At 63.5% G+C, this 56,820-nt stretch carries 54 protein-coding genes, 2 tRNA genes and 1 pseudogene (2 of these 57 only partly in view); 25 read left to right on the top strand and 32 right to left on the bottom strand.

Annotated features, from left to right (window positions below; genetic code table 11):
• The 5 genes in view from IPF76_RS19275 to IPF76_RS19255 are tightly spaced (at most 55 nt apart) and all read right to left on the bottom strand, a layout consistent with a single transcriptional unit that may run on beyond the window.
• Positions 1-356: the 5' portion of an ABC transporter permease gene (locus IPF76_RS19275; RefSeq protein ID WP_281824808.1), read on the bottom strand. The gene continues 769 nt to the left of window position 1, outside the view; the window shows 356 of its 1,125 coding nt (coding positions 1-356); the start codon lies at positions 354-356; its stop codon lies off the left edge, out of view.
• A 1-nt stretch (position 357) separates the two neighbouring features.
• On the bottom strand, positions 358-3,132 hold the full coding sequence (gene rbbA / locus IPF76_RS19270; RefSeq protein ID WP_293847411.1) for a ribosome-associated ATPase/putative transporter RbbA: 2,775 nt from the start codon (positions 3,130-3,132) through the stop codon (positions 358-360).
• Positions 3,129-4,217: an HlyD family efflux transporter periplasmic adaptor subunit gene (locus IPF76_RS19265; protein ID WP_293847216.1), complete on the bottom strand. Its 1,089-nt coding sequence runs from the start codon at positions 4,215-4,217 to the stop codon at positions 3,129-3,131. Before IPF76_RS19265 ends, rbbA begins: the two co-directional genes overlap by 4 nt.
• Complete coding sequence (locus tag IPF76_RS19260; protein ID WP_216313498.1) at positions 4,214-5,629, bottom strand: efflux transporter outer membrane subunit; 1,416 nt, start codon at positions 5,627-5,629, stop codon at positions 4,214-4,216. The genes IPF76_RS19265 and IPF76_RS19260 overlap by 4 nt, the downstream gene beginning before the upstream one ends.
• A 55-nt stretch (positions 5,630-5,684) precedes the next feature.
• Positions 5,685-6,047 carry an SDR family NAD(P)-dependent oxidoreductase gene (locus IPF76_RS19255; protein ID WP_216313496.1) on the bottom strand — a complete coding sequence of 121 codons (363 nt, stop codon included), beginning with the start codon at positions 6,045-6,047 and terminating at the stop codon, positions 5,685-5,687.
• Between the two features lie 68 nt (positions 6,048-6,115).
• Here IPF76_RS19255 and IPF76_RS19250 point away from each other — a divergent pair, with 68 nt between their 5' ends.
• The 4 genes from IPF76_RS19250 to IPF76_RS19235 all read left to right on the top strand — a co-directional run bounded on the left by IPF76_RS19250 (position 6,116) and on the right by IPF76_RS19235 (position 9,658).
• The gene (locus IPF76_RS19250; protein WP_293847213.1) at positions 6,116-6,892 is read left to right on the top strand and encodes a TetR/AcrR family transcriptional regulator; all 777 of its coding nucleotides are present in this window, start codon (positions 6,116-6,118) and stop codon (positions 6,890-6,892) included.
• Between the two features lie 277 nt (positions 6,893-7,169).
• Positions 7,170-7,466, top strand: coding sequence for a hypothetical protein (locus IPF76_RS19245; RefSeq protein ID WP_293847211.1), 297 nt, complete (start codon positions 7,170-7,172; stop codon positions 7,464-7,466).
• 256 nt (positions 7,467-7,722) lie between these two features.
• A protein-coding gene (locus IPF76_RS19240; RefSeq protein ID WP_216313493.1) for an IS5 family transposase occupies positions 7,723-8,480 on the top strand; the annotation gives its coding sequence in 2 pieces (ribosomal slippage) (positions 7,723-8,062 and positions 8,062-8,480; 759 coding nt in all).
• A 77-nt stretch (positions 8,481-8,557) separates the two neighbouring features.
• Positions 8,558-9,658, top strand: coding sequence for an IS630 family transposase (locus IPF76_RS19235; protein ID WP_216313491.1), 1,101 nt, complete (start codon positions 8,558-8,560; stop codon positions 9,656-9,658).
• An 87-nt stretch (positions 9,659-9,745) separates the two neighbouring features.
• Here the strand turns inward: IPF76_RS19235 and IPF76_RS19230 are convergent, their stop codons facing one another.
• Complete coding sequence (locus tag IPF76_RS19230; RefSeq protein ID WP_293847208.1) at positions 9,746-11,002, bottom strand: IS701 family transposase; 1,257 nt, start codon at positions 11,000-11,002, stop codon at positions 9,746-9,748.
• Between the two features lie 136 nt (positions 11,003-11,138).
• Between IPF76_RS19230 and IPF76_RS19225 the strand changes: the two genes are divergently transcribed.
• The 7 genes from IPF76_RS19225 to IPF76_RS19195 all read left to right on the top strand — a co-directional run bounded on the left by IPF76_RS19225 (position 11,139) and on the right by IPF76_RS19195 (position 17,736).
• Positions 11,139-11,564: an organic hydroperoxide resistance protein gene (locus tag IPF76_RS19225; RefSeq protein WP_183613239.1), complete on the top strand. Its 426-nt coding sequence runs from the start codon at positions 11,139-11,141 to the stop codon at positions 11,562-11,564.
• 10 nt (positions 11,565-11,574) lie between these two features.
• Positions 11,575-12,066: a MarR family transcriptional regulator gene (locus tag IPF76_RS19220; protein ID WP_183613240.1), complete on the top strand. Its 492-nt coding sequence runs from the start codon at positions 11,575-11,577 to the stop codon at positions 12,064-12,066.
• A gap of 40 nt (positions 12,067-12,106) precedes the next feature.
• Positions 12,107-12,739, top strand: coding sequence for a glutathione S-transferase family protein (locus IPF76_RS19215; RefSeq protein ID WP_183613241.1), 633 nt, complete (start codon positions 12,107-12,109; stop codon positions 12,737-12,739).
• 171 nt (positions 12,740-12,910) lie between these two features.
• A complete protein-coding gene (locus tag IPF76_RS19210; RefSeq protein WP_293847203.1) occupies positions 12,911-13,546 on the top strand; it encodes a TetR/AcrR family transcriptional regulator in 636 nt (211 codons plus the stop codon).
• A gap of 34 nt (positions 13,547-13,580) precedes the next feature.
• Entirely contained in the window at positions 13,581-15,224 is a 1,644-nt protein-coding gene (locus IPF76_RS19205; protein WP_253204243.1) for an MFS transporter, read from the top strand.
• A complete protein-coding gene (locus IPF76_RS19200) occupies positions 15,221-16,366 on the top strand; it encodes an HlyD family secretion protein (RefSeq protein ID WP_183613244.1) in 1,146 nt (381 codons plus the stop codon). The genes IPF76_RS19205 and IPF76_RS19200 overlap by 4 nt, the downstream gene beginning before the upstream one ends.
• Positions 16,366-17,736 carry an efflux transporter outer membrane subunit gene (locus tag IPF76_RS19195; RefSeq protein ID WP_293847199.1) on the top strand — a complete coding sequence of 457 codons (1,371 nt, stop codon included), beginning with the start codon at positions 16,366-16,368 and terminating at the stop codon, positions 17,734-17,736. The genes IPF76_RS19200 and IPF76_RS19195 overlap by 1 nt, the downstream gene beginning before the upstream one ends.
• A gap of 149 nt (positions 17,737-17,885) precedes the next feature.
• Here IPF76_RS19195 and yegS read toward each other — a convergent pair whose 3' ends face one another.
• From yegS to IPF76_RS19145, 10 genes are all read right to left on the bottom strand, one after another.
• Positions 17,886-18,815 carry a lipid kinase YegS gene (yegS, locus tag IPF76_RS19190; protein ID WP_253204285.1) on the bottom strand — a complete coding sequence of 310 codons (930 nt, stop codon included), beginning with the start codon at positions 18,813-18,815 and terminating at the stop codon, positions 17,886-17,888.
• A gap of 35 nt (positions 18,816-18,850) precedes the next feature.
• Positions 18,851-19,276 (bottom strand): DUF2147 domain-containing protein, encoded by a 426-nt coding sequence (locus IPF76_RS19185; protein WP_253204242.1) that lies wholly within the window; start codon positions 19,274-19,276, stop codon positions 18,851-18,853.
• A gap of 2 nt (positions 19,277-19,278) precedes the next feature.
• A complete protein-coding gene (locus tag IPF76_RS19180) occupies positions 19,279-19,842 on the bottom strand; it encodes a DUF308 domain-containing protein (protein WP_183613247.1) in 564 nt (187 codons plus the stop codon).
• 526 nt (positions 19,843-20,368) lie between these two features.
• On the bottom strand, positions 20,369-20,680 hold the full coding sequence (locus tag IPF76_RS19175) for a TRIC cation channel family protein (protein ID WP_253204284.1): 312 nt from the start codon (positions 20,678-20,680) through the stop codon (positions 20,369-20,371).
• A 506-nt stretch (positions 20,681-21,186) separates the two neighbouring features.
• Positions 21,187-21,262 (bottom strand) — tRNA-Lys (locus IPF76_RS19170).
• Between the two features lie 112 nt (positions 21,263-21,374).
• Positions 21,375-22,481: a rod shape-determining protein RodA gene (rodA, locus tag IPF76_RS19165; RefSeq protein WP_293847158.1), complete on the bottom strand. Its 1,107-nt coding sequence runs from the start codon at positions 22,479-22,481 to the stop codon at positions 21,375-21,377.
• A complete protein-coding gene (gene mrdA / locus IPF76_RS19160) occupies positions 22,478-24,385 on the bottom strand; it encodes a penicillin-binding protein 2 (RefSeq protein ID WP_293847156.1) in 1,908 nt (635 codons plus the stop codon). Before mrdA ends, rodA begins: the two co-directional genes overlap by 4 nt.
• 19 nt (positions 24,386-24,404) lie before the next feature.
• Positions 24,405-24,929 carry a rod shape-determining protein MreD gene (gene mreD / locus IPF76_RS19155; RefSeq protein WP_293847155.1) on the bottom strand — a complete coding sequence of 175 codons (525 nt, stop codon included), beginning with the start codon at positions 24,927-24,929 and terminating at the stop codon, positions 24,405-24,407.
• Positions 24,926-25,831, bottom strand: a complete 906-nt coding sequence (mreC, locus tag IPF76_RS19150; protein WP_293847154.1) for a rod shape-determining protein MreC — start codon at positions 25,829-25,831, stop codon at positions 24,926-24,928. Before mreC ends, mreD begins: the two co-directional genes overlap by 4 nt.
• A 17-nt stretch (positions 25,832-25,848) precedes the next feature.
• Positions 25,849-26,895: a rod shape-determining protein gene (locus tag IPF76_RS19145; RefSeq protein ID WP_293847153.1), complete on the bottom strand. Its 1,047-nt coding sequence runs from the start codon at positions 26,893-26,895 to the stop codon at positions 25,849-25,851.
• Between the two features lie 195 nt (positions 26,896-27,090).
• Between IPF76_RS19145 and mutL the strand changes: the two genes are divergently transcribed.
• Together mutL and IPF76_RS19135 are read left to right on the top strand one after the other, a co-directional pair.
• Positions 27,091-28,914: a DNA mismatch repair endonuclease MutL gene (gene mutL / locus IPF76_RS19140; RefSeq protein ID WP_293847152.1), complete on the top strand. Its 1,824-nt coding sequence runs from the start codon at positions 27,091-27,093 to the stop codon at positions 28,912-28,914.
• Between the two features lie 64 nt (positions 28,915-28,978).
• Positions 28,979-29,776, top strand: coding sequence for a DUF1206 domain-containing protein (locus IPF76_RS19135; protein WP_293847151.1), 798 nt, complete (start codon positions 28,979-28,981; stop codon positions 29,774-29,776).
• Here IPF76_RS19135 and IPF76_RS19130 read toward each other — a convergent pair.
• The 4 genes from IPF76_RS19130 to ychF are packed head-to-tail and all read right to left on the bottom strand — an operon-like array spanning position 29,773 to position 34,209.
• On the bottom strand, positions 29,773-31,338 hold the full coding sequence (locus IPF76_RS19130; RefSeq protein WP_293847150.1) for an alkaline phosphatase D family protein: 1,566 nt from the start codon (positions 31,336-31,338) through the stop codon (positions 29,773-29,775). The two genes, IPF76_RS19135 and IPF76_RS19130, sit on opposite strands and share 4 nt — an antisense overlap.
• A 56-nt stretch (positions 31,339-31,394) precedes the next feature.
• A complete protein-coding gene (locus tag IPF76_RS19125) occupies positions 31,395-32,732 on the bottom strand; it encodes a hypothetical protein (RefSeq protein ID WP_293847149.1) in 1,338 nt (445 codons plus the stop codon).
• 48 nt (positions 32,733-32,780) lie between these two features.
• Positions 32,781-33,089: a hypothetical protein gene (locus IPF76_RS19120; RefSeq protein ID WP_293847148.1), complete on the bottom strand. Its 309-nt coding sequence runs from the start codon at positions 33,087-33,089 to the stop codon at positions 32,781-32,783.
• Positions 33,090-33,111: 22 nt separating this feature from the next.
• On the bottom strand, positions 33,112-34,209 hold the full coding sequence (ychF, locus tag IPF76_RS19115; RefSeq protein WP_293847147.1) for a redox-regulated ATPase YchF: 1,098 nt from the start codon (positions 34,207-34,209) through the stop codon (positions 33,112-33,114).
• Positions 34,210-34,339: 130 nt separating this feature from the next.
• On the opposite strand from ychF, the gene IPF76_RS19110 reads away from it, so the two are divergent.
• A complete protein-coding gene (locus IPF76_RS19110; RefSeq protein WP_293847146.1) occupies positions 34,340-35,008 on the top strand; it encodes a CAP domain-containing protein in 669 nt (222 codons plus the stop codon).
• Positions 35,009-35,013: 5 nt separating this feature from the next.
• Here the strand turns inward: IPF76_RS19110 and IPF76_RS19105 are convergent, their stop codons facing one another.
• From IPF76_RS19105 to IPF76_RS19090, 4 genes are all read right to left on the bottom strand, one after another.
• A complete protein-coding gene (locus IPF76_RS19105) occupies positions 35,014-36,009 on the bottom strand; it encodes an SDR family NAD(P)-dependent oxidoreductase (RefSeq protein ID WP_293847145.1) in 996 nt (331 codons plus the stop codon).
• A 58-nt stretch (positions 36,010-36,067) separates the two neighbouring features.
• Entirely contained in the window at positions 36,068-36,580 is a 513-nt protein-coding gene (locus tag IPF76_RS19100; protein ID WP_293847144.1) for an AAA family ATPase, read from the bottom strand.
• 5 nt (positions 36,581-36,585) lie between these two features.
• Positions 36,586-37,155, bottom strand: a complete 570-nt coding sequence (pth, locus tag IPF76_RS19095; protein WP_293847143.1) for an aminoacyl-tRNA hydrolase — start codon at positions 37,153-37,155, stop codon at positions 36,586-36,588.
• A gap of 148 nt (positions 37,156-37,303) precedes the next feature.
• Entirely contained in the window at positions 37,304-37,942 is a 639-nt protein-coding gene (locus IPF76_RS19090) for a 50S ribosomal protein L25/general stress protein Ctc (protein WP_293847142.1), read from the bottom strand.
• 208 nt (positions 37,943-38,150) lie between these two features.
• On the opposite strand from IPF76_RS19090, the pseudogene IPF76_RS19085 reads away from it, so the two are divergent.
• Positions 38,151-38,593, top strand: a pseudogene (locus IPF76_RS19085) (transposase); the annotation flags it as partial.
• Between the two features lie 268 nt (positions 38,594-38,861).
• On the opposite strand, the gene IPF76_RS19080 reads toward IPF76_RS19085, so the two are convergent.
• The 4 genes from IPF76_RS19080 to IPF76_RS19065 all read right to left on the bottom strand — a co-directional run bounded on the left by IPF76_RS19080 (position 38,862) and on the right by IPF76_RS19065 (position 41,589).
• On the bottom strand, positions 38,862-39,704 hold the full coding sequence (locus IPF76_RS19080; RefSeq protein ID WP_293847141.1) for a TraB/GumN family protein: 843 nt from the start codon (positions 39,702-39,704) through the stop codon (positions 38,862-38,864).
• Positions 39,705-39,757: 53 nt separating this feature from the next.
• Positions 39,758-40,699: a TraB/GumN family protein gene (locus IPF76_RS19075; protein ID WP_293847140.1), complete on the bottom strand. Its 942-nt coding sequence runs from the start codon at positions 40,697-40,699 to the stop codon at positions 39,758-39,760.
• A 67-nt stretch (positions 40,700-40,766) separates the two neighbouring features.
• Entirely contained in the window at positions 40,767-41,384 is a 618-nt protein-coding gene (locus IPF76_RS19070) for a hypothetical protein (protein ID WP_293847139.1), read from the bottom strand.
• Complete coding sequence (locus IPF76_RS19065) at positions 41,374-41,589, bottom strand: helix-turn-helix transcriptional regulator (protein WP_293847138.1); 216 nt, start codon at positions 41,587-41,589, stop codon at positions 41,374-41,376. Before IPF76_RS19065 ends, IPF76_RS19070 begins: the two co-directional genes overlap by 11 nt.
• Before the next feature lie 230 nt (positions 41,590-41,819).
• On the opposite strand from IPF76_RS19065, the gene IPF76_RS19060 reads away from it, so the two are divergent.
• The 10 genes from IPF76_RS19060 to IPF76_RS19015 all read left to right on the top strand — a co-directional run bounded on the left by IPF76_RS19060 (position 41,820) and on the right by IPF76_RS19015 (position 53,414).
• Positions 41,820-42,725 (top strand): glycine--tRNA ligase subunit alpha, encoded by a 906-nt coding sequence (locus IPF76_RS19060; protein ID WP_293847410.1) that lies wholly within the window; start codon positions 41,820-41,822, stop codon positions 42,723-42,725.
• Positions 42,722-44,848 carry a glycine--tRNA ligase subunit beta gene (gene glyS / locus IPF76_RS19055; RefSeq protein WP_293847137.1) on the top strand — a complete coding sequence of 709 codons (2,127 nt, stop codon included), beginning with the start codon at positions 42,722-42,724 and terminating at the stop codon, positions 44,846-44,848. The genes IPF76_RS19060 and glyS overlap by 4 nt, the downstream gene beginning before the upstream one ends.
• A gap of 207 nt (positions 44,849-45,055) precedes the next feature.
• The gene (gene ppdK, locus IPF76_RS19050) at positions 45,056-47,716 is read left to right on the top strand and encodes a pyruvate, phosphate dikinase (RefSeq protein WP_293847409.1); all 2,661 of its coding nucleotides are present in this window, start codon (positions 45,056-45,058) and stop codon (positions 47,714-47,716) included.
• 100 nt (positions 47,717-47,816) lie between these two features.
• Positions 47,817-48,392 (top strand): DUF1214 domain-containing protein, encoded by a 576-nt coding sequence (locus tag IPF76_RS19045; protein ID WP_293847136.1) that lies wholly within the window; start codon positions 47,817-47,819, stop codon positions 48,390-48,392.
• A 1-nt stretch (position 48,393) separates the two neighbouring features.
• Positions 48,394-48,921: a DUF1254 domain-containing protein gene (locus tag IPF76_RS19040; RefSeq protein WP_293847135.1), complete on the top strand. Its 528-nt coding sequence runs from the start codon at positions 48,394-48,396 to the stop codon at positions 48,919-48,921.
• A 44-nt stretch (positions 48,922-48,965) separates the two neighbouring features.
• Positions 48,966-49,042: transfer RNA gene (locus tag IPF76_RS19035), tRNA-Arg, on the top strand.
• 107 nt (positions 49,043-49,149) lie between these two features.
• On the top strand, positions 49,150-50,118 hold the full coding sequence (locus IPF76_RS19030; protein WP_293847134.1) for a glucokinase: 969 nt from the start codon (positions 49,150-49,152) through the stop codon (positions 50,116-50,118).
• A 43-nt stretch (positions 50,119-50,161) separates the two neighbouring features.
• Positions 50,162-50,902: a gamma-glutamyl-gamma-aminobutyrate hydrolase family protein gene (locus IPF76_RS19025; protein WP_293847133.1), complete on the top strand. Its 741-nt coding sequence runs from the start codon at positions 50,162-50,164 to the stop codon at positions 50,900-50,902.
• 183 nt (positions 50,903-51,085) lie between these two features.
• The gene (locus IPF76_RS19020; protein ID WP_293847132.1) at positions 51,086-52,459 is read left to right on the top strand and encodes an aspartate aminotransferase family protein; all 1,374 of its coding nucleotides are present in this window, start codon (positions 51,086-51,088) and stop codon (positions 52,457-52,459) included.
• A gap of 16 nt (positions 52,460-52,475) precedes the next feature.
• Complete coding sequence (locus tag IPF76_RS19015) at positions 52,476-53,414, top strand: DUF808 domain-containing protein (RefSeq protein WP_293847131.1); 939 nt, start codon at positions 52,476-52,478, stop codon at positions 53,412-53,414.
• Positions 53,415-53,547: 133 nt separating this feature from the next.
• Here the strand turns inward: IPF76_RS19015 and IPF76_RS19010 are convergent, their stop codons facing one another.
• The 4 genes in view from IPF76_RS19010 to IPF76_RS18995 are tightly spaced (at most 18 nt apart) and all read right to left on the bottom strand, a layout consistent with a single transcriptional unit that may run on beyond the window.
• Complete coding sequence (locus IPF76_RS19010) at positions 53,548-54,678, bottom strand: ABC transporter ATP-binding protein (RefSeq protein ID WP_293847130.1); 1,131 nt, start codon at positions 54,676-54,678, stop codon at positions 53,548-53,550.
• Between the two features lie 2 nt (positions 54,679-54,680).
• Positions 54,681-55,523 (bottom strand): ABC transporter permease, encoded by an 843-nt coding sequence (locus IPF76_RS19005; protein WP_293847129.1) that lies wholly within the window; start codon positions 55,521-55,523, stop codon positions 54,681-54,683.
• On the bottom strand, positions 55,523-56,428 hold the full coding sequence (locus IPF76_RS19000) for an ABC transporter permease (RefSeq protein WP_293847128.1): 906 nt from the start codon (positions 56,426-56,428) through the stop codon (positions 55,523-55,525). Before IPF76_RS19000 ends, IPF76_RS19005 begins: the two co-directional genes overlap by 1 nt.
• 18 nt (positions 56,429-56,446) lie before the next feature.
• Positions 56,447-56,820, bottom strand: partial view of a spermidine/putrescine ABC transporter substrate-binding protein gene (locus tag IPF76_RS18995; protein ID WP_293847127.1) — the final stretch only. The gene runs 733 nt beyond the window's last position; 374 of the gene's 1,107 nt are visible here — the last part of the coding sequence; its start codon lies beyond the right edge, outside the window — the gene reads right to left on this strand; its stop codon occupies positions 56,447-56,449.

Here is a 56,820-nt window from a genome sequence, read left to right as displayed (position 1 = left end):
AGCTGGACGGTCGGCTGCCGGCCGGCGAGCACGTCGCGCTGGAAATCGGGCGGCAGGTCGAGCGCAAAGGTGTAGCGCCCGGCATCCATCGCCGCATCGACCTCACCCAAAGCGAGCAGGACCGGCTGATTGAAATGGGGTGGATAAAAGGCCCCGGTGATTCGGCTGGAGAGCGGGGACTGATCCTCGTCGACGATCGCGATCGGCGCCTTGTTCAGTGTCTCGGGCATGGCCGAGGCCGCCACGTAGATGCCAAGCGAGAAGGCGTAGACAATCAGCACCAGCATCATGGGATCGCGCCAGAGGCTGCGCAGCTCCTTGACGCCCAAACGCAGGATGTTGGCGGCGTGTCGCATCTCAGCCCTCCTGCTTCTTCAACAACAGGACGCACAGTCCAAGCAGCACCGGAACCGCCACTGCCAAAGCCAGCAACGGCTGACCAAGGTCGCCAAAACCAAGGCCCTTGGAAAAGACGCCGCGGCAGATGGTGACGAAGTGCGTCGTTGGGAAGATCCGTCCGACGACCGCGCCGGCGCCCTCAAGGGACGAGACCGGGTTGATCAACCCGGAAAATTGCACCGCCGGCAGGATCGTGCCGATCGCGGTTGCGAACAGTGCCGCGATCTGACTGCGCATGAAAATAGAGAACAGCAACCCGACCGCCGTGGCTGACAAGGTATAGAGCAAGGCCGCGACTGTCATCGCCAGCACATTGCCGGTGATGGGTACGCGGAAGATGAAGACCGCCAGCAAGACCAGCAGCACATAGTTCAGCATGGCGAGCGCGACATAGGGCAGCTGTTTGCCGGCCAAGAACTCGATCCGCGTGATCGGCGTGACATAGAAGTTGATGATCGAGCCAAGCTCCTTCTCGCGTACGACGCTCAGCGCTGTCAACATTGCGGGAAACAACAGCAGCAGGACGGGAATGACCGCCGGGGCAATCGCCACCAGGCTCTTGACGTCGGGATTGTAGCGGTAGCGGGTCTCGATGTTGATGAGGCCCGCCGACGGCCGGGCGCCCAACTCCTGCACCGCCATGTCGCCCAGCCATTGCGCATGCAAGGCTTGGATGTATCCCTGCACGGTCTCCGCCCGCTGCGGCATGGCGCCGTCGATCCACACGCCGATCTGGACCGAATCGCCGCGCCGCAGGTCGCGCGCGAAGCCCGGCGGAATCTCGATCGCGACGCTCAGTTCACCGTCGCGCATGCGCCGGTCGAGCTGCGCGTAATCGGTGATCGGGGATCGTTCGATGAAGTAGCGTGAGCCCGCGAGGTTCAGCGTATAATTCTGGCTGGTGGTCGTCCCGTCGCGATCGAGCACCGCGAATGGGAGGTTCTCGACATCCATGCTGATGCCATAGCCCATGATGAACATCAGGATGACGCTGCCCAGCAGCGCGAGCGTCGCGCGGATCGGATCCCGGCGCAATTCCAGTGCCTCGCGCCGGGAGTAGCTCAGCATCCGCCGGTGGCTGAAGACACGGAAGAAGCGGCTGGTCGCCTCGCTCGGCGCGGCCGACGGCGTCGGCGGGCCGGTGGGTTTCGTGTCGGTTTTCGCCTCCATGCCCTTGCCGGTGTCACCGGCGGCGTCCTCCAGATAAGCGATGAAGGCTTCTTCCAGCGTCGCACTGCCGCGCTGCTCGACGATGGCGGCGGGCGTGTCGCTGACCAGCACCTTGCCCGCATGCATCAGTGAGATGCGGTCGCAGCGCTGGGCTTCGTTCATGAAGTGGGTGGAGATGAAGATCGTCACCTTGTCGTTGCGGGACAGGTCGATCATCATCTGCCAGAACTGGTCGCGCGCGATCGGATCAACCCCCGAGGTCGGCTCATCGAGGATCAGCATCTCGGGATTGTGGATCATCGCCACCGCGAGGCTCAGGCGCTGGCGCTGGCCTAGCGGCAGCGCGTCGGGCAGCGCGTCCATGATGTCCGAAAGCCCGAAACGGGTGGCCATCTCATCGGTGCGGCCGGGGATTTCCGCCGCGGCGACGTGGAACAGCTTGGCGTGTAGTTCCAGATTCTGCCGGACGGTGAGCTCGGAATAGAGCGAGAAGGCCTGGGACATATAGCCGACGCGGCGGCGTATGGCGATGTCGCGGCTGTCGACCTCCTGGCCGAACAGCCAGGCCTCCCCTTCGCTGGCCGGCAGCAGTCCCGTGAGCATTTTCATCGTCGTCGTCTTGCCGCAGCCGTTCGAACCCAGGAAACCGAAGATCTCGCCGCGCTCGATCCGGAAGTCGACATGGTCGACCGCGGTGAAGTCCCCGAACCGCATCGTGAGGCCCTTGGCTTCGATCGCAATATCGCCATCCGCCCCGTGGACGCGGGGCGGGATGGTCACGGGTTTGTGCCCCCGTCGCTGTTCTTCGGGCAGCAGCGCGATGAACGCCTGTTCCAGTCCGTCCGTGCCGGTCCGTGCGTAGAAATCCGCTGGCGTCCCGGTCGCCAGGATCTGCCCCGCGTCCATCGCCACCAGCCACTCGAACCGCGCCGCTTCCTCCATATAGGCGGTTGCCACCAGAACGCTCATCCCCGGCCTTTCGCCGCGGATACGGTCAATGAGGTCCCAGAATTGCGCGCGCGACAGGGGATCGACACCGGTGGTCGGCTCATCGAGCAGCAGGAAGTCGGGATCGTGGATGAGGGCGCAGCATAGCCCGAGCTTCTGCTTCATCCCGCCCGACAGCTTTCCCGCGGGGCGATCGCGAAAGGGCGACAGGCCGGTACTGTCGAGCAGGTCGTTGATCCGGCGCGCACGCTCGGCGGCGTCCTGGCCGAAAAGGCGTCCGAAGAACTCGAGATTTTCGACGACGGAGAGGGTAGGATAAAGATTCTTGCCGAGGCCCTGCGGCATATACGCGATGCGCGGGCATACCGCCTCGCGGTGACGCCGGTCCGCCATGTCTCCGCCGAGCACCTCGACTTTGCCCGACTGGATCTTACGCGCGCCGGCAAGGAGCGAGAACAGGCTCGACTTGCCCACACCATCCGGGCCGATCAATGCCACCATGCCCCCGGCGGGAATTTCGAGATCGACCCCGACAAGCGCCTGGGCTTTCCCGTAACGAAGGCTGACACCCGTGAGACGAGCGGCCGGCGCCTGCGTCGCTGACGGGGTTCTCAGCTGGAAAGCATCCGTCCTTGCGCCACATTGACGGTCAGTTTCGCCGGCCATTCGGCGTCGCGGTCGATCCGCACATAGGCCATGCCGGGCAATCCGGTCTTCACCTGGCGAATGTGGCGATTAAGGAGGGCAGGGTCGATGCGGGCCTTGACGCGGAACATCAGTTTCTGCCGCTCGCTCTCGGTTTCCACGGTCTTGGGCGTGAACTGCGCGACGTCGGCGACAAAGCTGACCTTGGCCGGGATCACGAAGTCCGGCGCGGCGTCGAGCACGATCCTCACCTCGCTGCCCAGGCCGACGCGCCCGGCGACGGTCTCGGGCAGGAAGAAGGTCATGTAGACGTCCGACAGGTTGACGAGATTGAGCACGCGGCCGCCGCCGGCGACGACCTCGCCCGGCTGCGCAATCCGATACTGGACCCGGCCGTCGCTCGGCGCCTTCAGATCGCAGTCGGCGATATCCGCTTGCAGCCGACTGATGGTGGCGCGAACCGCATCGACATTCGAGCGGGCGCCGATGATCTGCGATTGCGCGGTCCTGATCGCCGCATCGACAGCTGCGACTTGCGCGCGGGCAGCCTCGACCGCGGCCTGGGCACCCTCGACCCGCGCCCGATCGTCGTCGCGCTCCTGGACCGGGGTCGCACCCTCGCGCGCAAGTGTTTCCGACCGTGCGAGCCGCTTGCGGGCGGCGTTGAGTTCTGCTTCTCGCTGGCGGGTCGTCGCGAACGCGGCAGCACGCTCGCTTTGCCGTTGCGCCACCTGACTCTCGGCGATCTGAATCGCATTCTGGGCCTGGGCGAGCTGAGCCTCGGCCTCGGCACGCTGCGCTATCAGCACGTCGGTGTCCATGTGCGCGACGACCTGTCCCGCCTTCACGAAATCGCCCTCATCCGCGACGATCTCGCGGATGCGACCGGGCGCCTTGGCGGAGACGTCGATCTCGACCGCCTCGATTCGGCCGTTGCCGCTGACGATCCCCTCGGGAAGATCACCGGGCTTGACCAACTGCCAGACGAGGAACGCTGCGACGACCACAGCGACGGCGATCCCGCCTCGAATGAGCCAGCGTCTGTCGATCTTCATCGTTCCTGTTCCTTCATGACCGCCGCTGTCGGGCTGCGGTCCGCATCATCGGAAAAGCCGCCGCCGAGTGCTACGTAGAGCGCAATACCGCTCGCGAAATAGCCGCGGCGCAGCTGCACGAGCGTTTGCTGCGTATCGAACAGGTCGCGCTGGGCATCGAGCACCTCGAGATAGGCCGAGCGGCCATTCTCGAATCGGAGGTCGGCAAGCCGCGCTCGCTCGGTGAGCGCCGCCAGCATGTCCTGCATGGTGGCGATTTGCGCGGCGAGCTGACGTCGCCGGACGAGCGCGTCGGCGACATCGCGAAACGCCTCCTGAACGGTCCGTTCGTACTCGGCGACCGCGATGTTCCGGCGCGCCTTGGACAGATCAAGATTGGCAGCGTTGCGACCGCCATTGAAGATCGGCAGACTGAGCGTCGGCGTGAACGACCACGCGCTGCTTCCAGACTTGAACAGGCCATCAAGTTCGGTGCTGGCCGTGCCGAATGCGCCGGTCAGCGTGACATTGGGGAAGAACGCCGCACGCGCGGCACCGATATCCGCGTTGGCGGCGCGCAGGCGATGCTCGGCGGCGATGATATCCGGCCGATTATCGAGCAGGTCGGACGGCAGACCAGCAGGAAGCGCGCGGTCGCCGCCGGTTTCCGAAAGGCGCAGCGCACCGGGCGTAATATCGACCGGGTGTCCAACGAGCAGCGCAAGTGCATTGCGGTTGATGTCGCGATCCTGCTCCAGTGCCTGGAGCGCTGTCTGCGCCTGCGCCAGCAAGGTTTGCGCCTGCGTCATCTCGAGCTTCGAGCCCGATCCGACCTCGTAGCGCCGACGCAGGATGCGAAGCGCTTCCTCGCGCGTCTGTATCGTGTCGCGGGCCAGGGCGCTGCGTTCCTCATATTCGCGTTCGAGGAGATAGGCGTTCGCGACCTGCGCGACGAGGCTGGTCGCCACGGCGCGGCGCGCTTCCTCGGAGGCGAGATATTGCTGGCGCGCGGACTCCCGCAGGTTGCGCAGCCGGCCCCAGAAGTCGATCTCCCAGTCGGCGCTGAGCTGCGAATAGATTTGGTTGCCGGTTTCGGAGCGACCGGTGATCGACAGATCGGCGGGGGTACGCCCGCGCGATCCGGTCGCAACCGCGCCGAGTTGGGGATAAAGCGCCGAACCTTCGATACGGAACGCGGCGCGCGCCTCTTCCACGCGTCCGGCTGCGATCCGAATATCGCGATTGTTCGCCAGGGCATCGGCGATCAGCGCCTGAAGTTGAGGCTCCCGAAAGAAATCGCGCCAGCCGATCCGGCCGATCGAACCCGACGTTGCAGTCTGTACCGGGTAGACCGCGGACACAGGCTGTGCCGGACGGACATGCTCGGGCGCAAAGGAGCACCCCGCCAGAGTCGATCCCAGCAGTAGCAACACGAAATGTGCCGCCGGCCATTGGCCCCCTCTTGTCCGCCGACGGGTAATCCTGAAATCAATAAAGGCGTGCTGCACACGATCCCCCTGCTATCCCGCCGTCTGGCCCGAGATCCTGCCACGGTTGATGGGCCGGCCAGACGGCGGCGATGGACAGGCGGTCGCGCGCGACGCCGGCATTGTCGAGGACCGAGGCCAGGCCAACTTCGGATTTGACACTGGCCACACCCTCGCGGCAGTCGGACTCGTCGGCTACATCCCAGCGGAAAACGGCAATCCTCGTCGTATGGTCGAAGCGCGCCGTCGCCTGCTCATTGCAATGAGAGGTCGCGGCGACCAGATGGCCCTCGGTGCTCAACGCGGGCGCGATAGCTTCGCCGATCCCGCGCGTGCCTCCGTTCACCAGTGCGATATTCGTCATTCCCGCCTCTTCGATATCCAGAACCCGCCCAAGGCCATGTTTGCGGAAGGGTCCGGAGGTCTATACGTATGTACACGCAACTGTTCCGTTATGACGCCGCTAGCAAGTTGGAGCAAGTGCTGGCGCAAAAGGGAAGAGAAACGGTGAGACTCATGCGGCATGGAGAGGGGAGCGCCAAAAACAACGCTGGGCCACTGCCCCCGCGTGACCCAAAGGGAGGGAGGCCGACGCGCGAAATGGCGGCGCGTCTCCACGCGCATATCCTCGCCGCTGCGCTCGACCAGTTCGTCAGGCTGGGCGCCGACGGCGCGAGCATGGAAGGTATCGCATCCGCCGCCAACGTCTCCAAGCGGACGCTCTACGCCCGGTTCGCTTCCAAGACAGACCTGCTGGTTTCTGCAATCGAATATGGGGTCGCCAAGCACCTCAAGCCGATCTCGGCAAGCATCCCGGAAGGTTCAGCGCGCGAGAGGTTGCGACACACCGCAATACGGATGCTCGACGCATCGCTGAAGCCCGAAGTCGTCAGCCTCCGTGCCCTGGCGACATGGATCGCGGATCACGAGCCCACGCTGCACGATGCGGTCCAGAAGCTCGTCGTCCATAATCCTGTAGGCGTCATCCAGTCGATTCTGGAAGAAGGCGCTCGCAGTGGCGAATTACGCTTCGCCGATAGCTACTTCACCGCCATGTTTTTCTTTGACGCTCTCGTCAGTATGCCGCGCGACCGTATCCTTAACAGGCTAGGTCTTCAGGATAGGCAACCCGCCAAGCACGCCTATCTTGACCGCACCATCGATCTGATATGGACCGGCGTCGATGCTCTGAAAGGCGCTGGCGCCTAAGATTGCGGCGATCCATGATACGCATCTGCCCTTTCGGGCTGAATTCTTTTCGGGTGACAGGCGAAGATGCAGGACGGTGTCGTGCTGCCCCATATCGCGACGGCTGCCGTCCATGAAGGATCGGCGCATCGCGGATTTCTCAAAGGCTCCGGGGTAGCAAAGGTTCAAGCCTCCCATCGTTCGTTCGCCGCAGGCGATCGCTCAGCGAATAGATAGTTTGCGCAACCCTTACGTGAACAGGATCAGGAAAGTCCCCCGGAAGATGAAGCTTGTCCCGATGACTGCCGCGAACCTGAGCAACGCAGTAACATTGTGGAGCGGGGGGGTGTATTCCAGCGACTTGGCCATCCCGCTTTGTGCCTTCTCGGCAGGACTTGGCGACAAGCGCATCGTTACAACCCTGTGCCCGGGCGGCAAGGAACGCATGCGGCGATTGATGGAAGTCTGGGCCTCGGGACGCCTCGACCTCAAGCCGCTGGTCACGCACCGATTCAGGCTGGATGATATCGAGGATGCCTACGACCTCTTTGCCAATCAGCGTGACGGCGTGTTGAAGGTGGCTATTAAGGCTTGAGCGTTGCCCTGCTGGTGAAAAGGTTTCGGTAATCAGCGTTTTTTGACTGTGGAGCCAGCGCGTCTGATGCCGGATGACCATTGTCGGCGCCTTTCATCGGAGCACAATGCGACCTTTATCCACGAAGCGTATATTTTCCAGATATAGCGCGATGGCACGGGGTTAATGTTATTAGGGTCAAAACCCAATTAGCCTCTTGAAAGCGTGTGCATAGGTTGATTCAATGGGCCTCCAAGCTGGATGGAGGCCCCTGTCGATGTCGCGCTCGTTGTTCTGGTTGTCGGATGAAGCGTGGCTGGCGATCGAGCCTCACTTGCCGAAGAACCAACCCGGAGCGCGGCGGGTGGATGATCGCCGGGTGATCTCGGGCATCCTGCATGTTCTGAAGTCGGGTTGCCGGTGGTGCGACTGCCCTGCGGACTATGGGCCTTCCACGACGATCTACAACCGCTTCAATCGCTGGTCGCGACGTGGGTTCTGGACGAAGCTGCTCGATGCCCTGGCAGAGGCGGGCGCAGTCACGAGAAGCACGGCGATCGACAGCACCTACATCAAGGCCCAGCGTTCGGCGTTTGGCGGAAAAGGGGGCGCCAGACGCAGGCGATCGGCCGTTCTCGTGGCGGCTGGACAACCAAGGTCCATGCCCTGACCGACGTACTCGGCCGGCCTTATGCCTTGATGCTGACCGCCGGCAATGTCAGCGACGTGAAGGCCGCGCCAGCGCTGCTCGAACGTGCCGGCCGCATGCGATATCTGCTCGGCGACAAAGGCTACGACGCCAACAGCTTACGCAAAACCCTCCGCGACAACGGCACCAGCCCTGTGATCCCCGGCAGACGCAATCGCAAGCGTGCCATCCGCTACGACCAACAGCGTTACCGGGGCTGCCATCTCATCGAGAACGCCTTCTGCCGGATCAAGGATTTCCGCCGCGTCGCAACCCGCTACGACAAACTCGCCGCCAACTTCCTGTCAGGCGTGGCTCTCGTCACCGCGCTGGCGTTCTGGCTTTGAATGAGTCTCAGCCCTAGTCATCTGGAACTGAAGTAAGCATCATTGTATATGCTCTTGTCAGACAGGTGGGAACGTTGATGGTGGCGGGTAGACAGGCAGATTTGGTCGTATTGAGTGGCGAGGACCGGACGTTTCTCGAAGCCCAAGTCCGGCGGCACAAAGCGCCGCGGTCGCTCTCGGATCGATGCCGGATGGTTCTGCTGTGTGCAGAGGGACTGCAGAGCAAGGAAGTTGCCCAACGCCTCGGTGTCCACGAGCACACGGTCGGCAAATGGCGGCGGCGGTTCGTGCAGGATGGCATTGAAGGGCTGACCGACGAATATCGTGCAGGTCGCCCACGTACAGTGTCGGATGCGCAGGTTGCTCAGGTGATCGAGCGCACGCTGAACACCACTCCGAAGGATGCCACGCATTGGTCGATCCGTTCCATGGCAGCCGAAGCGGGGCTGTCGCACACTACCATCCGCCGGATCTGGGGTGCATTTGGCCTGCAACCGCACCGGTCCGAGACGTTCAAGCTGTCCACGGACCCGCTATTCGTCGACAAGGTCCAGGACATTGTCGGCCTCTACATGTCTCCGCCGAACCGGGCGGTCGTGCTGTGCGTGGACGAAAAATCCCAGATCCAGGCGCTGGATCGTGAGCAACCGGTCTTGCCGATGGCACCGGGCGTGCCTGAGCGACGCACCCATACCTATATCCGCAATGGCACGACGTCTCTGTTTGCCGCGCTCGACATCGCCACCGGCGCCGTGATCGGCAAGTGCTACAAACGCCACCGAGCCACCGAGTTCCTCGATTTTCTCAAGCGGATCGACGCCGCAATGCCCGAGGGGCCGGACGTCCACCTCGTGATGGACAACTATGCCACCCACAAGACGCCGAAGATCAAGGCCTGGCTGGCGCGCCGCCCGCATTGGCATGTTCACTTCACGCCAACATCGGCGTCCTGGATCAATCAGGTCGAACGGTGGTTTGCAGAGCTGACGCGCAAGCAGCTGCAACGCGGCGTCCATCGATCCACGGCCGAACTCGAAGCCGACATCGCCGCCTTCATCAAAGCACACAATGAAAACCCCAAACCCTACAAGTGGGTCAAATCCGCAGACGAGATCCTCGCCTCCGTCAAACGCTTCTGTCAAAAAACAATGAGCCGAACTTCGGATTCACGTGACTAGCACTACTTTGGCAGATTTTGGTTTGGAGGGTCGGTAGGTCGACGCCCGCAGTGAGGGCATGGTTTGTCCGGCGGTCTGGTAAGGCGGTCAATGATGGCTTGTCTGATTGCTGGCAGGCTCGGTTTCGGTGGAGGGCCTGAGATTCTTTTTCCCCCCTTTGCCCTGCTTGAGCCGGAGTGACTGGAGGAAGGCGAGGGCGATCATGGACATCAGGGCATGTCGGTGCAGGCCTTTCCACGACCGACCTTCAAAGTGGTCGAGGCCGAGTTCTTCCTTGAGTTGCTGATGTGCCTGTTCGCAGACCCAGCGCGCTTTGATGGCGCCGGCCAGTTGCTTGATCGGCGTGTCGGTGGGCAAGTTGGAGAGGTCGTACTTGCGCTCGCCGGTAGAGCGATGTTCGCCGACGAGCCAGACTTCCTCGCCTGGCAAGTGCTGAGCGCCCATATCGTGGATACGCTGCGGTGGCCCGTCTGCTACACGCACACGAACAGCGGCGAAGCGGGCCGAGAGTTTTCCTTTGGTGCCGCGCCGCCAACTGACCTTGCGCCATGGTAGCGTCTCAAGCATCGCCTGCGCCGAGATCGAAGTTATGTCGGGTATTGCGTTCTTTCTCGGGCGCCCCCGAGTGGCGACGGGAAAGACCATGCTGACATCGGCGGGGTAAACCTTCTGTTTGAACGGAATGCCCACAGCCCAAGCGAGGCCACGCCCGCTCAGACCCTGCCGGAAGGTTGCAGAGAGACCGTATCCGGCATCGGCAAGGACACAGCCGAAGCGAACACCGGCGGCACGGACCCTATCGATCTCAGCGAGCGCGATCTCGTGCTTGGTCCGGTAAGGCCGTAGCTCTTCTGGAACCCCGGCGCGATCCAGGCGGGCCGCATCACTCGTCCAGCTCTCCGGCAGGAACAGACGCAAGCCCACCATCACAGGTACCTCGCGCGAGGCCAGCGTCACCGACACCAGCGTCTGGCAGTTGGCATTCTTGCCCAGCGCCGAGGCATACTGTGGGGCAACGCCGACCGACGCATTGCCCTTCTTCGGCAAGGCCGTGTCGTCGATGATCAGCCAGGCATTATCGCCCCCAACTTGCCGGTCGGCCTCAGCAAGCAGCGCCGCCTCCAGCGGAGCTTCGTCCCAGATGCCGCTGCCGACGAAGTGATGAAGTCGGTCGTAGCTGACCTCGTCGTCCCGTGCCGCCATCGGCTGAACACTTTTGCGATCTCCGGGGCCAATCAGGCCCGCAATGTAAGCCGGGCACATCCGTCGGCGCGTCTTGTTCCGCAACGCCGCGGCGAACGGCGAAAGCCATGCCTCGAGTTCGCTCCGCCAGTCTGCTTCCATCGCCAGCCTCCAGAAAAGCCGGCTCTCTATGAATCAGGGATTTTCCTCCTTGGGAATCCCAAAAATCACATTTCTGCCAAAGTAGTGCTAGATGGCTAGCTATATGATGGCTTCATCTTGCAAAAGGACTCCAATCATGAGCGCACTGTATTCTACCAAGGTCACTGCCACCGGCGGGCGTAGCGGACGCATCGCCAGCGACGACGGACTGCTGGAACTCGATCTCGCCGTACCTGCCGCGCTGGGTGGCAAGGGCGGCGCGACCAATCCCGAACAGCTGTTTGCGGCAGGCTATGCCGCCTGTTTCGGCAATGCGGTGATTCATGTCACCCGCACTACCCATAAGATCGCTGATGATGACGTTACAGTAGTCGGCACCGTCTCGATGGCCCCGAATGCCGATGGCGGTTTTGCCCTGTCGGTTGCACTCGATGTCGCGATTGCCGGTGTCGATCAGGATACGGCGGAAACGATCGTTGCGCAGGCACACAAGGTCTGCCCCTATTCCAACGCGGTGCGCGGAAATATCGATGTCGAACTCTCGGTCCGAGCCGAGGCTTAAGGGCGCGCCCATGACGACGGAACGCCATCCGTCGAAGCAGGAGGGGGACGAATTGCTGCGCCTCGATCGCCAGCTGTGCTTCCCCCTATATGCAGCGACCAATCTGATCCAGCGGCTGTACAGGCCGTTGCTGGCACCGTTGGGCCTGACCTATTCGCAATATCTGGTGATGCTGGTACTTTGGGAGCGCGAGCCGGTGACGGTGGGCGACTTGCAGGCGTGCCTGCACCTCGATGTCGGCACGCTCAGCCCAATGCTGAAACGCATGGAGCGTGCCGGGCTGGTCGCGCGCATGCGCGATCCGCAGGACGAACGCCGTGTGCTGGTCACCCCGACTTCCGAGGGCCGGGCGCTGAAGTCTGCAGCGCAGGAGATACCGGGCACGCTCGCGAAGAAGGTCGGGATCGAGGAAGACCGGATCGTCGCCCTGCACGAACTGACCCACGCACTTGTCGGCCAGCTGGGCGAAGCGGCGGAACGGGACAGCCATCCCGCCGCCTGATCATTTCGCGCGCGCCTGCAATTTTGAAGAGGGTTTCCGCATGATCATCGTCCATCATCTTGAAACATCGCGTTCCACGCGCATTCTCTGGCTGCTTGAAGAGCTGGGGATCGAATACGAGCTGCACCGCCATGCGCGGGTCAATGGGCGAGCGCCTGAAAATCTCAAGCATATCCATCCGCTCGGCAAGGCACCCTTCATCGTCGATGGCGATCTGGTGCTAGCGGAATCGAGTGCGATCCTGCGCTATGTCGACGCGCGCTATGGTAATGGGCGGCATTCCCCCCAGGCAGGCACTGCCGAAGGTGCGATGCATGACCAGTGGCTCGATCTGGCCGAAGGGTCCGCCAGCTTCCCGCTGCTGCTGCCATTGCTGGGCCGGATGATGGGCGGGCTGCCCGATGCGATGGCGCAATTCGCTGCGGCGCGGGGCAAAGACGTGCTTACCTATATCGCCGAGGGCGTGGGCAAAGGCTCATTCCTGATGGGCGAGCAGCTGACCCTGGCCGACATGCAGATGGTCTATACGCTTGAAATGGCCAATATGGGCGGGGCGCTCGATAGCTATCCGGCGCTGCAGTCCTATCGGGACCGGCTGCACCGGCAAGCCGGGCTGAAAAAGGCGATCGAGGTCGGCGGTCCGCTCGTTCCGTCTAGCTGGGCGCGCCTTTGAATGCCCGGCAAGCCGCGCCACCGGGTTCAAGCGTGATCCGAGGGATAGAATGGTCGCGCACTCGAGGCGAGGCGTACCCGGCCTTGCATCCGAAACAATAATTAATCACTTGATTAATTAGTCCGCGCGGCTACTTGGCGGGTTCCTCCATGGCGCGCAGAAGGATCGATCATGACACAAACCGCACGCGGACGTGGCCGGCCCCAAACGAACGAAATCGATGCGGCGAAGGCGATCATGACCAGCGCGGTTGCGATATTCGCCGACAAGGGCTTCGATGCGGCCAATCTGCGCGAGATTGCGGAGGCGGCCGGCGTCAACATGGCACTCGTGTCCTATAATTTCGGTTCGAAGCTGGGATTGTGGAAGCGGATCATCGAGGCCGTCGGCCACAGGATAGAAGAGCGACAGGCTTCGCTCGCCCAGGCCACCGGCTTTGGCGATTCAGGTGCGGCCCTTCGTGCATCGATGAGTGCATTTATCGGCTTCATGGACGCCCGGCCCGAGGTGGCGCGCTTCATGATGCGCGACATGGACCACGATCCTGAACGGGCGCAGTGGCTCTACCAGAACGTGACGCGCCGCCTGCTCGACCATTTCCTGCCCCTCATTGAAAGGGCCCGGACGGACGGCTACACCCACGTCCCGCACCCCGAACTGGCCCTCCAGCAATTTGCGTTCGGCACGGCTGTCGGCATCCTGCGGCGTGACCGGCTTGCCCAGAGTTCGCCCGAATTCCTCGACGACGACAGCTTTCGCGCCGCATTGCAGGAAACGCTTGTCGAACCGTTGTTCCGCCGTGGCTGACGCAGTGCGACCAGCGCACCAGGGCGGGGACTATGTGTTCAAGCCGCACGAGCGCCCTTTTCTGGCCGGGTCCCCCGCAACGCCGGATCATCCGGCGCGGCGCAAGCTGGGCTATCTGCTCATCGGGATCTATCTGGCCATCCTCGGCGGGTTCCAGAACGGGCTGCTGCTGGCCAATTTACCGGGGCTTCAGGGCCATCTGGCACTGACATCGGTCGAGGCGGGCTGGGTCACGGTCGCCTACAACATGACCAATGCGTGCATGAGCATTTTGCTGTTCAAGCTACGCCAGCAATTCGGCATCCAGCGCTTCGTCAGGATCGCGATGGCGACGCTGCTGCTGGCCAATTTCGTTCAGCTGTTCGACGCGGGCTACCGGATCGAACTTGTCTCGCGCGGGATTTCCGGCATCGCGGCCAGCGGCCTTTCCACGCTGGGCATCTATTACCTTATGCAGGGCCTGCCGGCGAAGGCCCGGATCGCGGGCGTGCTGATCGGGCTGGGCCTGTCGCAGATCGCCTTGCCGTTGGCGCGTGCCATTTCCCCGGCTCTGATCGCGGGGGGTGACATCACCCATCTGTTCGATCTGCAATTCGCGCTGTCGCTGATGGCGTTCGGCATGGTCTTCATCCTGCCGCTTCCGCCGGGCGAAATCGAAAAGGCATTCGAAAAACTTGATCTCGTGACGTTCCCGCTGCTGGCCATCGGCATGGGCCTGCTATGCGCGTTTCTGGTGCAGGGCAGGATCCAGTGGTGGACAACGCCATGGCTGGGCTGGGCGCTGGCGGGCGCGATCCTGTTGATCGGCGCGGCTTTCCTGATCGAACACAATCGCGCCAATCCCATGCTCCACACCCGCTGGATGACCAGCAAGGACATCGTGATCTTTGCGTCGACGGGCGCGCTGATGCGCGTGTTGCTGTCGGAACAGGGCTTTGGCGCTGGCGGCCTGCTGACCACCGTCGGAATGATCAACGACCAGCTCGTCACCTATTACTGGATCATCACCGGCGCGACCTTTATCGGGCTCGTGGTGCTGATCGCACGGCTGGATACCAGCGATCTGCAACGGCCCTTGCTCGTCGCACTGGCGCTGATCGCGGTGGCCGCGTTTGTCGACACGCAGGCGGGCCTGCTGTCGCGGCCCGAAAACTTTTATTGGACGCAGGCGATGATGGCCTTTGCGGCGATCTATTTCATCGGCTCGGCAATGATGGAGGGGCTGCTGCGCGCATTGGCGCAGGGCATGCAATACATCATCAGCTTCATTGCCGTCTTCTCCCTGTCACAGACGCTCGGCGGGCTTGCAGGGGTTGCCGGGCTGGCGGCGTTCCAGACGATCCGGGCGAAGGTCCACCTGATGGACATAGGCCGGGAACTGACGCTGAGTGACCCCGCTGTAGCCCAGGCGATTCAACTTCGCGCCGCCGCGTATAATGGCACTATCGCCGATCCGGTGCTGCGGCAGGCAAGCGGCGCGGGGCAGCTGGTGCAGCAAGCCGGGCGCGATGCGGCGATCCTGGCTTTCAATGACATGTTTTTTCTGATCGGCATCATCGCTTCCCTCGCATTCGCGGCGATCCTTGCAAAATGGATCTACAACCGCCGCCGGGGGATCAACCCGCTGGCCAAAGAGCTTGAGGCGCTGGCATCGATCATGGGCGGAGCAAAAGAATGAACGACGACAACGCCGACCGGGAACCGACCGCGACACCCGCCGGACCTGCGGCTGAAACCGGCGCTGCCGACGCGGCGCCGACGCAGGAAAACCCGGAAGGCTGGGCGCCCGAACGATCGCGCAAAAAGACAATCTTCTTCGCGGTTGCCATCGTGCTGGGCGCGCTTGCCGCACTCTATGCCTGGCAATTGCCGCCCTTCCGGTCCGACAGCCAGACCACGGACAACGCCTATGTGCGCGGCCAGACCACGATCATCAGCCCGCAGGTTACAGGCTATGTAACCGAAGTGCTGGTGCAGGATTTCGCGCAGGTGGCCGCCGGGCAGGCGCTGGTCCGCATAGACGACCGCATTTATCGCCAGCGCGTGGCGCAAGGACAGGCCGGGATCGCCACCCAAACGGCCAGCCTGGACAATGCGGGACAAAACCGGCGTTCAAGCGAGGCGCAGGTCAGGTTACAGGAGGCGTCGGTGGCCAATGCTCGCGCCCAGCTTGCCAAGGCGCAGGCAGATATGCGCCGGGTCGATGAATTGGCCGACGAAGGTTCGGTATCCTTGCGCGAACGCGACCAGACGCTGGCCGCGCTGCGCCAGGCGCAGGCGGGCGTGACGCAGGCGATGGCCCAGCGCGACATCGCGCGCGAACAATTGCGTTCGGTGAATGTCGGGCAGGGCGGGCTGGAAGCGCAGGTCGAGAATGCGACAGCGTCGCGCGATCTCGCACAGATCGATCTCGACAACACGATCATTCGCGCCCCGCGCGCCGGCAGGCTGAGCGAGGTTGCGGTGCGCGAAGGGCAATTGGTCTCGCCGGGTGCGCAGCTGATGTATCTTGTGCCCGAACGGCTGTGGGTGGTCGCCAATTTCAAGGAAGCGCAGACCGCCGAAATCCGCGTCGGGCAAAGCGCGACACTGGAAATCGACGCGCTGGGCGGGCTTGAGCTAACGGGCAAGGTGCAGAGCGTGTCGCCTGCCGCAGGCAGCGAGTTCAGCGTTATCAAGCCCGATACGGGCGCCGGTAATTTCGTGAAGGTTCCGCAGCGCATCGCCGTCCGCATCCGTATCGATCCGGGGCAGAGGGCGGCCCAGAGACTTGGCCCCGGCATGTCGGTGATTGCCACCGTTCATACAGGAGACCGTTGATGCGCCGGATCGGTCTCCCCCTGCTGAGCCTGAGCCTGTTGGTCGGGTGCGCACCGGCCCTTGCGCCGATACCTGCTGCCAGCACGGTGGCGCCGCCGATGGCATGGCGCACTTCGCTTGAGGGGCGGGCCGAGATCGAGCCGCAATGGTGGAACGCATTTGGCGACCCGGCCCTTGCATGGATCGTGGCGGCGGCACGGGCGAACAATCCCGACATCGCAATCGCATCCGCGCGGGTGCGAGAAGCGCGCGGGCAGGAACGCGCATCGCGCAGCCTGCTGGTGCCCACGCTCGATGGCTCGACCGGGGTGAGCGAGGCGCGCAGCCTGAACGCCTTTGGCACCGCCTCGCGTTCGCTTGGCGTGCAGCCGGCGTTCCAGGCCGCGTATGAGGTGGATCTGTTCGGCCGCAACCGCGCGCAGGTCGATGCCGCCAGCGCCAATACCGCGGCGACACAGGCCGCGCGCGAAGCTGCCGCCCTTGCAGTGACGGCGACCGCCGTTTCGGGCTATATCACCCTGCTGACGCTGGACCGCCGGCTCGAAACCTTGCGCGAAACGCTGGGGGCGCGGGCCGAGGCGCTTAAGATCGCGCGCGATCGCGCCGAAGTCGGCTATACCTCGCAGCTTGAACTGCGGCAGGCACAGGCCGAATATCGCGCGGCGCAGCAACAGATCCCTGCCGTCGAGGCCTCCATCGCAAGGCAGGAAAATGCCTTGTCGCAGCTGATCGGCGAAACCCCGCGTGCCCTCGCGCGGGGCGGAAATTTTGCAGGGCTGCAAACCCCTGCCATCCCTGCCGTGTTTCCCAGCGAATTGACCCGGCGCAGGCCCGATATCGCGCAGGCGGAATTCAATCTTGCGGCCAGCGATGCCCGCATGCGCGCCGCGCGGGCCCAATTTCTCCCCCAGCTGCGCCTTGCCGCCTCTGCTGGTGCGGTGCTGTCGTCCCAGCTGGACGATCCGGTCGGTATATGGTCGCTTGGCGGCAGCATTCTTGCGCCCTTCTTTAGCGGCGGAAGGCTGGAAGGACAGTTCGACGCCGCTACTGCGCAGCGCGATCAGGCCGCCTTTGCCTATCAGCGAACGGTGCTGACGGCATTCCGCGAAGTAGAGGATCAACTGGTCTTGATCGACCGCCTTGGGGAACAGGAACGCGCGCTTGTGGCCCAGCGCGAAGCGGTCGCCGATGCACTTCGCCATGCGACCAATCGCTATCGCGCGGGCTATTCGCCCTATCTGGAGCAGATCGACGCACAGCGTGCGTTACTCTCGGTGGAGCTCGCGATCCTGCAGGTGCGCAGCGATCGCCTGACGGCCCATGTCGCATTATACCAGGCCCTTGGCGGCGCTCCGGAAAGCGAAGCTTGACATGGTTTGGGATGGTCGGGTCCGAAAACCACCCGGCTCCGGGCGCAAAGCTGCCGTACTCAATGCAGCGCGGACGATCGTCAATTTGAGCGCAGGTTACCACCAAGGGATGAACGAAGGTTCCTTGTGGGGAAGCTGCGCCCATTCCATCAACCGTCATCGGTTGGGTTTGTTGTTCCGAGCAGCAGATTATGGCCAAGGTGTATCGGCAGCGCGCCTCTGTGGCACCCCACTCGAAAGCGGCTAACCGACCGGGTTTCACCATCAAGGTTGATAAAAATATCCTCCTCGGCTTCGAACGTGACCCACGGGCTCCGCGCGGTAATCTTGAGACCATCCACGCTGCCCGCACCCTCGTGCAGGAAGCGGCCAAGGGCATCGAGCCCCGCGTTCCGGTCTAATTCCGGCAGGATCATCAGGTCGAGTTCGCCATCATCCAGCAACGCTTCGGCGCATAGCTGGATGCCACCGCCGGCCTGTCTGCCGTTGCCGATGGCCAATGCCAGAAACGATCCCTCCCAGGAAAAGTGCCGGGCCGTGAAGCGGCCTCTGCAAGCGGTAAGTTCCCGTGCGCGGCGCAGGCCGGTCAGGACATAGGCGAAACCACCGAGCGTATGTTTCAGGGCCGGATCGGTTTCTGCCGTGACCTGTGACCCGAATCCGCCCGTCACCAGATTGACGAAGGGGCTGTCGTCCAGAACACCGATGTCGATCCAGCACACTGGTGCGACAAGGGTCAAGCGCAACGACGCAGTCATGTCGTCGATGGGGATTCCCGTCGAACGCGCGAAATCGTTGGCCGTCCCAAGCGGCAGGATACCGAACGAACAGTGCCCGAACGAGCCTGCCCGAAAGGCGGCAGCAAAGACCTCGTTCACGGTGCCGTCTCCGCCACCGGCGACGATGCGATCCACGCGGCCTTGCTGCGCCTTCATAACAGCTTCGTTCGCGAACCGCCCCGCATCGCCATTTTCCCATGTGACGCGAACCTCGACGTCATGACCATCGGCCCGGACCGAGCGAACTGCCTCTCGTACCCGCGGGTCCTGCGCTGACTTCCCGTGAAGTATGAGGAACACGCTCACCCTCGGGGATGCGGTGTTCACATTCTTGCTTATGGCCAATTATCAGTCCTCAGCCGCGTCCACTGTTGCGACCTGCAACCGACCCGTCCAACCAGGCACCCTCTGCCGACTATCGTGTCATCATCGATCACGCTGATGGTTCCCGCAAACGTCCTGCCGATATCGGGCACAAAAACCCTGCCGCGCCAGACGCCGGGCCTCTCCAGCGCAAAATCCTGAAAAAGCCGCGACCCGATAAGAGGATCGGTGCCACCTCTGCGCGCATCTGCCTGTGCCTTTTCGTTGGCCCAAATCACGACACCGCACATGCGCTCGCCGCAGCGCTCAACCCGGACATGAACGCTGTTCTGCGGGTTTTTCCACGTCCCGAAAGACTGATCGCTCGCATACGCGACAGATTGCGGCGCCATCACCGCCACCGCCACCGCCAGAAGGATCAACGCCAGCCGCCGCACGCTTAAAGACTCCGGGACAGGCGGCGCAAGCCGAGCGCCAGGATGATAAGGAAGACACCGCGGAAGAGAAAGCTGATCCCAACGATTCCCGCCAGGAACACAAGGCTGCTCGCCGGGCCTGAAAACAGGAGGAATCCGCCAAGCACGATGTCGAGCAGGCCGAGCGCAAAGCGCCATCCCCGATCATGGGATCCCTTGATCGCGCTCACCAATTCGAGAATCCCGGCAACGAACAGCCAGAATCCGATCGCCCAGACCAGCGACAAGGCACCGGCAAAGGGCGCGAAGAGGACGAAACCCCCTGCCGCGACCCCGAGCAGGCCCAGCAGCGCCTCAATCCAGCGCCCCCGCTTCGAAAGCGAAGACAGGCCAGAAATCAGGGCAACGAGACCATAGGTCAGCAACATCACACCAAGCAAAAAACCCGTGGCCAATCCCGTCGCCAGCGGGTTGCCCAACGCCAGCGATCCGATCAGGACAACAAGCACGCCATAAGCCAGGATCCATCCCCAAGCTGGTCCGGGTTCAGTTTCCACCGATGACGTCAATGGGTCGTTCTGCGGCATGACTTCCTCCACATTGCGCAAAAATTAGGCCAAGATGCCTCATTACGATAAATCTTTGACACTTACCTGGAATTACCATCGGTCAAAATCCGTCTGTAAATTCCGACTTCGCGCCAGCGTCGTTCGCGACTGAAGTGCCTGATATACGGCCACGGAGCGACAATAGAACTGAAACACCAAGCACGTGCGGCGGAATTCGGGATGGTCGTCGTGTGCTCGCATATCGCTGCTTAAGCGAGTTGTCACCTGCTGCTGTGAGCCAGTGGGCAAGGGCAGTGAATCGGCAAAAATCGCAAAAACGGGTGCCGATGAAGGCCCAGACCGGCTACCAGAATGGGCTTGTCGCGAGCTACAATCGACTGGTCGCAAGACCCATATTGGGGATAGTGGTGGGGGTTTCGGAAAACTTATCACATTATAACCACACGATATATGCTGTCCGTGGATCTCTCCTCCGTCCATTAATCATGAAAATCTCAGTTGTTGTTCGGCCGGGCTGGATCGCCAGACCAGTCGAACACCGCAGTCAGGCACCGTCATTCGCGCGGAGGCGGCCTTGGCGTGGCCGATAGCGTGGCAATGACCAGCCGTACCTGATTGCGCCTCCGCGCAGTGCGAAGCCTACCATGAATGCCGCGGACACGCCGACTTCCCGGTCAATGCCCAGCGCGTTGGTGCAAACGAAAGTGATTGCAGCGGCCAATGCGGCGGTCACGTAGATCTCGTAGGAAAAGATGATGGACCGCTCCTGGCTCAGCGTGTCACGGACGATGCCGCCAAAGCATGCCGTTATCATGCCCATGATGACAGAAGCGACCGGACCTGCGCCGGCACCGATCGCCCGTTCGGCGCCTCTCGCGGCAAACAGGGCTAACCCGACTGCTGCGGGATGCCTTTCCCGATGCGCTTATCGGTTTTCGCTCCAACAGCCGCGAAGTGCAGGTTCACGCGACTCTTGCAGGGGCCGGGGTTGCGGCGCTCGCCCGCTATCGTGCCGATGGGGAGCTCGGGCTAATTCGCCTGTACCCCGACAGACCTGACCTTGTTCGAGACATCTGGATAGGTGTGCATGTGGACATGCGCCACATGCCGAGAGTGCGGGCAGTGACCGATACAGTTGTCGAAGCACTGCGGAAAACGCCGCGATTCTCAATCCGGGTTACTGAACCCCAAGTGTTGATAGAGCAAGACAGGCTCGAGCACACGCTGGAGCCAGCTTTTCGTCGCAATACCTTGATCAACCGTCGCCGGATCCGCTGCTACCTAGAGAGCTACCTAGCGATCTGCGAGCGGAAATCCAGTTGGCCCAACGGCCATTTAATACGTTGAAATATATGGATAAATTGGTGGACGCACTTGGGCTCGAACCAAGGACCCGCTGATTAAGAGTCAGCTGCTCTACCAACTGAGCTATGCGTCCACTGCCGAATTTCGGCGCGCTTTGCGGCGGCGAGTTATCCTCTTTGCTGCGAAGCGAGCGGCCCGCTATCATGCCAATTCGGCGAAGGCAATGGTTAGCGCGAAGATTTTTCTCAATGAAAGCGGCGCGTGCCGGTTTTGCTGTCGTTTTCGATCGCCAATATGATGCCGACGCAGGTCATGATCGTCAGCATCGACGACCCGCCATAGGAAAACAGCGGCAGCGGGATCCCAACGACGGGCGCAAGGCCCATCACCATCATCAGGTTGATCGCGATGTAGAAAAAGATCGTCATCGTCAGCCCCGCCGCGGTGAGCTGGCCAAAGCGGGTGCGCGCGCGGATCGCGACGCGCGTCCCCCAGCGGAGCAGCAGGAAAAAGGCAAAGAGCAGCGCCAACCCGCCGATCAGGCCCCATTCCTCGGCCATGGTCGCAAAGATGAAGTCTGTGTGGCCTTCGGGCAGATAGTCGAGATGGCTTTGCGACCCGTTGAGGAAGCCTTTGCCGCCGATGCCGCCCGACCCGATCGCGATTTTCGACTGGCTGATGTGATAGCCAGCGCCGAGCGGATCGCTTTCGGGATCGAGGAAGATCAGCACGCGCTTTTGCTGATAGTCGTGGAGGAACGAAAACAGTACCGGTACCGCCGCCGATCCGGCCAGCACTGCGCTGCCGAACCACCAGAACGGCAGGCCGGCGACGAACATCACCACGATGCCGCCGATACAAATCGACAGCGCGGTGCCGAGGTCGGGTTGCAGCATGACGAGCGCCGCGGGCACCCCAATCATGATCAGAGCTGGCCACAAGGCGGTCCAGCTGCGCGTGTTGCCCGGCGGCAATTGCGCGTAAAAACGCGCCAGCGCGACAACAATCGTGACCTTCATCAGTTCGGACGGCTGGAGATTCATGAAGCCGAGGTTGAGCCAGCGCTGGCTGCCGCCGCCGACAAAGCCGAGCAGTTCGACCGCGATCAAAAGGATCAGCACGCCGATATAAGCGAGATAGGAAAAATCCTCGAAAATCCGGAGAGGAAAACGCCCGATGGCCATCGCCACGGCCAGGAAGACGAGAAAGCGCACCCCCTGTTGCCACGCCCAGGGCGACCAGTTGCCGCCCGCTGCCGAATAGAGAACAAGCAGGCCGAAGCCGGTGATCGCGCTGAGCACGGCGATCAGTTTCCACGGGATGCGCTGGATGGCGGGCGGCACGACGATCATTGCGGCAGCTCCGGATTGGGGTCGCTCGACGCCCCTGACTTCCACGCCATATAGTCGCGGTCCATCCGCTCCTTGATCGTGCCGCCCCAGCCCGCCTCGAACGTGTCAAGCGCCTCCATCGCCTTTTCGCGGTCGAAGAGGAAGGTCATAAAATCCTTGGCCACCGGTGCTGCCGCGCGCGAGCCGCCCATGCCGTGCTCGATCACTACGGCCGTCGCGTAGCGAGGATTGACGACCGGTGCGAAACCAATGAACAGGCCGTGATCGCGGAATTTCCACGTTCCGCTTTTGCCATTTCCCGTGCCAAGCCCGCGCACCTGCGCAGTACCGGTCTTGCCCGCCATCGTAATGCCATCGAGCGGCAGGCGGCTACGTCCGGCGGTTCCGCCTGGCCCGTTGACGACGAGGTCCATCCCTTCGCGCGCGGTTGCGAGCGCTTCGGGCGAGAAGGGCAGGGGCTCATTCCTGAATTCGCGGTTGATCAGGCGCGGATACAGCCGGCGCCCCGATGCGATCCGCGCCGCCATCACCGCAAGCTGGAGCGGGTTTACGCTGACATAGCCTTGCCCGATGACCGCGTTGAGCGAGTCCGATGCCGACCACTGTTGGTCATATTTTTTCATCTTCCACGCGCTGTCGGGAATGGTACCATATCGCTGGCTGCTTCCCGCGAGCTGAAATTCCTCACCTAATCCCAGCAGCTTGGCGGTCGGCGCCATTGCATCATAACCCAGCCGATGGGCGAGCCAGTAGAAATAGCTGTTGCAGCTTTTCATGATCGCGGTCGGCATATCGACGCTGCCATGGGTGCCCAGACAGCGGAAAAAGCGGTTGCCCAGGCGGTAGCCGCCAATGCAGGTGTGGCGCTCGCTGGGATCGACGCCATGGTCGATGGCAGCGATTGCCGCCATCGGTTTCAGCGTCGAACCGGGCGGATACAGACCGCGCGTCGCCTTGTTGATCAGCGGCTGATGATCGTCAGCGCGCAGCCAACTATATTCGCTATTGCTGATCCCGTCTGAAAAGCTGTTTGGATCAAAGCTCGGCATCGAAACAAAGGACAAGATGTCGCCGTTGGTGCAGTCGATGACGACCGCGGCGCCCGACTCGCGCCCCATCCGCCGCGCAACAAATTCCTGCAGGTCGGCGTCGATGGTCAGGTGTACGGTTTTGCCCTGCACGTCGGGCTGGGTGTCGAGGTCGCGTACCACGCGGCCGCGCGCGGTGACTTCGACCCGCCGCGCTCCCGGCTTGCCCTTCAGCATCGGTTGGAAATATTTCTCCAACCCGTCCTTGCCGATCTTGTACCCCGGCGTGATGTACAGCGGATCCTTGGCTTGCTGATATTCTTCCGCATTGGGCGCACCGACATAGCCGATCAGATGGCCGACCGCGGCGCCGGTCGGATAGTTGCGGGCAAAACCGCGCTGCGGCGCGATTCCCGGCATTTCTGGCAGGCGGACGAGGATCGAGGCATATTCGGCCTCGGTCATGTCTTCCGCCACCGCGACCGGCTGGAATCCCGATGCCGCTTTCAGGTCGCGGTTGATGCGGTCCATCGTGTCGCCGTCGAGCCGTAGCAGCGTACGGAGCTGGCCAAGCACGAACGCCTTGTTGTGCAAACGGTCGGGGATAATGTCGATGCGCAGGGACACGCGATTGTTGGCCAGCGCCTTGCCGTTGCGATCGACGATCCACCCGCGCCGCGGGGGCACCAGCGTCAGGTTGACGCGGTTGCTTTCGGATTCCAGCACGTAGCGGTCGTTATCGACGACCGAAATATAGGCCATGCGCGCCGCCAGCGCGACACCCACCGCCGCCTGCGCGCCGCCGACGACGAGCGCGCGGCGGGTGAAGGTGATTCCCCTCCAGGCTTCGGTAATTGGCGGACTCTTGCGCGACATTCTTTTCTGACTAGCGGGATTATCGGCGTTTCAGGCGGAAATTGTCAAACTTGCCGGTCAGCCGCATGAACAGCGGCACCAGCAGCGCCGAGATGATGATCTGCGGCACGACCAGACCCAGCACGCGCCCAGTGGCGGCATCGGGATGAACGATCAGCGCCGCCAGCGACTGGATGTTCGCAATCAGCAAGGCCGCAATAGCCCAGTCGTGCAGAAAACCGCGCCAATAGATGCGCTGCGACGAATAATGGATCGCGATGCTGGCCAGCGTCCACAGCCCGATCGCGGTGCCGATCGGCTGGCCGCTGAACAGATCGTCCCACAGCCCGAGCGGCAGGCCGATCCACACCGGCCACATTTCGGTGCGCAGCAATTGCCAGCACAGAAAGAACAGCAGCCCCAGCGGTGGCAGCACCGGCGAATTGGCGACCAGCGGCAGCATCAGTGGCAGCGCCGAGGCGAGCATCACCGTTGCCACCGGCACGATCCGCATGCGCCACAGCGAAGCCGGTTCGCCCAGACGCGGCGCGGCGCGATTGTTCATGGGGCGGCGCCCGCGGGCGCCAAGGGCGGCGGGGCCGGGGCGGGCTGCGCCTCGATATTGTCCGGCGTATAGGGCCGCAGCACCGACACGGCATCGACCTTGCCGGGGTCGGCGAGGGGGCGGGCGAGGGCGCCATCGTCCTGTCTCCGCACGACGATCGCGACCGGAATGTTGGGCGGATAGAGGCCGCCGGTACCCGAGGTGACCAAGATGTCGCCCGGCTTGAACGGGTTGTTGGCAATATTGAGGGTGCGGATGTCGAGATCGCCGTTGCCGCGGCCATAGGCGAGCGCCGGCAGGCCATCGCGCGCGCGGCGCACCGGGACGATATTGTCGATGTCGGTCAGCAGCAGCACTTGCGACACCGACGGGCCGGAGCCAAGCACGCGCCCGATCAGACCGTCGGCGCCGCGCACCGGCTGGCCCGCGGCTACTCCCAGGTTGCGCCCGATGCTGAGTAGCGCAATGCGTTTGCTGCTGGTCGAGGTCGAGGTGAGCAGATAGCCGTTGGCGAGCGCGGTCTTGTCGGTTTCCTGCAGCTTGAGCAGCGCCTTCAGCTGGCGATTTTCTTCCTGCAAGGTGCTGGTCGCAACCAGTTCGCGGCGCGTATCGGCCAGCTCGCTGCGCAGCCGCCGGTTCTGCGAACCCGCGCTGACATAAGCCCCGACACTGTCGTCGATGCCCGAAATCGATCCGATCACCGACCGCGACACGCGCGCGACCGGCGCAGTGATTTCCTGGCTCGCCACGCGGAGCTGGGCAAAGCCGACGGGGTCAACGACCGACAGGATCGCCAGCAGCAGCCCCGCGACGGCCCCGGTCACCGCAATGACATAGGCCGCGAACAGGCTGTATTGGGCCTTTCGGGATTGCCCCGGACGTCGATGTACCGGGCGGACCATAACTCAGATACGCTCGCTCAGGCTTGCTGGAGTACGCCGCGGAACGCGGGATCTTCCATCGCGCGGCCGGTACCGATCGCGACACAGGTCAGCGGATCGTCGGCGACCGTGACGGGCAGTCCGGTCGCTTCCTTGAGCAGTTCGTCGAGCTCGGCGATCAGCGCACCGCCGCCGGTCAGTACAATGCCCTGATCGACGATGTCGGCGGCGAGTTCAGGCGCGGTGTTTTCAAGTGCGATACGCACGCCTTCGACGATCGTGCCGATCGGTTCGGACAGCGCTTCGGCGATCTGCGCCTGGTTGATCGAGATTTCCTTGGGCACGCCGTTGACCAGATCGCGGCCCTTGATGTGGATCGTCAGGCCAACGCCGTCGGCGGGAATGCGCGCGATGCCGAAATCCTTCTTGATCCGCTCTGCGGTCGCTTCGCCGATCAGCAGATTATGGTGTCGGCGCACATAGCTGACGATCGCTTCGTCCATCTTGTCGCCGCCGACCCGGACCGACGTGGTGTAGGCAAGGCCGCGGAGCGAGAGAACGGCGACTTCGGTGGTACCGCCGCCGATATCGACGACCATCGAACCGATCGGTTCGGTCACCGGCATGTCGGCGCCGATCGCGGCGGCCATCGGTTCTTCGATCAGCCACACTTCGCTGGCGCCCGCGTTCGACGCGGCGTCACGGATCGCGCGGCGTTCGACGCTGGTCGATCCGCTGGGCACGCAGATCACGATTTCGGGGCTGCGGAACGCGTTGGGCTTGCCGCCGTGAACCTTGGTGATGAAGTGCTTGATCATCTGTTCGGCGACATCGATGTCGGCGATGACGCCGTCGCGCAGCGGGCGGATCGCCTCGATGCTGTCGGGGGTCTTGCCCATCATCAGCTTCGCGTCGTCGCCGACCGCCTTCACCCGCTTGATCCCGTTGATCGTCTCGACCGCGACGACCGAAGGTTCGTTGAGCACGATGCCCTTGCCGCGCACATAGACGACCGTGTTGGCGGTGCCGAGGTCGATCGCCATGTCCTGGGAGTTGAATTTGAACCAGCGAGAAAAGAATGACATCGATACTGCTTCCCTGTCCTCGGCGCTGGCCCTGGGGAAGGACCACGCCGCCGCGTCGTTAAACCTGCGCGCCCGGCCGGCGACAGGACCAATCAGGGAGAGATTCCGGCTCGGCCGATGGGGGCTGGCTGGACAATATGATAAGGCTGTGCGGGTGGGTCGCGATTTGCGCTCGACTGCGCTAGGACAGCCCCCATGTCAATACGTCGCCTGCCTGAAACGCTCGTAAATCGGATCGCGGCCGGTGAAGTGGTCGAAAGACCCGCCGCAGCGCTCAAAGAACTGGTCGAAAACGCCATCGACGCCGGTGCCACGCGCATATCGGTGCGAATCACCGAAGGCGGGATTTTGCGGCTCGAGGTCGAGGATGACGGTTGCGGGATGACGCCCGACGACATGGCGCTCGCGCTCGAACGCCATGCAACGTCAAAGCTGCCCGATGACGCGATCGAGGACGTCAGCACGCTCGGCTTTCGCGGCGAAGCGCTGCCGTCGATCGCCAGCGTCGCGCGCCTGACGCTCGAAAGCCGGGTCGCTGGCGGCGATGGCTGGCGGCGCGTCGTCGATAATGGCGTCGTGGTCGCCGAAGGCCCGGCGGCGCTTGCAAATGGCACCCGGGTCGTCGTCGAAGATCTGTTCGCGCGCGTCCCCGCCCGCCGCAAATTCCTGCGCAGCGCGCGCAGCGAATATGCCGCCTGCCTCGACGTCGTGAAGCGGCTGGCGATGGCGCGCCCCGATGTCGGCTTCACGCTGGAACATGACGGGCGCCGCGCACTCGATGTGCAGGGCGGGCAGGACCAATTGAGCCGCGTCGCCGCGCTGACGCAGCGCGATCTGGCGGCGAACAGCATCGGGGTCGATCTCGACCGCGGCGACGTCCATATCGGCGGGGTGATCAGCCTGCCGACCTACAATCGCGGCATCGCCGATCATCAATATCTGTTCGTCAACGGGCGACCGGTGAAGGACCGCCTGCTCGTTGGCGCGCTGCGCGGCGCCTATGCCGATCTGCTCGCGCGCGATCGTCATCCCGTCGTCGCATTGTTCCTCGACGTCCCGGGCGGCGAGGTCGACGTTAACGTCCATCCGGCGAAGACCGAGGTGCGCTTTCGCGACCCGCAGCTGATCCGCGGGATGATCGTCGGCGGGCTGCGCCGCGCGCTCGACGAGCATGGCTTTCGCAGTGTCCAGCGCCCCGCCGAAGCGGCGCTCGCGGCGTGGCAGCAGGAACCGGTTACGCCGCCCGCGCCGGCCCAGACCCTGTTCGCCGCGCATCTGCCCTATCCGCACGCCCCCGCAACGCATCTGTTCGGCGCTGACACTGATCCCGCCACCCATGCGCTGCTGCGCGACCGCGTCGTCGATTTTACGCCGTCGCGCGATGCTTTGCCGATGGGACGCGCCGAAGCCGCAACCGCGCCGGTGCCGCATGGCGACGCGCATCCCCTCGGCATCGCGCGCGGCCAGATCGCGCGCACCTATATCGTTGCCGAGGCCGAGGACGGCCTCGTCATCGTCGATCAACATGCCGCGCATGAACGGCTGGTGCTCGAACAACTGCGCCGCGGCATGAGCGGGCAGGCGGTACCGTCGCAAGGCCTGCTCCTCCCCGAAGTCGTCGAACTTGACGAGCCCGCGTGCGACCGCCTCGAAGCCGCGGCGGCGCAGCTGACGGCGCTCGGGGTCGAGCTCGAACGCTTCGGCCCCGCCGCGGTCATGGTCCGCGCCACCCCGGCGATGCTCGGCGCGATCGATTGCCGAAAACTTGTCACCGACATTGCCGACGATCTGGCGGGTTACGACGCCGCGCTCGGGCTCAACGAAAAGCTCGAATTGGTCGCCGCCACCATGGCCTGCCACGGCGCGGTCCGTGCCGGCCGCACCCTCAGCGTCGCTGAAATGAATGCGCTGCTCCGCACGATGGAGGTCACCCCGCACAGCGGGCAGTGCAACCATGGCCGCCCGACGTGGGTCAAGCTGGCGATGGACGACGTCGAGCGACTATTCGGCCGAAAATAGGCGCCCACGGAACTGCGCTCGCGGCGGGACGTTGCCTGACGACATCCCGACAGGAGCGACCCCGATGAACCGACTGCGCCGCCTCGAAACCTTTGCCCGCGCAGGCTGGTGCGCGCGGGGCGTCGTTTATTGCCTGCTCGCCTTTTTCGCGCTGACCAGCGCCAACGCGTCGGACGCCAGCCCGCAAGGCGTGTTCCGCGCGGTGAAGGAGATGTCGGGCGGCACCTATCTGCTCGTTCTGCTGGCGATCGGGCTCGCGCTTTATGGCGCGTACCGCCTCTATGGCGCCGCGCTCGACAGCGAGGGGAAGGGCGACGATGCCAAGGGCATTGCGATCCGCATCGGCTATGCCGCCAGCGGTATCGCGCATTTCATCCTGGCATGGGCCGCGGTCCGGCTCGCATCGGGGCAAGCTGCCAGCGGTAACGGCGAACAAGAGCAAGCCGCTGCAGGCATGCTGCTCGATATGCCCCTGGGCGGAACGCTGCTCGGCGCCATCGGACTGTGCTTTCTCGCTGCCGCCGCGCATCAAATGATGAAAGCCTGGACCACCGAGTTTATGCAGGGCGTCGCCGCCGATGCGCCAGCCTGGGTTGTCCCCGTCGGCCGCGCGGGGCTTGCCGCGCGCGCGGTGGTGTTTACCGTCATCGGCGTGTCGCTGATCCGCGCGGGCTGGTTCGACTTGGCGGGCGAGGTCAAGGGGCTTGGCGATGCGCTGTCGGCGCTCACCGAACATGAAGGACTGTATCTGCTCGTTGCGGCAGGCCTGTTCCTGTTCGGCGTCCACAGCTTTGTCGAAGCGAGGTGGCGCCGTATCCGCGATGAGGATGTCGTCGCACGGCTGAAGGCCGCTGCCAGCTAAGCCATCTTGATCCCGGCGACGCCATTCTCGACCATGGCGGTTGCGCGCTTCGACAGATTGTTCACCGGCGTCGTCACCTTGTCGACGACCATGAAATGCGTCTGCCACGCCTCGCGATTGACGTCGCACACCAGATAGCCGCGCTGATCGTTGGCGAATTTCAGTTCGGGGTTGAGCTTGAGAAACTCGTCGGTGCCATTCCGCTTGTCGCTGCCGTCGCCGCCGCTCGAAATCGAGGTCGCGACAAATTCGGCGCCGACGACCTTGTCCTTCAACACCAGGTCGCCGCAGAAATTCTGATGCTCGTCACCGGTCAGCACGACGCAATTGTCCAGCCCGCCCAGCCGCGACAACATCCGCTCGCGCGGCGCTTCATAGCCTGCCCAGCTGTCGAGATTGACGATCTTCTTGGGCTCATCGGACTTGCGGCGCCGGTCGAGCGACATCATTGTCACCTGCTGCGCCAGCGCGTTCCACGTCGCGCCGCCCCGGGCCAAATTCTTGTTCAGCCAATCCTCTTGCGCGCGGCCCAGCACCTGCGCCTCCTTGGCGAACACCTCGGGACACGCTGGTTTGAACCCGTCGCCGCACGGCTGGTCGTCGCGATACTGACGCGTGTCGAGCAACTGCATCGACATCAGATCGCCGTAGCGAAACTCGCGATTCAGCGCGACCATGCCGCCGCGCGGCAGCAGCGCATTGCGTACCGGCATATGTTCGTACCACGCCTGCATCGCAGCCTGTTTTTTCAGCATGAACACTTCGGGCGACGCGGATTCGGGGTCGTTGCCGGGAAAGTCGATCGACCAGTTGTCGATGTCGGACACCCAGTCGTTGATGATTTCATGGTCGTCGAAACTCGACAAAACCGCATGGACCGAGCGCACCGCCTGCTGGTCGATGTCCAGCAAGGTTTGCGCATAGGCGGCGCGGAAATCGGTGACGTCGATCAGCGCGCGCTGATCGTACCGGCGCACCGGCCGGATCGGCAGGCCGCTGTCGTAGAGGTAATTCTGCTGATACTCGTAAATGAAGTCGCCATAATGATAGACGAACGCCAGGTCTTCGCGCGCCATGTGGCGATAAACGCCGTAAAATCCGGACTCGAAATGCTGGCACCCGGCGACCCCGAATTTCAGCGCGTCGACTTTGGCGCCGGGGGCGGGCAGGGTGCGCGCACGGCCGCGCAGGCTGCGCTCGCCGGCGGCGGTAAAGCGGTAATAATAGGGGCGATCGGGCAGCAGCCCCGCGACCTCGACATGGACGCTGTGTGCCAGTTCAGGACGCGCGAGTTCGGTGCCTTTTGCCACCACGTTGCGAAAGCCGGTGTCGCTCGCGACTTCCCATTCGACCGGCACATTGGTCAGCGGCATCCCACCGTGGCGCTCCATCGGCTCGGGCGCCAGGCGGGTCCAGATAACAAAGCCGTCGCTCGCGGGATCGCCCGCCGCGACGCCCAGCTTGAACGGAAAGTCACGCAAGATGCCCTGCGCGCGGACGATTGCCGGCGCGGCGAGCCCGGCAAGGGTCGCCCCGGCAAGGAAGTGGCGGCGGTTGTACATGGCTGGGCTCCGTTGGCGCGAATCGCTAATCTTCGATAGCCCAGCCATAAGTTACATCAATGACCGATGCTCAATCGGGCAAAGACCGTCGCGCCGATCGGGCTTTTGCCATAGGCGACGTCGAGCGCGCGCGGCTTGTCGAACGCCGCGATACTCCCGCCGAGCGCAAGGTTCAGCGGTCCCGTGAGCGGCAGGCGATAGGCATAGCCCGCCTGAAACTTGGTCACGCGGAACGGCACGTCGTGCAGCGGGTCGTCATGGTCGCTGAACAGCTCGTCATTCTTCACATTCTCGACGCGCCCGAACAACGTGTGATGATCGTCCAGATCCCAGTTCACCTCGGCCAACCAAGCGGTCAGCGTGTCGCCGGGATCGCGATTTTTGGCGCTGTACGCCGCGGTCGCCGACAGGCCGCGACCATTAGCGTAGCTGACGCTTGCCGTGGTGCGATGCTCATCCTCGCCAGGATGCTGCGCTTCGGGTTCTTTCAGTCGCGCGTGGCTGGCCTGCAACGTCCAGGTGGGCGAGGGGGTCCAGGTGCCGCGCAGCGACCAGCTGTCGAACCGCGGGCTTTCAATGTTCCAGCGTTTCTCGTCGGGCTCGCGCCCGGTAAAGACCGATCCCTCAAACTGGATGGCGGGCGTCGCATAGCCGAGCGTCGCGACACCATAAGTGATGTGCGTCGAATCGAACCAGTGATGGGTGATCGGCGCCTCGGGATTATAGCGCGCGCTGCTGCGGTGCATGAACGCGCTGGGGCCAATCGCGGGCTCACCGACCGGGCCGCCATAAACGAACAGCCGCGCATCATTGCCGACATTGATATCGACGCGCGCGGCCAGCTCCATGAACAGGTCGTGCGGATGCTGGCGATCGACCAAAGGTTCGCCGCCCGCGGTTTCGCCGGTTGCAAACAGATTGGGATAGCCATAGTTCGACATCAACGGCTCGAGGCTCAGCATCGATTTCAACTGGATGCGGCCCCACTCGGTCTGCTTCTCACTCGACAGCATCAGCATCGACTGGACATAGGCCTTGTCGTCGCCGCGCGGCCCCGACTGGTCGGTATAGACGCCCCAGGCAAAGCCGTGGGTCATCACCATCCAGTCGTCGCCCGCGTCGATGTGCAGGCCGCTATGGCCGCCTTCGTTGGCGGGCAGGCGGGCGGTGCCGGAGCCTTCGGCGGGGGTGGCCGGGCTGCTATGGTCCATCGCGCCATGGTCCATGGTGCCATGATCCATCGCGCTATGGTCGACGGGATGGGCGGCTTTGCGTTCGGCGGCAGGCATCACATGCCCGGCGTGGGGATCATGCCCGCTATGGTCTTGCGCGGCGGCGGACAGCGGGAGTAGGGCGAGCGCGCCAGCGCCCGCCAGAAATGGCGTTTTCAACATAACATCGTCCTGACAGGATCGGAAAATCGGGGTTCGGTTTGGCGGCTGTCAGGGTTGGGGAGGGGGGATGCTGGGCGGCGCATTGGCGCTGGCGAGCTCCGTCATCGGCAGAATCGGCGGCAGGATTTTGGGAAGCGGCATGGGTGCTGCCGCTGCGGCGGTCGGTGTACTGGCAATGCAGCCGATGCAGACATGCCCGGCGGCCCTGCTGCCGTCGCCGTCGGGTTGATGATGCGACGAATCGACCGGCATCGCGCCGTGACAGTCCGTCACCATGGCCTCCGCCTGCACGGGAGCTGTCACCGACGGCAACGACAGGCCGATCAGGAACAGGGTCAGGAACAGGTGTCGCAGCATCCCAATGGCTTTAGCACAACCCTTAGCTGTGCAGGAAGTGCATCACATCGCCGTCATGCACGACATAGGCCTTGCCCTCGGCGCGCAGCTTGCCCGCTTCGCGCGCGCGCGCTTCGCCGCCCAGCGTGACATAATCGTCATAGGCGATCGTTTCGGCACGGATGAAGCCCTTCTGGAAATCGCTGTGGATCTCGCCCGCGGCCTCGGGAGCGGTAGCGCCGGTGTGGACCGTCCACGCGCGCGCTTCCTGCGGGCCGACGGTGAAAAAGGTGATCAGGTGGAGCAGCTCATACCCGGCGCGGATGACGCGCGCGAGGCCGGTCTCGTGCAGGCCCATTTCTTCGAGGAACTCGAGCCGGTCGGCCATATCCATCGTCACCAGCTCGCTTTCGATCGCCGCCGAAACGACAACCGCCTGCGCGCCTTCGGCGGCCGCCTTGGCGAAAACCTTCTCGGAAAACGCATTGCCGTTCGCAGCGCTGCCTTCGTCGACGTTGCAGACGTACAGCACGGGCTTCGAGGTCAGCAGCTGCGCGGTGCGCAGAACCCGGGCTTCTTCCTCGTCCTTGGGTTCGGTCAACCGCGCAGCCTTGCCTTCGCGCAGCAGCTCGAGCGTCTGGCCGAGCACCGACGCGGCAATCTTGGCTTCCTTGTCGCCCTGCGCAGCCTTCTTCACAAAGGCGGGGACGCGCTTTTCCAGGCTTTCCAGGTCGGACAGCAGCAATTCGGTTTCGACCGTCTCGGCATCGGCGACCGGATCGACCCTGTTTTCGACATGCTGGATGTCGTCATCCTCGAAACAGCGCAGGACGTGGACGATCGCATCGACTTCGCGGATGTTGCCGAGGAACTGGTTGCCCAGGCCCTCGCCCTTCGACGCGCCGCGGACCAGCCCGGCGATGTCGACGAACGCCAGCTGCGTCGCGATGATCTTTTTGCTGGTCGCGATGGCCGCCAGTTTTTCCAGCCGCGCATCGGGCACCGCAACATTGCCGATGTTCGGCTCGATAGTGCAGAATGGATAATTGGCCGCCTGCGCCGCCGCCGTTTCGGTCAGCGCGTTGAACAGGGTGGACTTGCCGACGTTGGGCAGGCCGACGATCCCGCATTTGAAACCCATAAAAACTCCGTGTGACCGGCATGAGACCGGGGTTGCAGCGCCCCTAGCGCCAAGTCGCTCGCGACGCCAGCTTTTGACGCGCCAGATTATCGTTGCGAACCGTTCAGCCTTGCAGCTGTATCGCCGTTGTATGACGACACTCTCTCGATGGACCGCCGCCGCGCTGGTGCTCGGACTTGGTGCGGTCGCCGCCAGCGCCGCGCCTAGCCGCTTCGAAGCCGGCGTGCTCGCCGAACTCAATCGCTTTCGCAGCGATCCCGCGGGCTATATCGACGTCCTGCGCGATTATCGCGATCGCTTCGACGGCCGATTGCTGATCGCCGACGATGACAGCGAAATCCACATCATGACCAACGAAGGCGTCACCGCGGTCGATGAAGCGATCCACGACCTGCGTTCCGAAAAGCCGCTGGCGCGGTTGCAGCACAGCGAGCTGTTGGCGGCCGCCGCGGCCGATCATGTCGCGGCGCAGTCGCGGTCGGGCGCGGTCGGCCACTACACCCGCGGCAACGGCCCCGGCGAACGGATGACGGCGCGCGGCGGCGGCCCCTATGTCAACGAAGTCATCACCTATGGCCATCACAGCCCGGCGGGAGTAGTGCACCAATTGCTGATCGACGACGGCGTCCCCGATCGTGGCCACCGCCACAGCCTGCTCCGCCGCGAACACCGTTACGCCGGGGTCGCCTGCGGCCCGCACCGCGTCCACCGCACGATGTGCGTGACCCTGATGTCGCAAACCCCCGACGGCTCGCCGCCACCACCGCCGAAGCGGCCCCCGGTGACTGCACCGCGTTAGTCCGGTCAGTCGTGGACCGCCTTGATCAACGGCCCCAACGGCGATCCGCCCAGCCACGCCAGCTGAACCTCGGCCGAAACGCGATTGATCGCCTCCTGCGGCTTATTGCCAGGGTGCACCGCGCGGCGCAGCGGGCGCGTGCCAGCTGGCATCGCCATGATTTCTGCGATTGCCAAAGGCACGTCGCGGGGATCGGCGCTACGGCCGCTGCCATCTTCGGTTCCCATACCGCGGGTAAAGGGCGCATAGGCAGCGAGCAGTTCGGCATCGCTGCGCTCTTTCAACGCGCCGGTATAGGCGTTGCGATTGACCCACACCTTCGTCGGATAGCCGCCGGGCTGGATCACCGTCACCTCGATGCCATGCGGCACCAGTTCGTACGCAAGCTGTTCGGACAAGGCCTCGACCGCAAATTTCGTCGCCGAATAATGACCGCCGCCTGGCACGACGACACGCCCGAGCTGCGACGAGATGTTGAAGATGTGCCCGCTCTTTGCCGCGCGCATCTGCGGCAGCACGGCGCGGAGCATCCGCTGAATGCCCAGCACGTTAGTGTCGAAGATCAGCTTCGTCGCTTCCATGTCCTGCACTTCGACCGGCCCGGTGATCCCGATCCCGGCATTGTTGATCAGCGTGTCGATCCGCCCGCCCGCGATTTCCACCGCTGTGGCTGTCCCCGTCGTCACCGATGCATCGCTGGTCACGTCGATTTCGACGATATGCAGGTCGAGCTTGTCCTTCGCGGCTTCGGCGGCGAGCGTTTCAGCCTCGGGGCGCGGCAGGTTGCGCATCGTCGCAATCACCTTGGCACCAAGCCTGGCATAGAATACCGCGCCGACCCGGCCAAAGCCGCTCGATGCGCCGGTGATCAGGATGGTGCGGCCTTTGAGAGATGGCGCAACATAAGGTGTTGCAGCATGCAGCAGCGCGGGGGCCGCAGCGGTCAGCGCCGCGGCGCCGGCGATAAGGTCGCGGCGGCTGGGTCGGGAAGGGGTGGGCATGACGGACTCCTTTTCAGGCGCGATCATGCCTGAATTTCACGCCAACGCCAAACCGGGGTCAGGCGGTGCTTTTGTCCAGCAAATCGCGCCATTCCCGCAGCGCACACGGATTTTTGAGCCGCACGAGCGTGCCATGATAGTCGCGCAGCATTTCTTCGGTCCGCGGCCGTGGTCCGCTGTTCCACGCGAGCAGGTAGAGGAAGAACTCGAGATCGAAGCGCTCGGGACAGCCTTCGGTCATGTCGGGCCGCGCTTGCCCGCGATAGATCCAGATCCGTCGCAGCACGCGCCAGGTGCAGAGCCGGATCGGAAAGTCGAGATAGACGACGGTGTCGGCGCGCGCCAGCCGTGCGTCGAGCGTGCCGCCATAATTGCCGTCGATCAGCCACCGTTCGCCGGCAGTGATGGCGGCGAGCCGGGCGCGGATGTCATCCTTGCTGCTTTCCACCCACCCGGGGCGCCAGTTGAGCTGGTCCATGTGAAAGACCGGCAGGGCGAGCGTCTGGCCCAGTTCGGCGGCCAGCGTCGATTTCCCCGCGCCGCAGGGACCGATGATGAGCACGCGCTGCATAGCATTCAGCCCTGCAACCGCAGCGCCAGATCGCTCTGAAAGCGCACATCATTGCCCTCGGCCAGCCACGTCGCTTCGGCGGCGATCGCACCGAGCAGGTCGATCAGCGGTTCCATCTCGCTCTTGTGATAATTGCCCAGCACATGGCCGGTCACGCGGTCCTTGTGACCCGGATGGCCGATGCCGATGCGGACGCGGCGGAAATCCTCGCCGATGTGCTGGATCATGCTGCGGATGCCGTTGTGCCCCGCCGCGCCGCCGCCGCGCTTGACCTTCACCTGCATGGGCACCAGGTCGAGCTCATCGTAAAAAACGGTCACGTCCGGCGTGTCGAGTTTATAGAAATCCATCGCGGCCCGCACGCTGCGGCCGCTTTCGTTCATGAAGGTGCCGGGTTTGAGCAGCAGGATACGCTGCGATCCGATGCGCCCGTCCTGGATCCACCCCTGGAATTTCTTCGCGGGCGCCGGAAAATCATGGACATTGGCGATGACATCGGCGGCCATGAAGCCGACATTGTGGCGGTGCATCGCATATTGCGGACCGGGATTGCCGAGGCCGACCCAGAGCTGCATCGAAAAATCCCCTCCACTTCGGGGAGGGGCAGCGAGACCTGACAGCTTGCTGCCTAGTCGCAGCGGGGTGGGCCATCGGCCTCGCGCTGCCCCGCTAAACCCCACCCCAACCCCTCCCCTGAAGGGGAGGGGCTAAGATGGTTCAAGTTCAGGCTTCGTCGCCGCCTTCGGCAGCAGCTTCACCTTCGTCGGTCGTCGTGTCACCGGCGGTCGACTTCATCGCCGACGGAGCGACGATCGTCGCGATGGTGAAATCGCGATCGGTGATCGCGCTTTCGCTGCCCTTGGGGAGGGTCACGGCGCTGATGTGGATCGAATCGCCGACATCATAACCGGTGACGTCGATCTGGATGTCGTCGGGCATCTTGTCCGCATCGCAGATCAGTTCGAGTTCGTGGCGAACGATGTTCAGCACGCCGCCGCGCTTCAGGCCCGGCGAGGCTTCTTCATTGATGAACACCACGGGCACCGCGACCTGGACCTTCGAATCCTTCGAAATGCGCAGGAAGTCGGCGTGGATCGGACGATCCTTGACCGGGTGGAACGCAACGTCCTTGGGCAGCGTGCGAATCTGCTTGCCGCCGACGTCGATCATCACGACCGAGTTCATGAAGTGACCCGTCATCAGCTGCTTCATCAGCAGCTTTTCTTCGACGTGGATCATCAGGGGTTCTTCTTTGCCGCCATAGACAACGGCGGGGACACGGCCTTCACGACGCAGTTCACGCGAGGCTCCCTTGCCTCCCCGATCACGCGTCTCGGCCGACAGCACCAGCTGGTCGCTCATCTTTTTTCTCCGAGAAAAGTTTCAAAGTCCGCCACGCCTCCAGGGATGACCATGGTCGGAAGCGGCGGCGCTTAGCGGGGAAATGCGAGAAATGCAAGCGTGGGCGGGGTGGCGAACGGCGCGAGGGTAGCTAGCAACCGGTAATTGCCGTTCCCTGGCTTTCGCTGGGGAGCATGAGGTCCGCTTCCCGCCCCATCTCTTTCGTTCGCTCGAGCAGGAGCTGCTTGCCTGGTATCGCTCGAACGACCTGTCGCAGCGGCTGGCGACGATCCCCGGCGTCGGCGTAATCTCTGCGACCGCACTCGCAGCTTCGGTTATCGAGCCCGAGCGGTTCGGCTCTGGTCGGCAGTTCGCGGCCTCGCTTGGCCTGACGCCGCTGCAGAACTGTAGCGGAGGCAAAGAGCGCCTCGAGCGGATCTCGCGCATGGGCGATCGCTATCTTCGGCGGCTGCTGGCTGTCGGCATGACCTCGCTAATCCGCCGGGCTCGAACCAGACCGGAGCCAGTTGATCCGCGGCTGCCCGCGATGCTTCAGCGCAAGCCCGCGCGCTTAGTCAGCGTTGCCGCAGCCAATCGGGCAGCGCGAGTGGCGTGGGCGATCATGACACGCGGTGCACCTATCGCGCGCCAATAGTCGCCGGGATCGCATGACAATGTGGAACAGGAGAAGAACTTAACGAGGTTGCGAGGACGAAGAGCTGTGATGGTGTACCGGTCAGACCGGGAGCTGGGACAACCCGTCGAATGTCTTGGGCATCATAGCCCGCAAAGCAGAGTGGGACCTGGGTCGCGGATACCATCATGGCCAGCGATCAGACACCGAAGGCATCAACGGGCCGGACAGAAGACTGCACCCGACCAAACGCCGAACTTCAAATCAACCCTTGCAACGCGGGAGCCATCCAAAGAAGACACTCGATCACTGCACCCGCACCACCTTCAACCCATCGGTCTCCAGCATCGCCGGCAAGCCATCGCTGCCCACAAGATGTCCCGCGCCCACGGCCATCATCACCGTTCCGGGCCGCGCCATCCGCTTTTGCACCCACGCGCTCCAGCGCCGGTTGCGGTCGGTGATGATTGCGCCGCGCGCCGCGGGTACCGCGTCGACATCCTCGTCGATCATTTTTTCCAGCGCCGCGACATCGCCGCGGCCCCAAGCGCGGGTCAGCGCGGCGACCTCGGCGACCGCGTCATCTGCGCCTTCCGCAGCGCGGGTCAGCAGCGCACGCTGGGTCGGCGCGTCGAGCGTTTCAAACAGTTTCAGCTGCGTCCGCGCAGTTTCCATCCCGGTGATCGGTTTGCCCGCCGCCCGAAATTGCCGTGTCAGTCCGCTTTCGACGCCATCGGACGCCGACAGCTCGGCGTGCTGCGCGGCGCGCTGACCCATCAGCACCATTATCGCCCAATCGTCGAGCGTATCGCCGCGAAAGCTTTTGCCGCTGTCTTCCAGCGCCCGATAATTGGCGAGCGCCTTGCCGCTCAGGCGCGCTTCGATTGCAAGCGGTACCTTGCGCGGCGCCAGTTTCTGAAATTCGGTGCCCGCCGCGGCCAGCTGGGCGGGCGACAATTCCATCACCAGTTCGCCGGCCGCCCCGATCGCCGCTGCGACTTTGCCGTCATCCCAGTCGGTCCCGCGGGGCAGCGCGTGCATTGTGCCAAGCAGATAGATGCGCGTATCGGCATCCTCGACCAGCCACATCGCCGGCTTTGCCTTCGGCGCCGGTTCGGGGGTGCCGCACCCCGTCAGCAGCAACGGCAAAAGGGCCGCCGCAAAGCGGCGACCCCAATGACCGGAAAAATGCTGCTGTGGCCTCAATATTCGACCCGCGTCGCGGTCAGTCCGCGCGTTTTGAGGTAATCCTGCACGCTTTTGTCGCCTGCCAGATGCCCGGCGCCGACCGCGATGAAGACCGTCCCGGGCTTATCCATCCGCGTCTTGATCTGGTCGGCCCAGCGCTGGTTGCGATCGTAAAGCAGCATCGTCGCAAGTTCGGGGGTCGCCGCCATGCTTTCGTTCATCGCGACCGCCAGCCCGACGGGATCGCCCTTCGCCCACAGCACAACCATCTTGTCGAGCATCGGCCCCAGCTTGTCCATATCCTTGACCACCGAGTTGAGAAAGGCGACCTGCTGCGTTTCGGGTAGCTTGTCGAAAAAGCCGAGCTGTTCTTCGAGCGTTTCCAGTCCCGACACCGGCTTGCTGCTGTCCTTGGCGAATTTGGTCAGCAGCTTCTCTGCGCCCTGTTCAGGGTCGTAACCCAGCTTGGTCAGCGGCAGCACCGACAGCGTCATCGCCGGAAACCAGGGTTCAAAGCTGTCGAAGGCGTTGGCGGGTACTCCGACGCTGACCATCGCCGCCTGATAGGCCTTGAGCTCGTCGGCGGTCAGGCGCGACGGGATGGTCTTGCCGGTCGTGTCCATCGCCAGCGGCATCATCGTCTTGGCAATCGCTGCCTGATCTTCGGGCATCACCAGTTCGAGCATCATCTCGTCCGACTTGTCGAATGCGTCCTTGACCGCCTCGTCGAACCAGCTGAATCCGGGCTTCAGCACATGGACGGTGCCGAACAGATAGATCGTCGTATCGGCATCCTTGACCACCCACAGCGCGGGGTCGGCGTCGGTAACGGCGGCAGCGGCGGCAACCGGCGCCGGTTCGGCGGCGGTGGCGACATTGCTGCCGGGCAGCACCGCGCACTGGGCAAAGGGAATGACCGCGCAGGTCGCGGCGAGGGTCTTGAACCATTTATTCATCGGAGAATGTCCTTTTATCTATGGCGCTTATGGCCGGAGGGGAGTGGGAAGGGGAGAGGGAAAATGTTCAGCGGAACTTGAACCAGAAATAGACGGCGGCGTTGACGGTCAGCGACAGGGCAAAGAGCAACATCGCGTCGACCGGCGGCGCCAGATCGGCGCGCCACAACACCCACCAGGCGGGGCAGGGCATGACAAAGGCGTAAAAGCCCGCGAGCGCCCCCAGATGATAAGCCTGCCGCTCATGATCGTCGATCGTGCGGTGATAGAGGAACAGCGCGACGATCAGCCCGACGATCCAGAGCAATGACAGGCCAATGGCAACATTCGGCGTCATGGCGCTGTTGCTGAGCAGGCCGTCGGCGCCTTGCGGCCCGGTCTGCAACACCAGCGCGGCGACAAAACCGAGCGCGCCCGACAGGATGACGCTGATCCAATAGAGGCGTTTGCGCGGCGACCAGCTGCGGAACCAGTCGACATGGCGGCGAACATAGAGCGCCAGCGCTATCCCGCCGAGCGCGATCGAGAGCAGCGGGCCGACCCACGGCGCGAGGGCTGCGTCTCCCGATTCCGCGGCAGCCTGATTATAGCCCGCGAAACCGCCCGCCAGCATCGCGGTGCCGAGGCCGATCGCGACCGGCACCCACATCGACGGAGCGCGGCGCGTTTTGGGATCAATGTCCATTGTCATGTCCTTCATGGCCATCGTCGAAAATCTCCTCGATCGGCATCGCGAACAATCGTGCCAGTTTGAATGCGAGCGGCAGCGACGGGTCGTATTTCCCCGTCTCGATCGCGTTCACCGCCTGCCGCGATACGTCGAGCCGGTCAGCCAGCTCGGCCTGGCTCCAGTTCCGCATCGCGCGCAGCACCTTCAGCTGGTTGTTCATCGTCGATCCGTTGTCAGGCAAAACTGACCGTATGTCAGGTTACCATGACTAAATGACATGATTCGCTGACTGTGTCAACAAGACCTTACATTTGCCGCGCCATGTCGCGCTACGTGGCACTTTCGCCAACATCCACGCCCCACGCGCCTTGACCCTGCGCGCCCGCTGCGCCAAGGGCGGCATCACTTGTTGCACCTGCGAAAGAGCGGACAGTGGCGGACGCGGCGGAGATGAAATCGTTAAGCTTTCAGGACATGATCCTGACGCTGCACGCCTATTGGGGCGCCCGCGGCTGTGCGATCCTGCAACCCTATGACATGCGCGTCGGCGCCGGGACCTTTCACCCTGCGACCACCCTGCGCAGCCTTGGTCCCGAACCGTGGAACGTCGCCTATGTCCAGCCGAGCCGCCGCCCGACCGACGGCCGCTATGGCGAGAATCCGAACCGGCTCCAGCATTATTACCAATATCAGGTGATCCTGAAGCCATCGCCCGCCGACCTGCAGGAACAATATCTGGGTTCGCTGGCCGCGATCGGCATCGACCCGCTGCTCCACGACATCCGTTTTGTCGAGGATGACTGGGAATCGCCGACGCTGGGCGCATGGGGACTGGGCTGGGAAGTCTGGTGTGACGGGATGGAAGTCACGCAGTTCACTTATTTCCAGCAGATGGGCGGCTTCGACTGCAAGCCCGTCGCGGGCGAGCTGACCTATGGGCTCGAACGCCTCGCCATGTATATCCAGAATGTCGACAACGTGTACGACCTCCGCTTCTCCGACCCCGTCGGCGACGTGCCGGGGGTCAGCTATGGCGATGTGTTCCTCGAAAATGAGCGCCAGTTCTCGAAATGGAATTTCGAGGTCGCTGACACCGACAGCCTGTTTGCGGGGTTCAAGGCGGCCGAGGCCGAATGCCAGCGCGCGATCGAAGCGAACGTCCCGCTCGCCGCCTATGACCAGGCAATCGAGGCGAGCCACCTCTTCAACCTGCTCCAGGCACGCGGCGTGATCAGCGTTCAGGAACGCGCCAATTATATGGCGCGCGTCCGCGACCTCGCAAAAGGCAGCTGCAAGGCGTGGATCGACAGCCAGTCCGAACGCTGGGCCGCGAAATATCCGGGGTGGGTGCTGTGACCGACTTTCTTCTCGAACTGCGCAGCGAGGAAATCCCGGCGCGGATGCAGGCCGGCGCGCGCGCCGAGCTCGAAAAGCTGTTCCGTGCGCAACTCGCCGCCGCGGGCATCTCGGTTGGCGACCTCACCATCTGGTCGACCCCGCGCCGCCTCGCGCTGATCGCCAGGGATCTGCCCGAAGCGACCGCCGCGGTTAGCGAAGAACTCAAGGGGCCGCGCAGCAGCGCGCCGCCGCAGGCGCTCGAAGGCTTCCTGCGCAAGACCGGCCTGACGCAGGATCAGCTTGAAGATCGCGACGGCGTGTATTTCGCCGTGATCGACAAGCCCGGCCGCGCGACCGCCGAGGTGCTCGCCGAGGCGGTCCCCGCAATCATCCGCGCCTTCGCTTGGCCCAAGTCGATGCGCTGGGGCAAGGACAGTGCGAGCAGCGAGAGCCTGCGCTGGGTGCGCCCTCTGTCGGGTATTGTTGCGATCTTTGGTGAAGAATTGATTCCGTGCGAAGTTGGCGGGGTCGCGTCGGACTACGCGACGCGCGGCCACCGTTTCCATTGTCCCGGCGAAATCACCATCGGTTCGGCATCCGACTATGCCGAAAAGCTGCGCGCCTGCCATGTCATCGTCGATCATGAGGAACGTCAGGCGATGATCCGTGACGGTGCCGCGAAGGCCGCGGCCGACGCGGGGTTGACGCTGGTAGCGGACGAGGGGCTGGTGATCGAGAATGCCGGCCTCACCGAATGGCCGGTGCCGCTGGTGGGGCGCTTTGACGAAGCGTTTCTGGAAGTGCCGCCCGAGGTCATCCAACTGACCGCGCGGGTGAATCAGAAATACTTCGTCGTGAACGACGCGGCGGGCAAGCTGGCGAATGGCTTTGTCTGCACCGCGAATATCGATGCGGTCGATGGCGGGGCAGAGATTGTTGCGGGGAACCGCAAGGTGCTCGCGGCGCGCTTGTCGGACGCGCGCTTCTTTTGGGAGCAGGATCGCAAGACGGCGCTGGCCGATCATGCGAAGAAGCTGGACCGGATTACGTTCCACGAGAAGCTGGGGACGGTTGCGGACAAGGTCGAGCGGGTTGCGAAGCTGGCCGAATGGCTGGCAAGCGAAGGCATCGTGCCGAATTGCGACCCCGCGCTTGCGCGGCAGGCGGCGAAACTGGCGAAGGCCGATCTCGTCACCGAAATGGTCGGCGAATTCCCCGAACTGCAAGGTCTGATGGGCGGCTACTACGCCCGCGCCGAAGGTTTGGGCGATGCGGTCGCGGATGCGATCCGCGATCATTACAAGCCGGTCGGGCAGGGCGATGACGTGCCGACGGCGCCGGTAACGGTGGCTGTGGCGTTGGCGGATAAGCTGGACGTTTTCACCCAATTTTTCGTGCTGATCGATGAAGCACCGACCGGATCGAAAGATCCGTTCGCTTTGCGGCGTGCGGCCTTGGGCGTGATTGCAATCATTCTACGGAACGACCTGCGTTTCCGCTTGGAACAGGTGCTGCTGAAGGCTGTTGAAGATGATCTCGATAAGTTCGGGGTTGTCTGGGAAGGCCACACCGAAAAGAAGCTGGCAGCCTTTTTCGCCGACCGCCTCAAGGTCCAGCAGCGAGAAGCCGGGGTCCGTCACGACCTGATCGATGCGGTGTTCGCGCTCGGCGGCGAGGATGATCTCGTCCGTTTGCTTGCGCGCGTGAACGCGTTGCAGGCTTTTATGGCGACTGACGACGGGGCGAATTTGCTGGCGGGTTATAAGCGCGCGGCGAATATTTTGAAGCAGGCGGGTCAAGGTTCTCCGGCGAACGCCGGAGCCCAGGGCTGCGCAGAACCCACCGAGACGGATGCACGCCCTGGACTCCGGCTTTCGCCGGAGAGCATGACGGTGCATGACGCCACCCTGCTCGCGGCTCTCAACACCGCCGAACCCGCTGCCTCGACCGCAGTCGCCGAAGAACGCTTCACCGACGCGATGGCCGCACTCGCGTCGCTCCGCGCCCCGATCGACGCCTTTTTCGACGGTGTAATGGTCAACGATCCCGACGAAGCGGTCCGCGCCTATCGGCTCGGCCTGCTCGCCCGATTTACCGGCGCGGTGCATGGCGTCGCCGATTTCTCGAAGATCGAGGGGTAAACCGACCTTCCATTCCCGTTCGTGTCGAGCGAAGTCGAGACACCGGGAAGGCGAGCACGACCGATAGGCATCTCGACTTCGCTCGATGCGAACGGGGTTTGAGATGCCGGGTAGCTTATAACGAACGAAGTAAATCTGAATCGACGATAGCTGATCTCCCCCCTATTCCCCCGCGCAACCTCCTCCCCGGGGCAGCAGGAGCATATGATGACGAAGATGGTGCATTTGTTCGGCGGCGCGGCCACAACGGCCGAGCGTTCGAAGGAATTGCTCGGCGGCAAGGGGTCGAACCTCGCCGAAATGGCCTCGATCGGTCTGCCAGTCCCGCCGGGCCTGATCATCACCACCGACGTCTGCACCGCTTATTACGCCAATGGCGAACAATTCCCCGCGGGCCTGATCGAACAGGTGACCGCAGGGATCACCCACATCGAAGGCATCACCGGCAAAAAGTTCGGCGACCCAGCCGACCCGCTGCTCGTGTCGGTCCGTTCGGGCGCGCGCGTGTCGATGCCGGGGATGATGGACACCGTCCTCAACTTAGGGCTCAACGACAAGACCGTCGTCGGCCTGTCCGAAGCGTCGGGCGATCCGCGCTTCGCGTGGGACAGCTATCGCCGTTTCGTCCAGATGTACGCCGACGTCGTCATGGGCCTGGACCATGCCGAGTTCGAGGAAGCGCTGGAAATCGCCAAGGAGGACCGCGGCTTTTACCTCGACACCGAAATGTCGGCCGAAGACTGGCAGGCGCTGGTCAAGGAATATCAGGCGATCGTCGAGCGCGAGACCGGCGCGCCCTTCCCGCAGGAACCGAATGATCAGCTGTGGGGCGCGGTCGGTGCCGTGTTCGCGAGCTGGGAAAGCGACCGTGCGAAAGTCTATCGCCGCATCAATTCGATCCCCGGCGAATGGGGCACCGCGGTCAGCGTCCAGGCGATGGTGTTCGGCAATATGGGCGACACCTCGGCCACTGGCGTCGCGTTCACCCGCGATCCCGCAACCGGCGCCAACGCCTGGTACGGCGAATGGCTGATCAACGCGCAGGGCGAAGATGTCGTCGCCGGCATCCGCACCCCGCAATATCTGACCAAAGCGGCGCGCGAAACGGCGGGGGCGAAGCCGCTGTCGATGGAAGAGGCGATGCCCGAGACCTTCACTGAGCTTGGCCAGGTGTTCGACACGCTCGAGCGCCATTACCGTGACATGCAGGACATCGAATTCACCGTCGAGCGCGGGACGCTGTGGATGCTGCAAACCCGGTCGGGCAAGCGCACCGCAAAAGCGGCGCTGAAGATCGCGGTCGACATGGTTGCCGAGAGCCTGATCACCGAGGAAGAAGCGGTCGGCCGCGTCGATCCGGGCGCGCTCGACCAGCTGCTCCACCCGACGCTCGACCCCAATGCGCCGCGCGACGTGCTGACCAAGGGGCTGCCCGCCAGCCCCGGCGCCGCGTCGGGCAAGATCATGTTCACCGCCGACGCCGCGGAAAAGGCTGCCGAAATGGGCGAAGCGGTGATCCTGGTGCGTGTCGAAACGTCGCCCGAGGACATCCACGGAATGCACGCGGCGAAGGGCATCCTCACCGCGCGCGGCGGGATGACCAGCCACGCGGCGGTTGTCGCACGTGGCATGGGGCGTCCGTGCGTGTCGGGCGCGGGCGGGCTGTCAATCGACGGCAATGCGCGGGTGCTGCGCGTCGCGGGGCGAGAGCTGCGTGAGGGCGACATCATTACGCTCGACGGATCGACTGGTGAAGTGATGGCGGGCGAGGTCAAGACCTTGCTCCCCGAACTGGTCGGCGATTTCGGCACGCTTATGGTGTGGGCGGACAAGGTACGCCGCATGAAGGTTCGCGCCAACGCCGAAACGCCGCAGGACGCCCAGGTCGCGCGCGATTTTGGCGCCGAGGGTATCGGGCTGTGCCGCACCGAACATATGTTCTTCGACGCGGCGCGGATCACGGCGGTGCGCGAAATGATCCTGGCCGAGAATGAGGCGGGTCGCCGCGTCGCGCTCGCAAAACTGCTTCCCGAACAGCGCGCTGATTTCGCCGGGATTTTCGAGGTGATGGCGGGGCTGCCGGTCACCATCCGGCTGCTCGATCCGCCGCTCCACGAATTTCTGCCGACCCGCGAAGAGGATTTCGCTGACGTCGCCTCGGCGGCGGGCGTGGGGATCGAGGCGCTCAAGGCGCGCGCCAACGAGCTGCACGAATTCAACCCGATGCTCGGCCATCGCGGCTGCCGTCTCGGCGTGACCTACCCCGAAATTTATGAAATGCAGGCGCGCGCGATTTTCGAGGCGGCGTGCGATGTCGCCGCTGCCACCGGCGCGGCGCCGATCCCCGAGGTGATGATCCCGCTCGTCGCAACGCGCCGCGAATTCGACCTGATGAAAGCGGTCGTGGACGCGCAGGCCAAAGCGGTGTTCGCCGAAAAGGGCCGCGAGATTGCGTACCTCGTCGGCACGATGATCGAACTGCCGCGCGCCGCACTGATGGCGGGAGAAATCGCCGAGACCGCCGAATTCTTCAGCTTCGGCACCAACGACCTGACCCAGACGACGATCGGCATCAGCCGCGACGATGCCGGGCGCTTCCTTACCCAATATGTCGACAAGGGCATCTTCCTGACTGATCCGTTCGTCAGCCTGGATGTCGAGGGCGTCGGGCAGCTGATCGAAATTGCCGCCGACCGCGGCCGGGCGACGCGCCCCGACGTGAAACTCGGGATCTGCGGCGAGCATGGCGGTGACGCGCCGAGCATTCATTTCTGCGAACAAACCGGCCTCGACTATGTCAGCGCTTCGCCTTACCGTGTGCCGATTGCACGGCTGGCAGCAGCACAGGCGGCGTTGACGGCAAAATAATATCGTCGCCCTGCGAAGGCCGGGGTCTCCCCTTCGGATAATGAAGCGAGGTCGAGATCCCGGCCATCGCCGGGATGACGATCGTGGGGGGAGGGGGCATATGAAAAGCTGGCACCGCTATGCGATCACCGTGGTCGGCGGCCTGGCCGTCGGCCTTGGCGCCGCTTGGGCGCTCACCGGCGGCGGGCTCACCAACGGCGCGATCGCCAACGGGCCGTGGACGACCTCGCTGGGCTTTGGCACCAAGGCGACCGACCCGATTACGCGCGCCATGGTCGCGCGCGCTGGCTTGCTCGCGCTGCCCGCCAAGGAAACCGTCTATTGGTCGGCCAAATCTGACGCCGCAGGCGCGAAGCTCGATGGCAATTGCCGCTACCGCCTGTCGGGCAAGCCGCTCGACGCGCGCTGGTGGAGCGTTACCATCTATGACGAAGCCGGTTATCTGGTTGCCAACCCTGCGGACATCTGGTCGGTCAACGGCGCCAATGTCGCAATCGATGCCAAGGGCGAATGGCGCGTCGCCATTTCGCCGACCAGACCCGCCGATGGTGCATGGTTGCCGGGTACCAAGGGCCAGCCCTTTCACCTGACGCTCCGCATGTACAATCCGGGTCAAGCGTTCCGCGCCGATCCGGCCAAGGCGGTGCTACCGCAAATCGTGAAGGAGGGCTGCTGAGATGCGTAACTGGCTCGGCCCGCTTGCTTTCGGTCTCATCCTTGCCGCTGCGACCGCATGGGTGGCAATCGGCGCGATCCCCTACGGCCTGATGAACGTCGCAATGGAGCGACTGGGGCAGGCTGGTGTGAACACCATGTCCTATGGAAATCTGGCTAATCCGAATCGCCAGCCGGTGGTGCGGCCCAGCCCCGATCTTGCTTATTCCAGCTGTCCTTACGACCTCTCGGTGGGGCCGCTGGCGATCGACGTGACGCCGGTGCCGGGCCGTTACAGCTCGCTTAGCATTTTTGATGCGGCGACCGACGTGATCTTTGTCCGCAACGATGTTGAGGCGGTGGGTAAGCCGTTCCGAATCGTGCTCGCGCGCGAAGGGCAGGCGGTCCCCGCGGGTGCCGAGGTTGTCCGCGCAAACCATGATCGCGGCATCGCGCTGATCCGCCTGCTTTTGAAAGACCCCAAGGAAATCGGCGGGCTTGATGCGGTGCGCCGTCAATCGTCCTGCGCCACGGTCACAAAGCTGAAATAGGGGGTTGCGCGCCCACGCGGCGCCCCTTAAAGGCGCCTCTCCACGCACCCGTAGCTCAGCTGGATAGAGCATCAGACTACGAATCTGGAGGTCGGGCGTTCGAATCGCTCCGGGTGCACCATTTCCTCCCATCGCCGTCTTCGACCGCTATGCGCTGTTGCATCGCCGCGGGCCATGCGACATTCCCGCTGTCGAGCAAGCCGTAACGGATCGGCGCGAGGGAGAGATATGAGCGAACGCATCGTCACAGTCGATATTGGCGGCACCCACGCGCGCTTTGCAATGGCCGAGATCGATCGCGGCCGCGTCGCGGCGCTGGGCGAGGCGACAACGCTGCACACCAAGGATCATGCGAGTTTTCAGACCGCGTGGGAGGATTTCGCCGAGCGTCAGGGCGGTTTGCCGCGCGCGGTGGCGATCGCCATCGCCGGGCCGACGCGCGGCGAGATCATTCGCTTTACCAACAATCCGTGGATCATCCGTCCGGCGCTGATCGGCGAGAAGTTGGGCGTCGATCGGCATGTGCTGGTCAATGATTTCGAAGCGGTCGGTCACGCGGTCGCACAGGCCGACGACAGCTATTTCGAACGACTCACCGGTCCCGACGAACCGCTTCCCGCCACCGGTACGATCAGCGTCATCGGTCCCGGCACCGGGCTGGGCGTCGCGCATATCTGGCGCGACGGTTCGGATTATCGCGTCCAGGCAACCGAGGGCGGGCATATCGACTTTGCGCCGCTCGATAGCATCGAGGATGCGATCCTCGCGCGGCTGCGCAAGCGCCACCGGCGCGTGTCGATCGAACGGATCGTTTCGGGGCCGGGGATCGTCGATATTTACGAGACGCTGGCGGGCCTCGAAGGCCGCGCCGTGACGCCGCTGGACGACAAGGCGATCTGGACCAATGCGCTCGGCGGGCAGGACAGCCTTGCGGCGGCGGCGGTCGATCGCTTCTGCTTGTCACTCGGCAGCGTGGCGGGCGACCTGGCGCTGGCACAAGGCGCCAGCGGCGTCGTTATCGCGGGCGGCCTCGGCCTTCGGATCCGCGACAGCCTCGTGCGATCGGGCTTTCCCGAACGCTTTATCGAAAAGGGGAGGTTCGAGGGTTTCATGTCGGCGCTGCCAGTGAAGCTCATCACTCACCCGCAGCCGGGGTTGTTCGGTGCCGCGGCCGCTTTCGCGCGGCAGTTTGCCTGAGAATCCGCTGGCGCTGGCCGACGAAAATCGGCAGCTTGGAATCATGTCCGCGCGCCCTGTTCTTGGCATCATCGCATGCAACCGCACCGTCGGGGTCGAGACCGCGCAGGCGGTGATGAACCGTTATGCGACCGCGGCGATGCAATATGCCGACTGTGCGGCGCTGATCATACCGTCGCTCCCTGATTTCATGCGCGCGGCCGAGGTCGTCGGGCGCCTCGACGGGGTGTTGCTGACGGGAACGCCGTCGAATGTGGAACCCGCGCGCTATGGCGATGGAGCGGCGGGCGAGGGCCCGTTCGATCCCGACCGCGATCGCATGATGATCGGGCTTGTCGAGGCGGTGATCGCGGCGCAGCGACCGCTGTTCGGCATCTGCCGTGGTTTTCAGGAAATCAACGTCGCGATGGGCGGGACGCTGCGCCGCGATACGTCCGTAAGCACGGCGCTGCTCAGCCATCATGCGCCCGACGAAACCGATTTCGACGGGTTGTTCGATCATCATCATTCGGTCGAACTGGTCGATGGCGGCCTGCTTGCCGCGACCTATGGAACCCCGGTGCTTGAGGTCAATTCGGTGCATTATCAGGGGATAGGTCAGCTCGCCCAAGGGCTGAGCGTCGAGGCGCGTGCCCCCGACGGGTTAATCGAGGCTTATAGCGCGCGACCCAATGGCGCGCCACTGCTTGCGGTACAATGGCATCCCGAATGGGCGACCGAGGATAGTGGCGAAAGCCAGACCTATTTCCACCTGCTGGGCCGTGCGTTAAGAGGCGAATTATGAACCGCCGTGTCACTCGTTACGATCGCTATCTGGCTCGGATCAGCTTCTCACCGTGAATCCATAAAACCGGTCTCATTTCGCTCGTGTCGAGCGAAGTCGAGACACCCATCGTCGTAGCGCAAGGCCGAGAGGCATCTCGACTTCGCTCGATGCGCACGGTTTCCAGGAATCAGGAATTTTCATATGCCCCGCAATCACGACATCGCCGAACTGCGCCGCCTCGACGTCGCGCACCATCTCCCCGCACAGGCCGACTGGGCCGAAATCGAAAAGCTCGGCGGCAGCCGCATCATCACCCATGCCGAGGGCTGCTATATCCATGACGGCGACGGGCACCGTATCCTCGACGGGATGGCGGGGCTGTGGTGCGTCAATGTCGGCTATGGCCGCGAGGAACTGGTCGAGGCGGCGGCGGCGCAGATGCGCGAGCTGCCCTTCTACAACACCTTTTTCAAGACCGCGACGCCGCCGACGGTGATGCTCGCCGCGAAGATCGCCGAATTGACCGGCAACCGCCTGCCGCATATCTTTTTCAATGCGTCGGGCAGCGAAGCCAATGACACGGTTTTCCGCATGGTGCGCCATTATTGGAAGCTGAAGGGCGAGCCGAAGCGCACCGTCTTTATCAGCCGCTGGAATGCCTATCATGGCTCGACCGTCGCGGGGGTTTCCCTCGGCGGGATGAAGGCGATGCACGCGCAGGGCGACCTGCCGATCCCAGGGGTCGAGCATGTCCGTCAGCCCTATGCCTTTAACGAAGGGCAGGGGATGACCGAGGACGAGTTCTGCGACGCGTGCGTCCAGGCGATCGAGGACAGGATCCTGGAGGTCGGTCCCGAAAACTGCGCTGCGTTCATCGGCGAACCCGTGCAGGGCGCCGGGGGCGTGATCATCCCGCCCAAGGGATATTGGCCGAAGGTCGAGGCGGTCGCACGAAAATATGGCTTGCTGATCGTCGCCGACGAAGTGATCTGCGGATTCGGGCGCACCGGCAAGATGTGGGGGCATGAGACGATGGGTTTCACCCCCGACCTTATGCCTATGGCGAAAGGCTTGTCCTCAGGCTATCTGCCGATTTCGGCGACTGCGGTCGCGGCGCATGTCGTCGAGGTGCTGAAAACCGGCGGCGATTTCGTTCATGGTTTCACCTATTCGGGGCACCCGGTCGCCGCGGCTGTCGCGCTCAAGAATATCGAGATTATCGAGCGTGAGGGGCTGGTCGAACGGACGGGCGGTGTCACAGGGCCGCATCTGGCGAAGGCGCTGGCGACCTTGAACGATCACCCGCTCGTCGGCGAAGCGCGCTCGATCGGGCTGCTCGGCGCGGTCGAGATTGTCGCCGACAAGGCAACGCGCGCGCGCTTTGGCGGGGCCGAGGGGAACGCGGGGCCGATGGCGCGTGACGCGTGCATCGCCAACGGACTCATGGTGCGCGGCATCCGCGACAGTCTGGTGATGTGCCCGCCGCTGGTCATTTCGACCGAACAGATTGACGACATGGTTGCCATCATCCGCAAATCACTCGATGAGGTCATGCCGAAACTCCGCGCTCTTTAACGAAAGTCGTCCCTCTATGCCTTCCGGCCTTTTTGCCCTGCTCGACGACGTCGCCACGATTGCGAAAGTGGCTGCGGCCAGCATCGACGATATTGGGGCCGCTGCGTCGAAAGCGGGGGTGAAGGCCGCGGGGGTGGTGGTCGATGATGCCGCGGTGACGCCGCGCTATGTCACCGGTTTTCAGCCGAACCGCGAACTACCGATCATCTGGCGCATCGCCAAAGGGTCGTTCTTCAACAAGCTCGTGCTGATCCTGCCCGCGCTGATGCTGCTCTCTGCGGTCGCGCAATGGGCGATCACGCCGCTGCTGATGGTCGGCGGGGCATATCTGTGTTTCGAAGGCGCCGAAAAGGTCTGGCATTCGCTGCACAAGGACAAGACGCCGCTCGCCGAGGCAGCCGAAATCGTCGCCGACAAGGATCATGAAGAAACCATGGTGAAAGGCGCGATCCGCACCGATTTCATCCTGTCGGGCGAAATCATGGTGATCGCGCTCAACGAAGTGATCGACGAAGCCTTTGTGATGCGCGCCGCGACGCTGATCGTGGTGGCGATCGCGATCACGATTGCGGTCTATGGCGCGGTCGGGCTGATCGTGAAGATGGACGACATCGGCCTGCATATGGCGAAAGCGGGCAATAGCGTCCGCCGCGCGATCGGGCGCGGGCTGGTTGCCTTCATGCCCAAGCTGCTCGGCGCGCTCGCACTGGTCGGGACTGCGGCCATGTTATGGGTCGGCGGGCAGATCATCCTGCATGCGCTCGACGAATATCATATCGGCAATCTGGGGCATGGCCTGCACGATTTTGCCCATGCGGTGGCGGGCAATCTGCCTGCCGCGGGGTTGTGGGAATGGCTGATCAATGCCGGCGGCGCCGGGGTGTTCGGGCTAGTGCTGGGCGGCGTGATTGTGGCGGCGCTGCACCTGGTTCCGGGAAAGCAGGCGGCGCACTGATCGCCTTCGTCATTGCGAGGAGCGAAGCGACGCGGCAATCCAGCGCACGCGTAAACCGCTCTGGATTGATTCGCTTCGCTCGCAATGACGAATAGATGGAATTACCCCAGTAACACCACCGGCCCGCTCGGCATCAGCCGAGCAAAACGACGGGGCTGTCGGCCCGCCAGTGCATGCTGACCTTGTCGTCCCAGGTGAAATCCTCCTGGTCATGGCGCGACAGATTGGGGCGTGACACGCGGATGCGCGCGCCCGATTCCAGCTCGATCTCAAACAGCGTGATGTCGCCGAGGTAGCTCATGCCTTTGATCTTGCCGCGCGCGAAATTGTAACCGTCGGGGGCGTCCTGCGCCGCTGCCTTGACCGCCTTGCCTTCGCCGGGGACGTGGAGATAGATTTTCTCGGGGCGCAGCGCGATCCACACATCGGCACCGTGCGGGCCGGTGACGCCGTGATTGAGATAGATCTTGCCGACCCCCGGACAGTCGACTGCGGCCTTGTCGGGCTCGTCGAGGGTCAGCTTGCCCTCGAAGATATTCACCGATCCGACGAAATCGGCGACGAAGCGGTTGGACGGATATTCATAGAGATCGGACGGCGTCGCGAGCTGCGCAACCTCGCCCTTGTTGATCACGCCGATCCGGCACGCCATCGACAGCGCTTCGTCCTGATCGTGGGTGACGGTGACGAAGGTGATGCCGACCTTTTCCTGCAATTCGGACAGCTCGAATTGCATCTGTGCGCGGAGTTTCGCGTCAAGTGCGGATAGCGGTTCGTCGAGCAGCAGCACCTTGGGACGCATCACCAGGCTGCGCGCGAGCGCGACACGCTGGCGCTGGCCGCCCGACATCTGATCGGGCATGCGTTCTCCGAAGCCGCCGAGTTTGACCAGATCGAGCGCCTCGGCGACGCGGTCCTTGATCTCGCCGCCCTTCACTCCTGCAATCTTCAGGCCGTAAGCCACATTGTCGGCGACGCTCATGTGCGGGAAGACGGCATAGCTCTGAAACACCATGTTCACCGGGCGCTTGTTCGGCGGGATGCCCGCCATGTCCTGCCCGTCGATCAGGATCCTGCCCTCGGTCGGCAGCTCGAAACCCGCGATCATGCGCAGCAAGGTCGTCTTGCCGCAGCCCGAGGGGCCAAGCAGCACGAAAAATTCGCCGGCGTTGATGTCGAGGCTGACATTGTCGACCGCGGTCACCTTGCCAAAGCGCTTTGACACATTCTGGATCTGGATGATCGGCTTGGCGGTTTCGGTCATGGTCAGTGGGTTTCCGCAATGGCTTTCACGCCCTGGGCCTTGAGCGCGACGAAGGTCAGGATGACGGTCAGGATGATGAGCAGGGTCGACGCCGCATTGACCTCGGGCGTTACCGAGAAGCGGACCATCGAATAGACCTTTACCGGGAAGGTGATCGTGTCGGGGCCGCTGGTGAAATAGGTGATGACGAAATCGTCGAGACTGAGCGTGAAGGAAAGCAGCGCGCCCGCGACCAGCGCGGGCTTGATGTGAGGGATCAGCACGTCGCGGAACACCTGGCCTTCGCTCGCACCAAGATCCTTTGCGGCCTCTTCCTGCTCACGGTTGAAGCTCGCGAGCCGCGAGCGAACGACCATGGTGACGAAGGGGAAGCAGAAGGTGATATGCGCGATCGTGATCGCGCCGAGGTTGAACGGCCAGACGAGATCAGTCGGCCACCCCACCGCGGCAAAGAACATCAGGAAGGCGACCCCAAGGCAGATTTCGGGGACGATGATCGGCAGCGAGATCGTGCCATCAATCGCGCCCTTCCACGGAAAACGAAAGCGCCACAGCATCACTGCCGCAAGCGTCCCGAGGACGAGGCTGGCGAGCGTTGCCAGCGCCGCGATGGTCAGCGAGTTGATCAGCGCTTCGACCAGCTGGTCGTTGCCCAGCGCCTTTTCATAATATTTGGTGGTGAATCCGCGCCACACGACGTTACGCTTGCTGTCGTTGAAGCTGAAAATCATCAGCACGACCAGCGGCGCATAAAGGAAGACCATCACCGCGCCGACCCACAGTCGCATCCACAGGGTGCGGCTATATTCGAGCGGGGCGACAGGGGTGCGGGCGAAGAGGGCCATCAGCGGACCTCGGGCACTTTTTTGCGCATCGACTGGATCGCGATCAGCGCAAACATCGCATAGATGAGCAGGAAGGACAGCGCGGCCCCGAACGGCCAGTCATTGGCTTTCTTGAACTGGCGTTCGATGACATTGGCGATCATCTGGCTGTCGGTCCCGCCCATCAGGTCGGGGGTGAGGTAGGCGCCGAGCGCGGGGATCAAGGTGATCATAACCCCGGCGATGATGCCGGGCGCCGCCAGCGGGACGACGATGCGCATGATGGTGCGAAAATGCCCGGCGCCAAGGTCGAGGCTCGCCTCGATCAGGCTGCGGTCGAGCCGGTCGAGCGCTGCGTAGAGCGGCAGCACCATGAAGGGCAGATGGACATAGACGAGCCCAAACACGACCGCGAAATTGTTGAAGAGCAGCTGAACCGGCTCCCATGTCGGCAGCGGTTGCAGTCCGACGAGCGTCTTGATCCAGCTCGTCCCTTCCCAGAGCGCGCCCATGCCCTTGTTGGCGAAACCCTGCGTGCCGAGCAGCATCATCAGCGCATAGGTGCGGATGAGGAGGTTGGTCCAGAAGGGCAGCATGATGCCGAGCAGCAGCCATGGCCGCCACTTCTCGCTGGCAAAGGTGATCGCCATCGCGACAGGGAAACCGATGATCAGGCAGATGAGCGTTACGAGCGCCGCGACCGCAAAGCTCTTCCCGAAAATGCTAATGTAAAGCCACTCGGTCGCGCGCTTGTAATTGTTGAGCGTGCCTGAAAATTCGATGTCGGTCAGGCCGCGGTTTTCGCCAAAGCTGTAGAGCCAGACAATGGCCATCGGAACGAGGAAGAAGACGACCACCCAGAACAAGGTCGGCAGCGATACCGCCGCGAAGGTTCTTTTGCTCGTCTTCCAATCCTGTTCGGCCACCCCCCAAGCCTTTCGTTATTAAGCCGCGCGCACCCGCGTAAAGGCTTCCTCGAACAATGGCTGCAAAGTCGGGTTGAACTTCGCATATTCGCATTTCGCCAGCACATCGGCGGGCGGATAAATGACCGGGTTGTTCTTGTAGCTGTCGGGCATCAGTGCTTTCGCCGCGGCATTGGGGGTCGGGTAGAGGATCGTTTCGGTGATCTTTTTGTCGACCCCTCCGTCGAGAATATAGTTGATGAAGGCGTGGGCATTCTTGGGATGCGGCGCGCCCTTCGGGATGCAGAGATTGTCCGAATTGAGCTGGCTGCCTTCCTTTGGCACCACGAAATCGATGTCGTCATCCTCCAGCATCGCCTGCGCGATGTCGCCATTATATTCGAGCACCAGGT

It is taken from the genome of Sphingopyxis sp. (assembly GCF_016704835.1).
Classification (GTDB): domain Bacteria; phylum Pseudomonadota; class Alphaproteobacteria; order Sphingomonadales; family Sphingomonadaceae; genus Sphingopyxis.
Note: the sequence above shows the minus strand (reverse complement) of the source record. Positions and strands in the feature narration are given on the sequence as shown.

Excerpts from the sequence above, each read along its gene's own strand:
- mrdA (WP_293847156.1), bottom strand. The coding sequence starts at position 24,385 with ATGTCGCGCAAGAGTCCGCCAATTACCGAAGCCTGGAGGGGAATCACC.
- IPF76_RS19025 (WP_293847133.1), top strand. The coding sequence starts at position 50,162 with ATGTCCGCGCGCCCTGTTCTTGGCATCATCGCATGCAACCGCACCGTC.
- mreC (WP_293847154.1), bottom strand. The coding sequence starts at position 25,831 with ATGGTCCGCCCGGTACATCGACGTCCGGGGCAATCCCGAAAGGCCCAA.
- IPF76_RS19070 (WP_293847139.1), bottom strand. The coding sequence starts at position 41,384 with ATGGACATTGATCCCAAAACGCGCCGCGCTCCGTCGATGTGGGTGCCG.
- mutL (WP_293847152.1), top strand. The coding sequence starts at position 27,091 with ATGTCAATACGTCGCCTGCCTGAAACGCTCGTAAATCGGATCGCGGCC.
- IPF76_RS19075 (WP_293847140.1), bottom strand. The coding sequence starts at position 40,699 with ATGAATAAATGGTTCAAGACCCTCGCCGCGACCTGCGCGGTCATTCCC.
- IPF76_RS19215 (WP_183613241.1), top strand. The coding sequence starts at position 12,107 with ATGATCATCGTCCATCATCTTGAAACATCGCGTTCCACGCGCATTCTC.
- IPF76_RS19010 (WP_293847130.1), bottom strand. The coding sequence starts at position 54,678 with ATGACCGAAACCGCCAAGCCGATCATCCAGATCCAGAATGTGTCAAAG.
- IPF76_RS19030 (WP_293847134.1), top strand. The coding sequence starts at position 49,150 with ATGAGCGAACGCATCGTCACAGTCGATATTGGCGGCACCCACGCGCGC.
- IPF76_RS19100 (WP_293847144.1), bottom strand. The coding sequence starts at position 36,580 with ATGCAGCGCGTGCTCATCATCGGTCCCTGCGGCGCGGGGAAATCGACG.
- IPF76_RS19135 (WP_293847151.1), top strand. The coding sequence starts at position 28,979 with ATGAACCGACTGCGCCGCCTCGAAACCTTTGCCCGCGCAGGCTGGTGC.
- IPF76_RS19110 (WP_293847146.1), top strand. The coding sequence starts at position 34,340 with ATGACGACACTCTCTCGATGGACCGCCGCCGCGCTGGTGCTCGGACTT.
- pth (WP_293847143.1), bottom strand. The coding sequence starts at position 37,155 with ATGCAGCTCTGGGTCGGCCTCGGCAATCCCGGTCCGCAATATGCGATG.
- IPF76_RS19105 (WP_293847145.1), bottom strand. The coding sequence starts at position 36,009 with ATGCCCACCCCTTCCCGACCCAGCCGCCGCGACCTTATCGCCGGCGCC.
- IPF76_RS19230 (WP_293847208.1), bottom strand. The coding sequence starts at position 11,002 with ATGGAAGCAGACTGGCGGAGCGAACTCGAGGCATGGCTTTCGCCGTTC.
- IPF76_RS19130 (WP_293847150.1), bottom strand. The coding sequence starts at position 31,338 with ATGTACAACCGCCGCCACTTCCTTGCCGGGGCGACCCTTGCCGGGCTC.
- IPF76_RS19020 (WP_293847132.1), top strand. The coding sequence starts at position 51,086 with ATGCCCCGCAATCACGACATCGCCGAACTGCGCCGCCTCGACGTCGCG.
- IPF76_RS19195 (WP_293847199.1), top strand. The coding sequence starts at position 16,366 with ATGCGCCGGATCGGTCTCCCCCTGCTGAGCCTGAGCCTGTTGGTCGGG.
- IPF76_RS19245 (WP_293847211.1), top strand. The coding sequence starts at position 7,170 with ATGACTGCCGCGAACCTGAGCAACGCAGTAACATTGTGGAGCGGGGGG.
- IPF76_RS19040 (WP_293847135.1), top strand. The coding sequence starts at position 48,394 with ATGCGTAACTGGCTCGGCCCGCTTGCTTTCGGTCTCATCCTTGCCGCT.
- IPF76_RS19145 (WP_293847153.1), bottom strand. The coding sequence starts at position 26,895 with ATGTCATTCTTTTCTCGCTGGTTCAAATTCAACTCCCAGGACATGGCG.
- ychF (WP_293847147.1), bottom strand. The coding sequence starts at position 34,209 with ATGGGTTTCAAATGCGGGATCGTCGGCCTGCCCAACGTCGGCAAGTCC.
- IPF76_RS19015 (WP_293847131.1), top strand. The coding sequence starts at position 52,476 with ATGCCTTCCGGCCTTTTTGCCCTGCTCGACGACGTCGCCACGATTGCG.
- rodA (WP_293847158.1), bottom strand. The coding sequence starts at position 22,481 with ATGATCGTCGTGCCGCCCGCCATCCAGCGCATCCCGTGGAAACTGATC.
- IPF76_RS19220 (WP_183613240.1), top strand. The coding sequence starts at position 11,575 with ATGACGACGGAACGCCATCCGTCGAAGCAGGAGGGGGACGAATTGCTG.
- IPF76_RS19250 (WP_293847213.1), top strand. The coding sequence starts at position 6,116 with ATGTACACGCAACTGTTCCGTTATGACGCCGCTAGCAAGTTGGAGCAA.
- IPF76_RS19065 (WP_293847138.1), bottom strand. The coding sequence starts at position 41,589 with ATGAACAACCAGCTGAAGGTGCTGCGCGCGATGCGGAACTGGAGCCAG.
- IPF76_RS19255 (WP_216313496.1), bottom strand. The coding sequence starts at position 6,047 with ATGACGAATATCGCACTGGTGAACGGAGGCACGCGCGGGATCGGCGAA.
- IPF76_RS19225 (WP_183613239.1), top strand. The coding sequence starts at position 11,139 with ATGAGCGCACTGTATTCTACCAAGGTCACTGCCACCGGCGGGCGTAGC.
- IPF76_RS19045 (WP_293847136.1), top strand. The coding sequence starts at position 47,817 with ATGAAAAGCTGGCACCGCTATGCGATCACCGTGGTCGGCGGCCTGGCC.
- IPF76_RS19210 (WP_293847203.1), top strand. The coding sequence starts at position 12,911 with ATGACACAAACCGCACGCGGACGTGGCCGGCCCCAAACGAACGAAATC.
- IPF76_RS19235 (WP_216313491.1), top strand. The coding sequence starts at position 8,558 with ATGGTGGCGGGTAGACAGGCAGATTTGGTCGTATTGAGTGGCGAGGAC.
- IPF76_RS19265 (WP_293847216.1), bottom strand. The coding sequence starts at position 4,217 with ATGAAGATCGACAGACGCTGGCTCATTCGAGGCGGGATCGCCGTCGCT.
- IPF76_RS19125 (WP_293847149.1), bottom strand. The coding sequence starts at position 32,732 with ATGTTGAAAACGCCATTTCTGGCGGGCGCTGGCGCGCTCGCCCTACTC.
- IPF76_RS19180 (WP_183613247.1), bottom strand. The coding sequence starts at position 19,842 with ATGCCGCAGAACGACCCATTGACGTCATCGGTGGAAACTGAACCCGGA.
- IPF76_RS19120 (WP_293847148.1), bottom strand. The coding sequence starts at position 33,089 with ATGCTGCGACACCTGTTCCTGACCCTGTTCCTGATCGGCCTGTCGTTG.
- IPF76_RS19090 (WP_293847142.1), bottom strand. The coding sequence starts at position 37,942 with ATGAGCGACCAGCTGGTGCTGTCGGCCGAGACGCGTGATCGGGGAGGC.
- ppdK (WP_293847409.1), top strand. The coding sequence starts at position 45,056 with ATGACGAAGATGGTGCATTTGTTCGGCGGCGCGGCCACAACGGCCGAG.
- IPF76_RS19200 (WP_183613244.1), top strand. The coding sequence starts at position 15,221 with ATGAACGACGACAACGCCGACCGGGAACCGACCGCGACACCCGCCGGA.
- IPF76_RS19005 (WP_293847129.1), bottom strand. The coding sequence starts at position 55,523 with ATGGCCCTCTTCGCCCGCACCCCTGTCGCCCCGCTCGAATATAGCCGC.
- IPF76_RS19060 (WP_293847410.1), top strand. The coding sequence starts at position 41,820 with ATGAAATCGTTAAGCTTTCAGGACATGATCCTGACGCTGCACGCCTAT.
- mreD (WP_293847155.1), bottom strand. The coding sequence starts at position 24,929 with ATGAACAATCGCGCCGCGCCGCGTCTGGGCGAACCGGCTTCGCTGTGG.